The organism is Micromonospora saelicesensis (assembly GCF_900091575.1).
Lineage (GTDB): Bacteria > Actinomycetota > Actinomycetes > Mycobacteriales > Micromonosporaceae > Micromonospora > Micromonospora saelicesensis.
The window spans coordinates 336,956-392,228 of sequence record NZ_FMCR01000004.1 but is presented as its reverse complement, the minus strand read 5'-3'; the positions used below and the strand labels follow the sequence as shown (position 1 = coordinate 392,228).

Genomic DNA, 55,273 nt, shown 5'->3' with positions numbered 1-55,273 from the left:
GCGCATCGGGGTGACGCTGATGGCGCTGGAGGAGCAGATGACGGGGCTGCGGGAGCACTTCGGCCTGGCCCCGGAGGACCTGAACCTGGACCTCGGCCCACTTGGCCCGCTGCTCCCCACCGACTGACCGTGCCCGCACCGGACAGCCGGCGGCAACCCCTGCGAGGGGTCGCCGCCGACCGCCTGGGTCAGGCCGGCAGCCGAACGATGTCGTAGTCGGTGCTCGGCGTCGACTCCACGTCGAACCTGCCGTTGACCACGTACAACGCCGAGCCGAGCAGGTCGCCGGTGGCCGGCGAACGTAGCTGCGGGCCGGTGATCTCCCGCTGCACCACCCCGGCGGTGTACGCGGCGTTCATCCGGACCACCGCGATGACGTTGGTCAGGTTCCGGATCACATAGAGGGTGCGACCGCGCAGCACCAGTCCGTCGGCCCGTTCCACCGAGTAGCCCCCGAGGTCGACGAGGCGGCTGCCGCCGGTACGCGGGTCGACGCGTACGAGCTGACCGGTCAGCATCTGCGCGACCAGCAGATCGCCGTCCGGCAGTGCCACGATCCCGTTGTGGTAGACGTCCGGAGTGGCGGCCGGACCGCTGAGCTGCAGCACCCGGAAGGCGGTGGGGGCCGGAAGGCGACCACCCGGGCCCAGGGGCACCACGTACAGCACCTGCCGCGCGGAGTCGGTGAAGTAGACCGCTCGCTGGGTGATCACGAGGTCGTTGACGTAGCTGCCCGGCACATCGGTGAACTGGTAGTGGGCCAGCTTGCTGCCGGTCTCCGCGTCGTACACGCTCGCGCCCCCGCCGGAGAAGTCGGCGGTCCAGAGCCGGCCCTGCGCGTCGAGCTTGAGGCCCGCCTTGTCGGTGCCGGGTGTGCCGGGGATCAGCACCGAGCCGCGCCCGGTGCGTAAGTCACCCCGCCACACGGCGCCGTCAAGAATGGACCCCACGAAGACGGTGGTGCCGTGACCGATCGTCAGTCCTTCCGGAGTGAACCCGTTCGGCAGGGCGATCCGGGCGGGGAACGGCCTCGCCGGATGAGCCGCCGCCGGTGCACCGACCGAGACCACTGTCGCCGCCGCCACGAGGGGGACGATGAGAAGAGAGAGCAGCTTGCGCAAGGAACACCACCTGACGTCGCAGTGGATGACTCCACTGGGGAATGTGACGCCTTAGGAACGTCCTGGGCGCGACGAAAGGTTGTGCTGGTCTGATCATTTCCGGTCGGCGGCGTACGCGGCCAGGCCGGCGACCTGGGCCGGGTCCAGCGACGGTCGTACCCGGGCCCGTGCGGTCGCCACGTGCTCAGCGGTGACCGTTGCGGCGGCGAGCGACTCACGCATCGCGGCCAGCGCCGCCTCGCGGATCAGCGCCGCACAGTCAGCGGCGGAGAAGCCGGTCAGCTCGTCGCCGAGGGCTGGCAGGTCGACGTCCGGTGCCAGCGGCACCTGCCGGGACGCGGCCCGCAGGATCTCCGCTCGGGCGGGCCCGTCGGGCGGCGGCACGTAGACCAGCCGCTCCAACCTGCCCGGCCGCAGCAGCGCCGGGTCGACCAGGTCCGGCCGGTTCGTCGCACCGACCACCACCACGTTGCGCAGCGTCTCCACCCCGTCCAGTTCGGTGAGCAGGGCGGCGACCACCCGATCCGTGGTGCCCCCGTCGGTGGCCTGGCCGCGTACCGGCGCCAGCGCGTCCACCTCGTCCAGGAAGATCAGCGTGGGGGCCGCCTCCCGGGCCCGACGGAACAGCTCGCGGACCGCGCGTTCGCTCTCACCGACCCACTTGGAGAGCAGTTCGGCCCCCTTGACCGACAGCACGTTGGCCCGCCCCGACCCGGCCAGTGCGGTGACCAGGTAGGTCTTGCCGCAGCCCGGTGGCCCGTAGAGCAGCACGCCCCGCGGCGGCTGCACGCCGAGCCGGGCGAAGGTGTCCGGGTAGGTCAGCGGCCACAGCACCGACTCGGTCAGCGTCTGCTTGACCTCGTCCAGGCCGCCCACGTCGTCCAGGGTCACCGAGGCCAGATCCAGGGTGGACGCCGCCATCGTGGTCGGCCGGACCACCTCCCGGGCGGCGGTGAAGTCGGTCATCGACACCGTCGGCGTCTCGGCGGACTTCTGCCGCAGCGCCGCGCGTACCCCGGCCTCCCGGACCAGCGCGGCCAGGTCCGCCGCGACGAACCCGGGGGTACGCGCGGCCACCTCGTCCAGCCGGACGTCGTCGGCCAGCGGCACCTGCCGGGTCAGCACGGTGAGCTGTTCGCGGCGCAGCGCCTGATCCGGGAGCGGGACGCTGATCCGCAGCGACAGCAGGTCGGGGGCGCGCAGTGCCGGTTCGACCGCCTCCGGCCGGCCGGTGGTGCAGACCACGGCGACGCCGGCGTGGATGCTCTCCGCGAGCACCTGACGGAACACCGTCGCCACCGGAGGGGGATCGTCCGCGGGGGCGAGCGCCTCGACGTCGGTGACCAGCAGTACCGCCGGCCCTTCGGCCCGGGCCGCCGATGCCGCGGCGCGCAACCGCTCGGCGGCGGCCTGGCTGGCCAGCGCGGCCACCTCCGGTGCCCAGAGCTGGTGAACGCGGGCACCGACCCGGGCGGCCACGGCCCGGACCAGCGCCGACTTCCCCGAGCCCGCCGGGCCGACGAGCAACACCCCCAACGAGATGGTGGTGCCGAGCCGGCCCAGCACCTCCCGGTGGTGGAAGCCGAGGTCCAGCAGCTCGGTCAGCTCCTCGGCCTGGGCCCGCAGCCCGGGCAGCTCGTCCACGTCGGGTGCGTCCTCAGCCGGAACGGCGTCGGCGCTCGGACCTGGCCGGGTCGACGCGGCACCGACCGGGGCGGGCCCTCCGTGGGTCGTCGCACCGTCCTCCCAGGCGACCGATGTGCCCATGGTGACCAGCGCGCCGGAGGCCGGCTCGACACTGACCACGCTGAGCAGGGTGCTGGTCCAGGCGAAACCGACGGTGTTGGCGAGGCTGCGTCGCGCAGCCTCGACCAGGCTGCGGACCGAGGCGTCCGGCAGCACGTCCTGCGGCAGCAGCGACACGTCGTCCCCGGCGGTGAGCACCTTGCCCAGCAGGGCGAGCCGGAGCATCTCCGGGCTGACCGCCGCGACGACCCCCACCGGCCCGGCCAGGACGACCCGGCTCGCAGAGACCAACGGCACCGGGCTCACCCGCACCTGACCGCCGTCGCGCAGACCCAGGTTGCCCAACGTCAGGTCGTCGGCATACAGCAGGGCGCTGCTCGCGCCCGGCCCGGCCGCCGCCGCGATCCCGGCCGTCTCCCGGCGGCCGACAAGGCGGACCGGGTCGCCGGGGCGCAGCCCCAGCGCTGTCAGCGCCTCCGGGTGCAGGCGCACGATGCCCCGTCGGGCATCCAGCGCCGCCGGCCGCAGGCTCGCCGTCAAGGTCAGGTCGGGTTGCGCCACTGCCCGACCGTAGCCGCCGGCAGCCAGCCCCGCCGGTCAGCGCCGCGGATCCAGCTCGTCCAACAGCGTCGGGTCGCGCCGGATCAGCTCGGCCAACCGGGCCGCCGGGTCCGGGGCCAACCCGTCCGGACCGGGTGCCCAGGCGGGCACCGTCCGGCCGGAGAGCGGCCAGGCCGGCGGGGGTTCCACCGGCGTCGGCGGGGGAACCGGTCCGACCGTGACGGCAGGCCCGTTCCAGGAGACCCGCATCGGGTACGTCCGCCCGGCGTGCTCCACCTGCACGGTCACCGCCAGCCCGGGGTAGGCCCCGACGACCTGGCGGACCGCCTCGGCCACCTCTTCGACCGGCCCCCATCCGGCCACCTCGCTCGGGGCCTCCACCCCCGCGTGCCGGCCCGACCGGGCGTTGCGGGTGTCGCCGCCGAGGCCGGGCGGGCTCGACGGTGCGGTGGTGTCGTCACGGTCGGCGGCCCGACGGCGCGACGCCTCCTCACGTCGGGCCAGCCGGGCCAGCGTCTCGTCCAGGTCGCCCCTCACCAGATCACCTCTTCCCGCCACGGCCGGAGCTGGTCGGCTCAGGCCCTCCTGTCCCGGGTAGCGCGGTCCAGCGCGCGGTCCAGGACGACCAGTAGTGCGTCCCGCACCGAGAGCCGGTCGCGGGCATCGAACTGCACCAGGGGTACATGATCACCGATGGCCAGCGCCCACCGGATCTCGCCGAGTTCCAGGGCCAGCCGCCCGTCGAAGGCGTTGACCCCGACGACGAACGGCAGCCCGGCCCGCTCGAAGAAGTCGATGGCCGGGAAACAGTCGTCCAGCCGGGCGCTGTCCACCACCACCAGCGCGCCGAGCGCTCCCCGGGCCAGGTCGTCCCACATGAAGCCGAACCGGGTCTGCCCCGGCGTGCCGAACAGGTAGAGCTTCAGGCTGCGGTCGATCGTCACGCAGCCGAAATCCATCGCCACCGTGGTGGTGGTCTTGGTGGACCGGGCACCCGGGTCGTCCACGCCAATCCCGGCGGTGGTCATCTCGGCCTCGGTGGTCAGGGGCGCGATCTCGGAGATCGCACCCACGGTGGTGGTCTTGCCCACCCCGAACCCACCGGCCACCAGGATCTTGACCGGGATCGGCGGTGCGGCCGGCTTACCGGGCGAAGGGACCGACGCCGCACCGGACGAGGGCCGGTACGGAGGCGGTGCGGTCGGCGGTGGGCCCGCCCGCCCGACTATCGGCCCGGTGCCCGAGGACATGCCGTAACGGGCGGCGGCGCTGTTCGCGGCGACCCCGCCGAGCGGGGCGACCGGCCATTCAGGAGATCGCACGGAGTCCATCAATCACTCGCAGGATGAGATCGGGGTCGACAGCGTCGTCGGTGTCGGTCACGTGCACGTCCAGGTGCCCGGCGGCGCGTAGGTCGCCGACCAGGACCCGCGTCACGCCGAAGTGCAGTCGGGCGCGGGCCGAGATCTCGGCCACCGAGATCGGCTCGGCGCAGAGCGCGATGATGGTCTGAAGTTCCGGTGCCAGCAGGGCGCCGGGTGAGCCGGCCCACCAGCCGCTGTCCACGCGGACGGTCACCTGGGTCTCCAGCCCGATCGCCGGGTCGGCACCCGCGACCCGCCCGGAGGTGAGCACGAACGGACGGGGACCGGCCGGTTGGTCCCCGTCCGGCTCCGGCTCGGGCAGCGCCGGTGTCGCCGCCGCGCCCACCCCGGTCGGGGGTGACGTGCGCAGGTACGGGCGGATCCGAACCCTCGGGTCCGGATCCGGATCCTCGCCGGCGACGTCGGGGGTCACTGCTGAACGGCGTTCTTCAATTCGACGATCAGCCGCGGGGTCAGGGCGCCACCGGCCCGCCCGGCGAAGAGCGTCATCTCGTACGCGACGGTGCCCAGGTTCGCCGAACGGTCGGCGACCACCCCGAGCACGGAACCGCTGCTGATCGCGCTGATCAGCAGGTAGCCGTCGGCCATGTCGACGATCACCCGGTTCAGGCCGCCGAGGGCGTACCAACTGGCGGCCCCACCGGCGAGGCTGGTCATTCCGGACACGACGGCGGCCAACCGCTCCGCGTTGGACCGATCCTTGATCGCGGACATGGCCATCAGCAGACCGTCCGAGGAGACCGCGATCGCCTCCAGGACCCCGGCGGTGCTGGAGGTGAAGGAGTCCAGCAGCCAGTTGAACGTACGGGCCTCCGGGCTCAGGTCCCCGTTGGCGCTGGGCTGACTCTGGTCGACATTGTCGTGCAGGAAGGGGCTGGTCACCGTGATGATCCTTCTTCGTTCCGGTGGTCGGGGCTGACTTCGCGGAGAGCGCGGGCGACGCCCGCCTCGAACTCGCTGATGAGGTCGCGGACCTCGGCCGGGTCACCGAGGTGGGTGCTGGGCGGTTGGCAGACCGGGGTGGCGGTGAGGTTCGCTCCCGGCACCCGTCGACTCAACCGGGGCCGCTCCGGTGCGGCATCGGTCGAGCCACCACCACGCGGCACCGTGGGGCCGGCGCCTCCCGGGGTGCTGGGCAGGTCGACGGTCGTGCCCAAGTCCACCACGGCCGCCCCGGCGCTGGCCGTCGGGTCGCTGGCCGTCCGCGCCGTCGTGCCGTCCAGGCCCGGCGCCACGTGCAGCTCTGCGCGGCGTACACCGGCTTGGAAGGCCTCGACCAGCGCGCGGGCGGCGGCGGGGTCCGCGCCGGTGGCGTCCACCGGCCGGGTCGTCGGGGCGGTGGCGTGCAGCGTCGCCCCGGGAACCCGCTGCCGCACCCGTGACCCGCCCGGCTTGCCCACCGGTTCGGGGCTCTGGGGTTCGGGAACGGCCTGCTCCGGCTGGCCCCGACCGAACGCGTTCCAGGAAGGGCCGGCGTCCAGGCTGAGGGTGGCCCGGCTCAGCAGATCCGAGTCGAAGCGGGCCGGCGCGGCGACGGCCAGCGCGCTGGGCCGCGCTTCGTGCTCGGGGTTGGGCGTCGCCGTCGTACGCCGGTCCCGATCCGGCACCGCGGCGCGGGCCACTGTGGCCCCGGCGCGGTCGGCGCGGCGCAGCACCAGCGACGTCGACGGGATCTCCAGCTGTGCGGTCACCCCTCCGCCGCCGGTGGCCGCCAGGGCGACCTGCCAGCCGTGCCGACGGGCCAACCGGCCCACCACGAAGAGACCGAGCACCTCGGTCGGGGCGAGGTCGAGCCGTTCCCGGCGGGTCAACCGGGCGTTCTCCTCAGCCAGGCGTTGCTCGCTCATGCCGATGCCGTGGTCCACCACTGTGAGCCGTGCGCCGATACCGGACGTCTCGGCGGCCACCAGCACCCGGGTGTGCGGCGGGGAGAAGACTGTGGCGTTCTCCATCAGCTCGGCCAGCGCCAGGACGAGGTCACCGACCACCGCCGGCGCGGCCGAGACACCCGCTGGCACCTGCACCTCCACCCGGGTGTAGTCCTCGATCTCACCGAGCGCCAACCGGACCACGTCGGCCAGCGGCACCGGCGCGGTGTGCGCGTCGGCCCCGGCCGAGCCGGAGAGCACCACGAGGCTGCCGGCGTTGCGCCGCAACCGGCTGGAGATGTGGTCGAGTCGGTACAGGTGCTCCAGGCGGCCCGGGTCGGCCTCCTGCTGCTCCAGCCGGTCGATCAGCGCGATCTGCCGACCCACCAGGTTCTGGGTACGCCGTCCGACGTGGCCGAACATCTGCGCCACGTTGCGCCGGCCGGCGACCTGCCGCTCGACCAGTTGCGCCGCGGTGTTCTGCACCCGGTCGAAGGCCCGCGCCAGGTCGCCGATCTCGTCGTTGGCGCGGATGTCCACCGGCTCCAGCCGGACCGCTTGGGGTCTCTCCGCCTCGTCGTCGGTGACCCGGACCAGCTCCGCCTCGGCGACCCGGGCGACCCGGTCGGCCGAGCGGGTGAGTCGGGTCAGCGGTCGGGCCACCGTCCGCGCCACCGCCACGCTGAGCAGCACCACCAGCGTCAGGATCAACGCGGCCGCGGCACCGACCAGGTACGCGGCGGTCAGCGCGCGCTGCTGCTCGGCCGTCACCTCGGCGAGCACGTCGGCGATCAGCTTCTTCTCGACGAACTGGCCGAGCCGGATCATCGTGCGGACGGCCGGGAACAGCGCCTCGATCGTCACATCGCTGACCGCGGCCGCCGGATCGCGGGCGCTTCTGACCAGGAAGTCGGGTTGGGTACGCGCGGCCACGGCGGCGTCGTTGAGCTGGGCCACCTTGAGCTGCTCGGGCGTGATCAGGCTGCGGAAGCGCGAGTTGTCGACCATGAGCGCGGCGATGCACGCCACGTACCCGGCGGTGGTGTCCGGGGTGCCGATCGCCTTGACCAACAGGCTCAGGGTGGCGCAGGTGCCCAGGCCCTCGTCGGCGCGGAGCAGCCCGTCGAGGGCGAGCACCTGACGGCCCGGCAACGTGTCGGTGTCCACCCCGACCACCAGCCGCAGCGACTCGATGATCCCCTTGTTGACCGGGCCGAAGGCGTCCATCACCTGACCCGGTTTGGCGGCCCCGGCCAGGACGGCCGTGCGCAGCTCGACGAGGCTGGACACGCCGTCGAGGGCGCGGTCGACCTCGTCGGTCAGCGCGTCGCTCCGCGCCGCCCGCAGGTCGGCCACCCGGTCGTCCACGTCGGCGGACTTACGGACCAGCTCACTGCGTTCGACCCGGCCGAGCAGGAAGCCGACGGAGAGGATGCGTTCCTGCTGGAGGTCCTGGACCAGGCTGCCGACCCGGCTGGCGAGCCGGACCCGTTCGGCGGTGTCGCCGGCCCGCTGTGCCGCGGTGACCCGGTCGAGCATCACCGGCACGGCCAGGCCGACCATGCTGAGCAGCGGAATCACCACGAGCAGCGCGAGCTTGCCGCGGATCCGGAGCCTACCGAGCAGCATCGAATGCCCCCCACTGTGCGGTCTCCGGGTCACGGGCCGCGCCGACCGGTTGCAGCGCGCGCGGCTCGTCGGCCGGCGGTTGCCACGGGTCACGCTGCGGCGGGGTGTCGGGACTTTCCGCGTGGGTCGCGGCCAGGGCGGCCCGCCGTTGTGCCCGGCGACCGGCGGCGACCAGCAACGCGGCGAGCCAGCCCAACAGCAGGACGGCGACGACACCCGCCCCGGCGGTCAGCCAGCGGTCCCGGTCGAGCCGGTCGATGCGCTCGGCCAGCACCGCGTCCAGTTCGGTGAGGATGACCGGCTGAAGTTGGCGGGCAGAGCGGTGCGAGTTGAGCGCCGCGGCACTCAACTGGCCCGGGTTGACCACGCCGGTGTCCTTGCCCGGCACGGAGTACGCGGCAAGCGCCTCCACCGAACGCTGGTAGGTGTCCAGCGGGGTCAGCACGTTGGCACCGAGGTCGGTGCTCTCCGAACCGTCCACGGCCGAGCGAAGGTTGTCGACGAGATCGGCGGCGGGGGCCAGGGCGGACACCCGCAGGCCGGTCAGCTCCAGCAGGCCGCGTGGCTGCTCGGCGGCCGGCCGGCGGGAGACCAGCGTGGCCAGGTCGGCCAGCCGGCCGGCGGCCACCACCGCCTCGGGCAGTTCCTCGCCGGCGCTGTCCTGGAGGAAGAAGGAGTCGGCCTCGGGGTCGCGGACCAGCCCGGAGCTCTCCCGCACTTTCCGGTGCAGGGCCAGCAGCAGGTCGGAGACCTCGCCGTAAGCGGTGTAGGCGGCCTCGGGGTCGGTGGCGCTGCGGCCGCGCAGCGCCTCCAGCTTGGCCCGTACGCCGGCCCAGCGTTCCTGGCTGAGCAGCTCCCCGCCGATGCGGGCGTCCACCTCGGCGGCCTTTTCGACCGCCCCGTTCAACGCCTCCCGGGCGACGGGGCGACCGTTGACCGCGTTGGACTGGGCCTCCACGAGGGCGTCGGTGACCGCCGCCAGCGCGGTGAGGTACTGCACGCCGAGCCGTTCCCGGGCGGCGAGGTCCCGGTCGTCGGTGACCTGCCGCCAGTTCGACGTGACGAGCAGGCCCAGCGGTGCCAGCAGCGCTCCGATGAGCAGCAGGGGCAGCAGCCGGCCCAGCGTGGACGGCCGTCGACGGGCCCGCGGCGCGGGGACTGTCATGTGTGTCTCCTCCGGCGTGGGGCGCTGATCGGCGCGGCGTCGGGCTGGCCGACAAGTCCCGTGCACCGGACCGGAAAACTAATCGAACCCCCGCCTGGGCAGACCCACCTCGGTTAGTCAGGTTCGCGTCACTTCGAGCCATGTCACCATTTGTCCGCGTTACCGGCACGCTCTGTGTCAGCTGTGGGTGTGACATGGAGGGATCGAGGTGGATATCCGCGGAAGATCGGAATTCACGGGATCCGAACTCAACTCACTGTGCCGCGTCGATCGGTGCGCGCTCGCACCCCACTGCGCACCGATCGGGGCAACCGGACGGACGTACGGCGGATCTCAGCCAACGCTCAGGCTGTGGGCCGTACCGTGTGCCGCATGACATCGCCGTCGCCGGCCGCGTGGTTCCGGCGTGCCCTTCCCACCCGCCGCCGGGCGATCGCCGCCGCAGTGGTCGTCGTGCTGTTGGCCGCCGCCGTGACCTGGGCGGTGTGGCCACAGGGGCCGGGCGTACGCACCGAGAGCGCGATGCTCACCGTCCGCTCCGGACCGTCCGGTGACCAACCGGTGAACCTGGACACCACCCTCTACCTGCCGGACGACGCCTCGTCCGGTCGGAAGGTGCCGGCGGTGCTGCTGGCGCACGGGTTCGGCGGCACGAAGGAGTCGGTGCGCTCCGACGCGGAGGAGTTCGCCGGGCGCGGCTACGCGGTGCTCACCTGGACTGCGCGGGGCTTCGGCCGCAGCGGCGGTGAGATCCACCTGGACAACCCGGACTACGAGGTACGCGACGCCGAGCGGCTGCTGGACTGGCTGGCCGCGCGGCCGGAGGTGCGCACCGACGCCGCCGGCGACCCGAAGGTCGGTGTGGTCGGCGGCTCGTACGGCGGTGGGTTGGCGTTGCTGTTGGCCGCCCAGGACCGTCGGGTCGACGCGATCGTGCCCATGATCACGTGGAACGACCTGTCCCGCGCGTTCCTGCCGGAGAGCACCGGCGGAGCGCCGACCGAGGGTGTGTTCAAGAAGGGCTGGGCCGGCCTCTTCTTCGGCGGCGGCGGCAACGTGGGCTCCGGCCCGGCCGGGCTCTCCGGCGCGACCGCCGCCCAGCCGCAGGGCGCACCGGCGTCGGCCGGCCCGCCCAGCCCCGGGCCGGGTGCCGGCCCCGGCACCGGCCCCGGTGGCGCCCCGGCCGGTGCCGCCGACCCGTCCTGCGGCCGGTTCGCCGCCGACGTCTGCGCCGCGTACCTCCGGATCGCCACCACCGGTCGCGCCGACCAGGCCGCCGTGGACCTGCTGCGCCGCTCCAGCCCGGCCGGTGTGCTGGACCGGATCAAGGCCCCCACCCTGCTGGTGCAGGGCGAGGCGGACACCCTCTTCCCGCTCGGTGAGGCGGACGCGAACGCGCGCGGCATCGCCGCCACCGGCACCCCGGTACGGGTCGCCTGGTTCACCGGCGGGCACGACGGTGGCAGTGGTCCCCGCTCGGACTCCGACCGGGTGAAGTTCCTGACCGTCCAGTGGCTCGACCACTACGTCAAGGGCGAGGGCGACGCGCCCGGCGACGACTTCACCTGGTCGCGGATCGCCGGCTTCGACGCGCTCGACCGGGGTCTCGTCGCCACCGGTTTCCGCCGCGCCGACTACCCCGGCCTCACCGGCAACGCCCGCCGGGAGGTGACGGTCGCCGGCCCGGCACAGCCGATCGCGAACCCGCCGAACGGCAACCCGGCCGCCATCTCCTCGATCCCGTTCGCCGGCGGGCTCGCCTCGCTGCTGGACGGCGTGGCCGGTGACGTGCCCGGCCAGCACGCCCAGTTCGAGTCCACCCCGCTGACCGAGGCCGTGGACGTGGCCGGTGCGCCCACCGTCAGCCTGCGGGCCGCGTCGCCGACCGGCGAGGCGGTGCTCTTCGTCAAGCTCTACGACGTCGACCCGGACGGCGCGGCCACCCTGCCGAACGGCCTGGTCGCCCCGATCCGGCTCACCGGCCTGCCGCAGCAGGTGCAGGACGCCCGCCCGGTCACGGTGACGCTGCCCGGGATCGTCCGCCGGGTGGAGGCCGGGCACCGGCTGCGGCTCGTGGTGGCCACCTCCGACCAGGCGTACACCACGCCCGCCGCGCCGACCGTCTACACGGTGGCCGCGGACGGTGCGGTCAGCCTGCCCACTGTCAGCGGTGAGCCGATCCCCACCGCGGCGACGATCTGGCGCTGGGTGCTCGCCGGCCTGCTCGCCGCCATCGTGATCGGGCTCGTCGTGGTCGTCGCCCTGGTCCGCCGCCGGCACCGCCGCCAGGACCGGTCGGTGCACCCGGAGTACGCGGACACCCCGTTGGCCGTGCGCGCGCTGCGCAAGGAGTACGCGGACGGTTTCGTCGCCGTGTCGAACGTGGACTTCGAGGTGCACCCCGGTCAGGTCGTGGGTCTGCTCGGCCCGAACGGTGCCGGCAAGACCACCACCCTGCGGGTGCTGATGGGGCTGACCCAGCCGACCGCCGGGGAGATCTACGTCTTCGGTCGTCGGCTGGTGCCCGGCTCGCCGGTGCTGTCCCGGATCGGGGCGCTGGTGGAGGGGCCGGGCTTCCTGCCGCACCTGTCGGGTCTGGACAACCTGAAGGCGTACTGGCGGGCCACCGGGCGGCCGTGGGAGGACGCACAGTTCGACGCGGCGCTGGAGATCGCCGGGTTGGGTGACTCGGTGCACCGGAGGATCAAGAACTACAGCCACGGGATGCGCCAGCGGCTCGCCATCGCCCAGGCCATGCTCGGTCTCCCCGAACTGCTGGTGTTGGACGAGCCGACCGACGGGCTCGACCCGCCGCAGATCGCCGAGATGCGCCGGGTGCTCCAGCGGTACGCCACGGACGGCCGGGCGGTGCTGGTCTCCAGCCACCTGCTGGCAGAGGTGGAGCAGACGTGCACGCACGCGGTGGTGGTGAACAAGGGCCGGATCGTGGCGTCCGGGCCGGTGGAGGAGATCGTGGGCGAGTCGCCGAGCGTGCTCTTCGACGTCACCGACCCGGTGGCGGCGCGGGCGGTGCTGGACCGGCTGCACGGGGTCCGCGTGTTGCCGGAGAGCGACGGCCAACTGGTGGTCGACACCAACGGCACGGCCCGCAGCGAGGTGGTGGCGGAGCTGGTGCGCGCCGGCATCGGGGTGGACCGGGTGGTGCCTCGGCGGCGCCTGGAGGACGCGTTCCTCGCCCTGGTGGGCGAGAACTCTCGGGGAAGCGGTGACCGGTGATGGTTGTTACTGACGCGGGTGAGGCCCGTGGCTACCGGCCGTCGGCCACCATGCCGTTCGTGGCGGAGTTCCGTCGGCAGGCGTCCCGGCGGCGGACCCAGTTGGCGCTCGGGTTCATGGTGTTGCTGCCGCTGATCATCCTGATCGCGTTCCAGTTCGACTCGGGCGGCGACGACGACAACGGTCGCAACGAGTTCGCCAGCCTGGTCGAACTGGCCACCTCGGGCGGGCTCAACTTCACCCTGTTCTCGATCTTCGTGTCGGCGTCGTTCCTGCTGGTGGTGGTCGTCGCGCTGTTCTGCGGCGACACGGTGGCCAGCGAGGCGAGCTGGGGCAGCCTGCGGTATCTGCTGGCGATCCCGGTACCCCGGGCGCGGTTGTTGACGGTGAAGCTGGTGGTCGCGCTCGCGTACTCGGCATTGGCACTGCTGCTGTTGGCCGGCACCGCGTTGCTGGCCGGCACCCTGCGCTATGGCTGGTCGCCGCTGCGCAGCACTGTCGCCGCCGAGTTGGAGCCCACCGAGGGGTTGCTCCGGTTGCTGGCCGTGCTGGGCTACCTGGCGGTCGTACTGCTGGTGGTGGCCGGCCTGGCGTTCCTGCTGTCGGTGATCACGGACGCCGCGCTGGGCGCGGTGGGTGGTGCGGTTCTGCTCTGGATCCTGTCCAGCATCCTGGACCAGATCACCGCCCTGGGCGCGCTGCGCGACTTCCTGCCCACCCACTTCAGCACCGCCTGGCTGGGGCTGCTGTCGACTCCGGTGCAGACCGACGATGTGGTGCGCGGCTGCATCTCGGCGATCAGCTACGCGACGCTGTTCTGGGGGTTGGCGTTCTGGCGCTTCACCCGCAAGGACATCACGTCCTAGCGGGTCGGCTCACAGCCGGCTGTCGGGCGGGCTCACCGACGACGGCGCCGCGCTCGGCGCCGGCGGCGGGGCCGGCCGGGTCGGCACCGGCGTGGACGGGTCGGCCTTCTTCCAGGCGCTGACGCCGATCCGGCCGGTGTTGCCGAGGTCGATCGGCCCGTCCGGGTCGACCTCTTCGGCCGGCTGCCCGGCGGCGGGCGCCACCGTCAGGAACTCGCCGTTGGTGGCCACCACTGTCGAGTCGGTGACCAGGTTGCGCCAGAGCACCACTGCGGTGGCCCGCTCCCCGGCGGCGAGGATGACCTGCCGGGGTGGCTGGTCGAAGCCCGAGGTGATCTCCTTGGCGCCGTTGACCACCCGCAGCATGATCGGCTCGCGCGCTTCGTCGAACACGTGCAGCACGGGGTAGCCGTTGAGCTGGTAGGGCTGCTCGCCGCAGTTGACCAGCTCCAGGCCGAGGGCGCGCAGGCCCATCGCGGCGTCCCCGCCGGTCGACCGGATCCGAACGCCGCTCGTCGGGCACTCGGCTGGCGGCTCGGCGCTGGCGGTCGGGCCTGCTTGCGCCCTCGACCCGGGTGGTGGCTGGCTGGGATCTCCGGACTGGCCGCGATGGTCGAGAGTGCAGCCGCCGAGCACGAGAGTCATCGCGACCGTCGCGGTGATGCGTCGCAGTGCTGCCGTGTCGCGGGTGATCATCTGTTGATCCTCGCCCACTTGGGCAGCACACCGTCGTCCGGCCCCGGCCCCGCCGGCTCTTCCCGCGCCGCCACCCGAACTGGTGGAGAACCCCTCCTGCTGCGCCTTTGGAGCTGAATCGTTTGCGACATCACCGGGGAAGGGTGCCGGCGTACTCGTTCACACCGTTTTCATGAGGGATTATCCCACCAGCAAGGAACTTATGATTTTCGATGCCTTCATGCCTCAGGATCGACGAGACCCATTCATTTCCTTCGATGGAGGTGCCATGAACGTCTCTCGGCTCGGCGGGCCGACCCTGTCCCTGTTCCGCATCGTGATCGGCCTGCTGTTCACGTTGCACGGCCTGTCCTCGGTGTTCGGGTTGTTCGGCGGCAACCCGATGACTGGCAAGGCGGTGCCGTTCGGCACCTGGCCGGGCTGGTGGGCCGCCCTGATCCAGCTGGTCTGCGGCGTACTGGTGCTGGTCGGGCTCTTCGCCCGACCCGCCGCGCTGCTCGCCTCCGGCTCGATGGCGTACGCCTACTTCGTGGTGCACCAGCCGGATGCTCTGCTGCCGCTGCACAACGGAGGCGAGCGGGCGGCGCTCTTCTGCTGGGCGTTCCTGCTGGTCGCGGCTCTCGGCCCGGGTGCCTGGGCACTCGACACGCTGCTCGCCCGGCGTCGCAGCGACGCCCCCTCGGCATCGGCTTCGGCGGCCGAGCCCGACGCGGTGTCCGTCTGACCACACCCGAACCACGCGTCGCCGAAGCCTCGACGAGGCGGCTTCGGCGGCGCGCCCGGTCGGCCGACGAGCGGGGGTGAGGCGGGGTCAGGCCGGCGAGACGGGGGTGGAGGCGGGGTCAGGCCGGCGGGCGCTGGGTGAGGACCGCGTCCAGCAGGCCGGGGTAGAGCTTGTCCAGCTCGTCCCGGCGGAGCCGGACCAGTCGGCTGGTGCCGGCGGCCCGGGTCCGGGTCAGACCCGCCTCGCGCAGCACCTTGAGGTGGTGGCTACGGGTCGCCTTGGAAACACCGAAGTCGAAACTGCCGCAGGGGGACTCGCCGCCCTCGGCGAGCGCCCGGACGATCTGTAGCCGCACGTCGTCAGCGAGTGCGGCCAACACGCTGGTGACCGGTACGGCGGTCAGGTCGGGCTCGTGCGGCTCCATGTGACCAGTGTAACCGTTGTTCGACAACTATCGAACGACGCCCTATGGTCGGTGTCGTTGGTTCGACGATACTCGAACATTGGAGTTGCCGATGCGATCCCGCGCCACTGCGTACCCACTGGTCGCCGTGCTCGGCTGGGGCGTGATGTTCCCGATCCTGGCCAGCGCGCTCGACCGGGTCGACCCGCTCAACCTGACCACCGCGCGCTACCTGCTGGCCGCCGCCGTGCTGGTCGCCATCCTGCTGCTCCGCGAGGGTGTCGGCGCGCTGCGGCACGGTGGCCGGGCGCTGGAGGTGGTGGTGCTCGGAGTGGTCGGCTTCGCCGGCTTCAACCTGCTCACCAACCTGGCGCTCGAACACGCCGCCCCGCAGCAGATCTCCCTCTTCGTGGCCACCACCCCGGTGATCACCCAACTGGTCCGCTGGGCCCGCGACGGCGTACGCCCGAAGCCGCTGCTGCTGGCCCTCTCCCTGGTGGCGCTCCTCGGCGTCGGTCTGGTGATCACGCGCGGCAGTCTGGCCGGGCTCGGCGAGTTCGGCCTCGGCGGACTCATGATGATCGGCGCGGTACTGGGCTGGGGCATCTACACGCACGGCGCCAGCCGGTTCGGCGAGTGGTCGCCGCTGCGCTTCACCACCCTGACCGCGCTCGCCGGCACGGCCGCGATGCTCGTCCTGAGCATCGGCGCCGACGCCGTCGGCTGGCAGCACGCGCCGGCCGCCGCCGACCTCGTGGCGGTCGCCCCGCAACTGGCGTACGCCGTGCTGGTGGGTGCCGTGATCGCGGTCCTGGCCTGGAACACCGGCGTGCAGCGACTCGGTGCCGCCAACGCCGCGCTGTTCATGAACCTGGTCCCGGTGACCACCTTCGCGGTGCAGATCGCCCGCGGCTACCGCCCGGAGCCTGTCGAACTGGTCGGGGCCGCCATCACGATCGCCGCCCTGATCGCCGCGAACCTCGCCGCCCGGCCCCGGACCACGTCCCTGCCCCGGCCGAGCGCGGTGACGGACCCGGTCGCGGTGACCGACCCGGTGGCGGTGAGCGCCCGCTGAACCGCCGACCCGGGCGGCGGCAGCAGGGGACAGCTCCGGTGGTCCATCCGTGGCAGGATCAACCGCCAGGACCAGCCGTTTCCGTCGATCCGTCGATGCCTGGTGAGGGGGCCGTTGTGACGTCGCTCGAAACCGAGGCCATGCGCAAGGCGGGCCAGACGATCAGCGCGGACGCGAAGTCATTCGCCGACACGGTGCTGCCCAGGATCGCCGCGCTGACACTGCCGCGGGATGCCTTTCCGATGTTCGCCTGGAACCTGCCTGACGACTACGAGCGTGTCCGGCAGGGCGTGGACGACGTCGCCGCGGCGCTCCAGAAGACGATGGACTCGATCGGCACCGCACTGACCACCATCGCCACCCACTACGAGGAACAGGAGCGGGTGCGGGGCGAGAACTTCACATACCAGGATTGAACGGAGCCGCGATGTCCGACTCCTCGCTCTACTCCGACCGCCTCGACGGCGAGACCAGCGAAAACCTGTGGGTGCTGGTCGGTGTCCTCGGCACCGCCCTCGCAGCGGCCGTCTGGCCCACCGGTGGCGGCCCGGCGGTGGTGGCCGGCCTCACCGCACTTGTCGAGATCAACATCCGCACGCCGGATCCGTGGGACAAGGGTTCCGAGGCGTGGAACGACATGAGCGATGTGTTCGAGCAGTGCAAGGCCGGGTTGACCCGGGCGCGCGGTGACGTCGACACCTACTGGGCCGATCAGGGTGCCGAGGCGTTCAAGGCGTTCCTGGAAACGCGCATCGAGCCCGCGCTCGACGCGATCGCGCAGGCGGCGAGCAACGTACGGAACATGTGCGACGACATGTGGTGGGGGCTGACCACGAACCTGGTCAGCTACATCAGCGTCACGGGCGCGGCGCTGGTGGCCGCCGGTGTGGCCTACCTTTCCGGCCCCTACACGCCGGCCGTGCAGTGGGCGATCGTCGGAGCGTGGGCGGCGTTTGCCATCACGACGCTGACCGCCGTGCTGACCTTCGTGCAGCAGGTGTGGACGGCTGGGCGTGACGTCGGCGACGCCTTCAGCGTTCTGGAGAACATGTTCACGAGCGACAGCGACCGGATCGACACCACGAGTCTGCAGTTGCCCGAGCAGGTCCGGGTTCGCATCGCCGAGCCGAAGGGGTGGGTGAAGGAATGAGCGACGTACCAGCCTTCGAACGCGCGGCGGGCGAGGCGGAACGCGCGGCCCTGAGCAGCGGGTCGCTGCGAGCGATGACCGAACAGCTCAACGGGGTCCTCGCCCGGATCACCGAGGCGCAGGAGACGGTCTACGAGGGCACCGACGACACGGGCACCGTGGTGGTCAGGGCCACCGGCGCCGGCCGGGTCGAAGACGTCTACCTGAGCCCGCAGGCGGTCCGTGACCTCGACGCGCAGGCCCTCGGGGCAGCGTGCGTGACCGCCGTTGGCGACGCGCGGATGCGCGCCGCCCAGGCCCTGACCGCGACGATCGCCGAGGTCTCCGGGCAGTCCGCTCCGGTCGACGTTCCCGCGCCGGTTCCACAGACGTACGATCCGGCGCCGGCCGCCGAGGCACTGCGTACCGCCGCCCGGAGGGCCCGATGAACCCCGATTCCCTGTCGGCGATCCGCCGTGACATCGCTGCCGCCATGGAGTCGGCGGCGGATTTCGTCGAGCGGCCGGCGGGCGAGCAGTACCAGGGCGCGGCCGGCGACGGTGCGGTGATCGCAACCGTCGGAGTGGGCGGTCAACTGCTCGACGTACGGATCACGCCGCAGGCCCGGCGTGCCGTGGACAACCTCACCCTCGGCGAGCACGTCCGCGATGCGATTCGAGCCGCCGAAGCCGAAGCCGAGCAGGCCCGCACGGCCCTGCTCGGGTCGCTGACCATCGGCGGCCGCTCGGTCGCCGAGATCCTGGCCAACCCGGGGGCCGCGATGCCCGGCACCGACCGACCGCGGCGGCAGCGATGACTCCTGGGCAGCGCGCCGTGGTCACCATGGTGTCCGTCCTGGTCGCGCTTCTCGTCGTGGCGGGTGCGGTCTGGCTGCTCGCCGGCAGCGAACGGCCCACGGGCGGCGCCATCGCGACCGCCGGCTGGATTCTCGTGGCCGTACTGGCCGTCTTCGGGGCCGTGGCGTTCTACGTCGGGCGTCGACGCCGACGCTGACCAGCGGCGCGCCGCCAACCAGGATGCCGGCGGTCGGCTCACACCGTGGGATCTGCGGTAGCAACGACCGACAGCGTTGTCCTAGACTCGATGGCACAACTGAATACCTCATCCAGAGGGGCTGAGGGATACGGCCCGACGACGCCCCGGCAACCACCCTGCGCGCTCACCGCTGAGCGACCCGCGGGGCAGGTGCCAATTCCGTCCCCGCCGCACCGTGCGATGCGGGGAAAGATGAGAGGACTCTCGACATGACGTCGACGCTCGTCGCCTCCGGCATCGACACCTCCGCCAGCCCCGCCCGCGCCCTGGTCTGCCGTGCCTGTTCGGCCCGCTACCCGCTCGCCGCCCAGCACGCCTGTTACGAGTGTTTCGGCCCGCTGGAAGTCGACTACGACACCGCAGCACTGGCCACCGTCACCCGCGAGCAGATCGAGGCCGGCCCGAACAACATCTGGCGGTACGCCGCCCTGCTCCCCGCCGGTCAGGACCCGGCCAGCCGGGTCACCCTCGACCCGGGGCTGACCCCACTGGTGGCGGCCCCGCACCTCGCCGCCGAGCTGGGCATCACCGCACCGCTCTGGGTCAAGGACGACAGTGCCAACCCCACCCACTCGTTCAAGGACCGGGTCGTCTCGGTGGCGCTCACCGCCGCCAAGGCGCTCGGGTTCAGCCGGTTCGCCTGCGCGTCGACCGGCAACCTGGCCAACTCGGTGGCCGCCCACGCCGCCCGCGCCGGGGTGCCCTCGGTGGTCTTCATCCCCAGCGACCTGGAGCAGGGCAAGGTCATCACCACCGCCGTCTACGGCGGCGAACTGGTCGCCATCGACGGCTCGTACGACGATGTCAACCGGCTCTGCGGCGAGCTGGTGGAGACCGACGAATTCGAGGACACCGCGTTCGTCAACGTGAACGTCCGGCCGTACTACGCGGAGGGCTCCAAGACCCTCGGCTACGAGGTGGCCGAGCAGCTCGGCTGGCGGATTCCGGCGCAGGTGGTCATCCCGATGGCCAGCGGCGAGCTGCTCACCAAGATTGACAAGGCGTTCTCCGAGCTGGTGGAGATCGGCCTGGTCGAGGCGCCCGCCGACGGCTGGAAGGTCTTCGGCGCGCAGTCCGCCGGCTGCAACCCGATCGCCGTCGCCCTGCACGGCGAGACCGACACGATCGTCCCGGTCAAGCCCACCGGCATCGCCAAGTCGCTCAACATCGGCGACCCGGCGGCCGGCCTCTACGCCCTGGAGGCGGTCCGCCGCACCGGCGGCTGGATGGAGTACGCCGACGACGACGAGATCCGCGCGGGCATTCGCGATCTGGCCCGTACCACCGGGGTCTTCGCCGAAACCGCGGGTGGGGTCACAGTGGCCGTGCTGCGCAAGCTGGTCGAGTCCGGTCGGCTCGACCCGACGGCCGAGACCGTCGTGTTCAACACCGGCGAGGGCCTGAAGACCATCGACGCGGTGGCCGGCCAGGTCGGGCCGACCCACCACATCAAGCCCTCGCTGCGCGCCGCCCGTGACGCCGGCCTCCTCGGCTGACAGGCTCGTTCGGACCGGGGCCGAGTCGATCAGTCGGTAACTGGGTTTTCGCTGTGAGTGTGGAAAACCCGCCGCTACGGACTTGACGACAGGAACCGGACGGCGCAAGATGCTCCGTGCGGGAGGGCATTTCGCCGAAGACTTTTGAAGTTCTTGCGACCCAACGCCGGAGGCGTTGTGCGAGTGTCCCTCCCGACCACGTTCGATCGGGCCAGCGAATAATTCGCTGGCCCGATCGCTTTTGTACGGTGCACGCTCACCGGCATGAGCATCACCATCGCGTCGTTCGACGGCGCCGACCGGACTTCCGTCGACGAGGCGTACCGGATCGGGGTGGCGGTCAACGACGCGGATCTGCCGGACCTACCGCCCTTCTGCCGGCGCCGCTTCGACGCGCTGTTCCACACGCCGTTGCCCGGCACCCGGACGCTCTGGGCGCTGGCCCGACTGGACGGTGTCCCGGCCGGCTTCCTGCAACTGGACCTGCCGCAGCTCGACAACACCGACAACGCCACCGTCGAGCTGAAGGTGCGTCCGGAGCTGCGGCGCCGGGGCGTCGGTCGGGCACTGCACGAGTACGGCGTACGGCTGCTGCGCGAGCACGGCCGCAAGCGGGTCGTCGGGCTGACCGTCTCCGCGTTGCCCGGCGGGCCGGCCCGGAACGTGGCGGGCGCTGCGTTCGCCGCGTCGACCGGAGCGCAGGCCGCGTTGGTCGAGGTGCGTCGCCGGCTGGAGATCGCCGAGATCGACCGGGTCGCGCTCCGCGCGGCACTCGTCGAGGCCCAGCCCCGGGCCGAGGGGTACCGATCGGTGTGCTGGCAGGGCGCCACCCCGGAGGAGTATCTGACGGACATCGCCTACCTGGACGGCCGGCTGATGATGGACGCGCCCCTTGGTGACATGCAGTGGGAGCCGGAGCAGGTGGACGCCGAGCGCATCCGGGGCACCGATCGGGCCCTGGAGGCCAAGGGCCGCCGGCGGTACCACCTCGGGATGCGACACGAGGCGTCCGGCCGGCTGGTCGCCTGGACGCTCCTGGAGGTTGGCGCCTCCGCCGACTGGCACGCGTTCCAGCAGATCACCATCGTCGACCCCGCACACCGTGGGCACCGGCTCGGCCTCATCGCCAAGGCGGAGAACCTGCACCACCTGCTCACCCACGAGCCGGCGGTGCGGAGCATCGACACCATCAACGCCGCCAGCAACAGCTACATGGTGGCGATCAACGAGCAGCTCGGCTTCCGTCCGGTGGACTCCTGGACCGACTGGCAGCTCACCCTCTGACCCGGCTGGTCACCCGTCCGCCCGTTCCAGGCGCTCGACCAACTCGCCGATCGCGGCGTGGAAGTCGTCGTCCGGTGTGAACCGGTGGCCCTGCACCGGCGGGGGCACGGTGTCGGTCGGCGGGATGAGCAGTCCCTTCGGATCCCGTACCCGACGATCGACGCGGGCGGCCCGGTCGTCGGGTCCGTCGACGAACGGGACGAACACCGCTCCGCCCACCGCGTCGGTGTACCGCCACAGGTTGATCCACCGCCAGGCCAACCGGCCGCCGACCTCGCGCAACATCTCGTCACTGACGTATGCCGGGAAGATCCGCCGGTAGCGGTTGCCGAGCGGGGAGCCGTAGGTGAGCAGGGCCACCCGCCGGCGGCAGTGGTCGGGGAGTTGAAGGATCGTCACCGCCGCGAGCACACTGCCGTGACTCTGCCCGGACAGCACCACCGCGTTCCCGTCGGCGGTGAGCCGCCCGATGCGGCGGGTCAGCTCGGGGACCGCCCGCTCGACGTAGCAGGGCGGGGCGAGCGGATGCGCGGCACGCGGCCAGAAGGTGGCCAGCTCCCAGAGCACCCCGACCAGCCGGATCGGGCCGGATCGGTAGGCGACAAGTCCCATCACCGCGAGGACCGTGGCGAACAGCCCGATCAGCAGGGCGCCCAGGTCGGTCACGAAGATCACCGGACGGGCCAGCGGCTCGCCACCGAGTCGCAGCGCGAGCGCACCCGGGCCGGGACCGATCACCGAGAGCCCGGCCGCCGCGAGGGTGAGCAGCGCCAACACCACGTACGCGGTGGCCAGCAGCGGCCCGAGCCGATCCGTGAGTCGGGCGCGCACGATCGCGTCGCGGACGGCCCGGACCCGTTCGGGGGCCGCCCGGGAGGCTTCCGGGTAGTCCCGCCAGACCAGTTCCTCGGCCTCCCGACGTCGACGAGCACGCCGAATCCGGGGTACGAGTAGAGCCGTCACGACCACCAGGAGCACTGCGAGGGTGAAGCCGAGGGTGACCCAGCGGTAGGCGATCGGCGGCGACAACGGTGGCGCGCCAGGCGGCAGCGGCCGTGCGGGCGTCGGGCTGGAACCCCGGTCCAGATACTCGGCGAGCCCGTAGGTCACGCCCGAGGAGTAGGCGACGCCCAGCCCGATCGCGACGGTGATCAGCACCGGCGCGCCCAGCCCGGCCAGCAGGAAGAATGGGCGGCGGAGGGACCGGCGCTGCACCACGACCACCAGGCCGAGCATCGCGAGCAGTACCACCTGCCCGGCGAACAGCCCGGCGACCAGCATCCCGTAGCCCGGCAACATCCCCTCGGCCTTCCACGGCGGCCGTGGCAGCACCGCGTACCCCAGGGTCAGCGCGGTGAGCGCGACGGCCGCCCAGCGGATCGTCCGCGAACTCCGCTGGTCCTGCTCTCCGCGCCGCTCGATCGCCGGCCGGCAGAGCAGCACCACCGCGCCCGCGAGCAGCGTCACGTCCGCGGCGAGCAGCAGCCAGCCGGGCAGTGTGGCGTCGTGCGGCGCCAGAACCAGCAGGAGAGTCACATCGAGCGTGCCCAGCGCCACCGCGACGTGGACCGAGCGCAGGCGGCGCAGCAGCGAGCGGGTGTCCCAGAAGCCGGGCGCGTCGAGCCGGTCCGCACCCACCCCGGGCGCGTGGTCGCTGTCCTCGGGGAGCTGCCAGGTCCGGGCACCGAGCCGCCAGATCAGGACGATCGCGATGATCGGTGGTACGGCCAGCAGCGCGAGCCGCTGCCCGGGCGGCACGTCGCCCAGCCAGGAAAACTCGCGCCGCCCCTCCAGGCACCTCGGGTAGGCCGCGCACTGCCAGGCGATCAGGTCGAGGGACACCCCGACGGTGGAGAGCACGTACATCGCGGTCATCGTCGCGGCCAACAGGCGGCACAGCGCCCGCGCGGCGTGGCCGCCGCGTCCGGTGACCGGCAGCATCCAGACCGCGATGTTGCTGAGCATGAACGGCAGAAGCAGGACCAGGGAGAACGTCCGGGTGGCGGTGCCGCCGGTCAGCCTGCTCCAGCGGTACGCCTCAAGCGTCACCCCGTTGCGGTCCGCGGTGGCACCGTAACCGGGCCGTGGCCGGTAGAAGCCGGCGTTGTCGTCTCCCGCGACCCGCGCGACGATCGGTCGGTCGAGGATCGTCTCGGGCCCCTTGTCGGCGACCCCGTGCACCCGGATCTCGGTGATCCTCACCCGCCGCCCTCCCGTGGCCGGCTGCCCTGGCCGGAGGCCCGCGGTTACCCGCTGCCGCCGCGGGCAACCGCGTGCCGTCGACCATTGGCGCTTCTGCTCGGGAACTCGCCTGCGGCATGAGCCGCTGTCGGGCATTCGCGCTACTGCTCGCGGGCCGGACTCAGGCATGAGCCGCTGTCGGGCATTCGCGCTACTGCTCGCGGACCGGACTCAGGCATGATGGCGGGCATGACGGAGACCCCGCATCCCCTGTACGACAGGCACGCCGACACCCTCAACCGTGCGCTGACCGCGATCACGGAGCGGGGCTACTGGTCCGCCTATCCCGAATCCCCCAGCCCTCGGGTGTACGGCGAGACCGCCGCCGCCGACGGTAAGGCCGCCTTCGAGGCGTACCTCGGCGGTGACTTCCCGCTCGACCAGCCCGGCTCCGGCGTTCGGGTCGCCACCGAGACGAGCCCGTTCGGCGTGGAGTTGGCGGTGCGTTACCCACACGCCGGCCCCGGTGAGCTGGTGAGTGCCGCCTCCGCCGCGCTGCCGGCGTGGCGCGACGCCGGCCCGCAGGCCCGGGTGGGCGTCTGCCTGGAGATCCTCGACCGGCTCCACAAGCACATCTTCGAGCTGGCCAACGCGGTGCAGTTCACCAGCGGGCAGGCGTTCGTGATGGCCTTCCAGGCCGGTGGCGCGCACGCGCTGGACCGGGCGCTGGAAGCGCTGGCGTACGCGTACGCCGAGATGACCCGGCACCCGGGCACGGCGGGCTGGGAGAAGGCCGCCGGCAAGGGTGACCCGCTGCGGATGACCAAGACGTTCCACGTGGTGCCGCGTGGGGTGGCGCTGGTGATCGGCTGCAACACCTTCCCGACCTGGAACTCGTACCCCGGGCTGTTCGCCTCGTTGGTCACCGGCAACCCGGTGATCGTCAAGCCGCACCCGCGCGCGGTGCTGCCGCTGGCCATCACCGTGAAGTACGCCCGGGAGGTGCTCGCCGAGGCCGGGTTCGACCCGAACCTGATCATGCTGGCGGCCGAGGCGCCCGGTGAGAAGCTCGCCAGCGACCTGGCCCTGCACCAGGACGTCCGGATCGTCGACTTCACCGGCTCCACCGAGTACGGCGACTGGCTGGAGATGCACGCCCGGCAGGCATCGGTCTACACCGAGAAGGCCGGCCTCAACACCGTCGTCATCGACTCCACCGACGACTTCGCCGGCATGTGCCGCAACCTCGGGTTCACGCTGACCCTCTACAGCGGGCAGATGTGCACCACCTCGCAGAACATCCTCATCCCGGCCGGGGGCATCGAGACCGACCAGGGGCACAAGAGCTTCGACGAGGTGGCCGGCGGGATCGCCGCCGCAGTCGGCAAGCTCACCGCCGACCCGGCCCGAGGTGTGGAGCTGACCGGCGCCATCGTCAACGACGGGGTGCTGGAGCGGCTGGCCGAGGTGACCAAGGTCGGCGAGCCGGTGCTGGAGTCGCGGGCCGTGGCCCACCCGTCGTACGCCGACGCTGTGGTGCGTACCCCCACGATCGTGAAGCTGACCGCGGACGACGCGGAGACGTACGGCCGGGAATGGTTCGGGCCGATCTCGTTCGCCATCGCGACCGACTCCACCACGCACAGCCTGGAGCTGCTGCGCCGGACGGTCGGGGAGAAGGGCGCGCTCACCGCCGGGGTCTACTCGACCGACGAGGCCGTGCTGGATGCCACCGAGGCGGTGGCGGTCGAGGTCGGGGTGCACCTGTCCTGCAACCTCACCGGCGGTGTCTTCGTCAACCAGTCGGCGGCGTTCTCCGACTTCCACGGCAGTGGGGCCAACGCGGCGGCCAACTCGGCGCTGACCGACGGGGCGTACGTCGCCAACCGGTTCCGGATCGTGCAGTCTCGGCGGCACGTCTGATCTTTGGTTGCGGTTGAGGGTTTCCGGGGCAGCCCACCCCGCTCCGGGCGGTCAGGCTTGATCCCTGCGCGGGTCGGGCTGCCCCGGAAACCCGCAGTGGGCGCGGTGGTCGTCGACGGGTCCGGCCCAGAGCCTCTGCTTTCCCCATGATCGTGCTCGATCCAGGAAGTAGTGGCCTCTCGTCGGAGGGTTACCACTACATCCTGGATCGAGCGTGATCATTACGGCTGGCGCCGCGCACCGCGACCGGCGGCGGGCGGTCTTGGGGTGCTTTGTGGGTCAGGCTGTTCGGCGCATCTGCAGCTCGGTGAGGGCGGGGATGTTCGGGTGGGGGACTCGTACCCCGGTGTCCTTGAAGCCCAGGCGCTGGTAGGCGCGGTAGGCGCGGTCGTTGCCGACCACCACTTCCAGCAGCAGCTCCGGTCGGCCACAGGCTCGCGACCAGGCGGCCACCCCGTCGATCAGCTCGCCGAGCAGGCCACTGCCGCGCCAGGCCGGCGTGACGTACACGGCGTAGATCACGGTCAGCCCCGGTTCATTCGGGTGGGTCGTACCGCCGGCGTGCCCGACCAGCCGGCCGCCCGGATCGGCGACGAACTGCGCGTTACCGGCACCGGCCGAGGTGTACGCGACCCGGGCGGCGAACTCGTTGTGCGGTCGGGCCGCGGCGTCCGCCAGGGTCTCCAGGAAGGCCAACGGCGCGTCGGCCAGCATCTCCAGGCGCAGCGCCCGCATCCGGGCCGCGTCCTCCGGGCGGACCCGGCGGATCTCCGCGAGCCGCGCGGCCGGCGAGCCCATGTCGGTGGTCATGTCCGCATGCCTACCACAGGGCGGGGATGGCGTTTCGCGAGCTGGGCCCGATCGCCGTCGTCTCGGGGGCTGCCCTGCAACCCTTTCTCCATTCACAATGACGCGGGCGAATCCGGTGGCTCGGGAACCCGGCCGATCAGTGGGGTCGGGACGCCCCGGAGTGTGTCTGATTTGTGGCCGTGCGCGGCCGTCACTCCTCGTGTAGCGTGCGATTTCGGTCACCTGCTTCAATGGCGGTCATCGATCGCTGAGTCGGTGGTCCGGGGCGCCCGGCCGTGCCGTGCGCCGAGTCAGGCAACGCCGCGCAGAGTGAGGGAAGTGCACCGTGGCACAGGGCTCCGTGAAGTGGTTCAACGCCGAGAAGGGCTACGGCTTCATCGCCGTCGACGGCGGTCAGGACGTGTTCGTTCATTTCTCCGCGATCGAGATGGACGGTTACAAGGCGCTGGACGACGGTCAGCGGGTCGAGTTCGAGATCACCCAGGGCCAGAAGGGCCCACAGGCAGAGCACGTCCGCGTCATCGGCTGAGCTTCCTGGCCGATCGGCCCCGTGAGTCGGGGCTGCGGCAGGGGCGCGCAGCCGGGAAGATCGTGAACCGTTCCAGCCGATGTGAGGAGCGTTCATGACCGACCAGCCGCCCCCGCCCACTTCGTCCCCCGGGCCGGGGGAGCCGGACCCGTCCGATCCGTCCTCGCCCGCCGGCAGCCCCGGCCACGCCGGTCCGCCCCCCGGCTGGGGGCCGGGCATGCCCCCGACCGGCCCGTCCTCCAGTCCCGCCGGTCCGCCGCCCGGCTGGGATCCCGGGCAGGGTGCCTGGGGTGCGGCCCCGCCGCCGCAGGGCTGGGCATTCCCGCCCACCGGGGGTTACCCGCCCGGGTCGGGTCCCTACGGCGGGCAGCCGTGGTACCCGGGGCCGCCGGTCGGCTGGTACCCGCCGGGTTACGGGTTCGACCCGAACGACGCCCTGGTCACGCCGCCCGGTGCCGGCATCGGCGGCTGGTTCAACCGGTGCGGGGGAGCACTGCGTCGGGGCTGGCGGCAGTTGGTGCCGATCATGCTGCTCACCCAGGTGCTGCCGGCGGCGGTGCTCTCGGTGGTCTCCCTCGGGCTGGACCCGTCGGCGAAGTGGGCCGCCCAGGCCGAATCGACGTCGACCCCCGCGCTGCCGGACAATTTCGCCGCCGAGTTGCTGAGCCTCCTGGTCCTGCTGGTCGGCGGCAGCCTGGTGGTCGGGTTGGTGCAGGCCGTCGGGTGGGCCGCCGGCACCTGGGTGATCACCCAACAGGCGGCCGGTCAGCCGGCCAGCCTGGAGTCTGCGCTGCGCTACGGCCTGCGTCGGGCACTCGGGCTGTGGGGCTGGACCCTGTTGGTCAGTCTGCTCATCGGCGTCGGTGTCTGTTTCTGCGTGCTGCCGGGCATCTACCTGGCCTTCGCGCTGAGCATGGTCGGCCCGGTCTATCTCTTCGAACGGCGCAACCCGATCGGTCGATCGTTCCGGATGTTCCACGACCGGCTCGGCCTGCTGCTCGGACGGGTGGCCCTGGTGGCCGTGGCGGTGCTCGTCGGCACCCTGATCCCCGGTGGCCTGGAAGGGATCGGCACCTCCGCGCTCGGAACGGATCCGTTCTCCTCGGCGGGTACCGCCGCCGGGACGGTGGTGGTGATCGGGATCACCGCCGTGCTGGCCCTGCCGGCCCACCTCGCTCAGATGATCGGTCTGCTGGTGACGTACGCCGAGCAGCGTGCCCATGAGGGGCCGGTGAACACCGCTGGACTGGCCGCGGAACTCGGCTGAGCGGCGGCATCGTGCTTGCACTCGGCAGGGGAGAGTGCTAAACAAGTCATTGGCACTCGCATACCGTGAGTGCCAATGGTCGGGACGGTGGGGCCAGGTTGCACCGGCGTGGAGACGCCGGGGCGGCACATGGCCGGTCGTCGCGGGCTATCCGGCCCGGCCGAAGGACGTCGTCGTCGCCAGGTGGCGACGTCCCAAGGTGCGTACACCAGGCGGCCCATCCGGGGCACACATCTCGGGTGGCCCGTGAGTGTCCAGGAGGACAACGCCGTATGGCCAAGATGATCGCGTTCGACGAAGAGGCGCGCCGCGGCCTCGAGCGGGGCATGAACCAGCTCGCCGACGCCGTAAAGGTGACCCTCGGCCCCAAGGGCCGCAACGTCGTGCTCGAGAAGAAGTGGGGTGCCCCCACCATCACCAACGATGGTGTGAGCATCGCCAAGGAGATCGAGCTCGAGGACCCGTACGAGAAGATCGGCGCTGAGCTGGTCAAGGAGGTCGCCAAGAAGACCGACGACGTTGCCGGTGACGGCACGACGACGGCGACCGTCCTGGCCCAGGCCCTGGTTCGCGAGGGCCTGCGCAACGTGGCCGCTGGCGCCAACCCGATGGCCCTGAAGCGGGGCATCGAGGCCGCGGTCGCGAGCGTCTCGGAGGAGCTGTCCAAGCTCGCCAAGGACGTCGAGACCAAGGAGCAGATCGCCTCCACCGCCTCCATCTCCGCTGGCGACAGCACCGTCGGCGAGATCATCGCCGAGGCGATGGACAAGGTCGGCAAGGAAGGCGTCATCACCGTCGAGGAGAGCAACACCTTCGGGCTCGAGCTGGAGCTCACCGAGGGTATGCGCTTCGACAAGGGCTACATCTCGGCCTACTTCATGACCGACCCGGAGCGTATGGAGGCCGTCTTCGACGACCCGTACATCCTGATCGCCAACAGCAAGATCTCGTCGGTGAAGGACCTGCTCCCGATCCTGGAGAAGGTCATGCAGTCGGGCAAGCCGCTGCTGATCATCGCCGAGGACCTGGAGGGCGAGGCTCTCGCCACCCTGGTGGTCAACAAGGTCCGTGGCACCTTCAAGTCGGTCGCCGTCAAGGCGCCGGGCTTCGGTGACCGCCGCAAGGCCATGCTGACCGACATCGCCATCCTCGCCGGTGGCCAGGTCATCAGCGAGGAGGTCGGCCTCAAGCTCGACGCCGCCAGCCTCGACATGCTGGGCCGCGCCCGCAAGGTCGTGGTGACCAAGGACGAGACCACCATCGTCGATGGTGCCGGTGACGCCGAGCAGATCCAGGGCCGGGTCAACCAGATCCGGGCCGAGATCGACAAGAGCGACTCCGACTACGACCGGGAGAAGCTGCAGGAGCGGCTGGCCAAGCTGGCCGGCGGCGTTGCGGTGATCAAGGTCGGCGCGGCCACCGAGGTCGAGCTCAAGGAGCGCAAGCACCGCATCGAGGACGCCGTTCGCAACGCGAAGGCCGCCGTCGAGGAGGGCATCGTCCCGGGTGGTGGCGTCGCGCTGGTCCAGGCCGGCAAGACCGCCTTCGACAAGCTCGACCTGGTCGGCGACGAGGCGACCGGTGCGAACATCGTCAAGGTCGCGCTGGACGCCCCGCTGCGGCAGATCGCCGTCAACGCCGGCCTTGAGGGCGGCGTCGTGGTGGAGAAGGTCCGTAACCTCGAAGCGGGTCACGGTCTGAACGCCGCCAACGGCGAGTACGTCGACCTGCTGGCCGCGGGCATCATCGACCCGGCCAAGGTCACGCGCTCGGCGCTGCAGAACGCCGCTTCCATCGCGGCGCTCTTCCTCACCACCGAGGCTGTTGTCGCGGACAAGCCGGAGAAGACCCCGGCTGCCCCGGCTGGCCCGGGTGGCGGGGACATGGACTTCTGAGTCCAGTTCCGACACCGAACGGGGCGGGCCGCTGACGCGGTCCGCCCCGTTCGGCGTCAGGTCGGTAGTGGGCGCTGGTTGCGCCGCTTCTGTGCCCGGTTGTACGGCGGAAGCAGTTGGATGGGCGCGTCCACCATCTCCTGCGGCTCCTCGACCACCGACGGCTCACCGTCGGTGGTCATCTCGGCCAGTTGCTCGGCGTCGCCGTAGTCGAGCCGGTCGAACGGCAGTTGGCCGGGGAGTTCGCCCACCGGTTTCCAGGTGATCGGCGTGCCGTCCTCGGTCTGGTTGTCATCCGTGGTCATGGCTGCCTCCTCTACCGAAACGGTAGGGGGCGTCGATGGCCGATGCGGGCGAATGGATCTATGTCCTGTTTGCCCCGATTACGCCCCGGACAGGGTTCGCCGGTACAGGAAGAAGACCCGCTCGATCCACGCACCCGCGCTGCCCGAATAGAACGGCACCGGCCCTACCCAGCCGATCTGTGCCCGGTCCAGCCCCGCCGCCCGCTGGTCGCGCAGACAGCGCCGCAACAGCACCCCACCGATGCCCGACCCCTCCGCGGCCGGCGCGGTGCCCATCGGCCCGAACCAGCTCGGCCGGGACGACCCGTACGCGGCGAAGCCGAGCACCTCGCCGTCCCGCTCCGCCAGGTGGCAACCGGCGTCGGCGCGCCCCACCGACCCGGCCAGCTCGCCGTCCCACGTTCCGCCGAAGGTGGACCGGGCGAACGCGGTCAGCGCCGGAAGGTCCGCCGGCTCCGCCCGGCGTACGGTGACGCCCTGGTCGGCCAGCCGCCGCTCCGTGGCCTCGGTGGACCGCAGTGCCGGCGACCCGTCGTACGACAGGTCCGCGGTCATGTTCCAGGCGGTCCGGTCCTGCTGGTAGCCGAGTGCGAGGGCGGCGCAGACCGCCGGCGTGTAGCGGACGTCGATTCCCGGCCACGCGTAGTACGGCGGGTTTCCGGCCAGCAACACCTCGGTCGCCCCGCGCTCGGCGAGCACCCGCTCGGCCCGCTGGAGCAGCGCGCGGCCGACGCCCCGACGCCGCTGATCCGCAAGGACCGCGACCAGGTCCACGTGCCCGGTCCCCGGCTCGGTCGACGGCACCGAACAGATCAGCACCCCCACCAGGTCCGCACCCCGGTACGCGCCCAGCCCGACCACCGGCCGGTCGGCGGTGGCCCGGGTCCAGAGCACGTCCACGATGGCAGCCGCCTCGGCGGCGTCCTCGGGCAGGTCGAGAGCCTGCTGGCAGAGCTGTACGACGCTGGGGACCAGGTCGGTGGTCAGCTCGGTGACGGTGATCTCGGCGTCCATGGCCGCCGACCCTAGATCACCGAGTGTCGGGCCGCACCCCCGGCTCAGCACTTCAGGAAGGAAACCTGCCTATTGCTGGGCGGCGCGAACGGCGGCGTACGCGTCGACCTGACCGGCGCCGGTGACGTTCGACGGAGCACCGCAGGCGTCGGAGGGGCTGTCGGAGCGGTAGGTGGGCGTCGCCGCCGTGGCGGTGTCCCGCAGGATCTGCCGGGTCCGGGTCACGTCGCCGACCAGCGCCGGGTTCGCCGACCACATCAGCGCGACCACCCCGGCCACCTGCGGGGTCGCCATCGACGTGCCGTCCAGCGCGGCGTACGTGCCGCCCGGCATGGCCGACACCACCCCCACCCCCGGTGCCAGCACGTCCGGTTTACCCGAGCCGCCCGGCACCGGCCCGCGCGAGGAGAACTGGGCGACGCGCCGCTGGGCGTCCACCGCGCCCACGGTCAGCACGTCCGGGTACGGGGCGGGCGGATCGTCGATCGACGCGCACCACGGGCCGGTGTTGCCGGCCGCGGCGACCACGAAGATCCCGGCGGCGTCGAGGGCGGCGGTGGCCGGCCGCAGAACCCGCTGGTCGCAACCCTCGATGGGCGGGCAGCCCCACGAGTTGGTCAGCACCTGCGGGGCGCGCTCCGGACGGCCGTCGGTGAACGGGTCGCCGCCGGCTGGGAAGGGCGCCAACATGAACTGGAGACAGTCCAGGTAGTGCGCGGGGCTGCCCAGGTTGCGGTCCAGGTTGACGCAGCCCACCCACTGCGCGTCCGGTGCCACCCCGATGCCGTCCCTCCCGACCGCGCTGCCCACCGTGTGGGTGCCGTGCCCGCCCTGGTCGGTCGGGCTCCGGGTGTCGTCCCACGGGTCGTACCAGGAGTCGTCCCCACCACGGAACCCGGCTCGTAGCGCCGGATGGGTGCCGTCCACCCCCGAATCGGAGCTGCCGACCACGATGCCCGTGCCGGTGACCCGGAGTTGGGACCACACCCGGTCGGCGCCGATCTGGCTGATGTTCCACTCCGGGCCGGTGGGCTTGGGTGCGGTGCCCCGGTTCTGCCCGGCCGGGGCCGGCAGCGGTCGCAGGCGCTGGCTGACCAGCACCCTCGCCACCTCCGGTCGGCGGGCGAGCCAGGCCCGCACCGCCGGGCCGCCGTCCACCTCGACCGCGTTGACCAGGTAGTACGACACCGGGTCGAGACGCAGCCGGTTCAACCCCCGGAGCAGGTCGCCCTGGCTCTGCTCGGCGGTCGTCACCAGTCGCTGGTAGACCTCCGCCGCGCGGGCGTCCCGCCCCGCTCGACCCGGCGCGGCGGCCGGAAGATCGCTCAGGTTGGCCTGCGTACGCAGCACCACGAACAGCCGCTCGCCGTACAGACCCGGCTGACCGGGGCCGAGGTCGACCACCCCGAACGCCACCAGCAGCACCACGGCTGCCACCGCGGCGACCCGCCTGTTCGGGGTACGTGCCGTCGGCCGGGCGAGCAGCACCGCGTACCCGATGGCGACCAGGACCGCGACGGCCAGCCCGATGCCGGCGGCGGCCGCCACCCAGAACGGGATGTCCCGGGTGCCGACCAGCAGCAGGCTGATCTCCTCCGGGTCGGTGAAGGCCAGCGGGCCGAGCGCGGTCAGGCCCACGAGCCAGCCGGTCGCCGCTCGGCCGGCGCGGGTGGCCTCGGCCGGATCGGCGGCGGGCCGCCAGGTCGCGGCCCAGAGTGCGGCCAGCGCGAAACCGACCGGCGGCACTGTCAGCAGCGCGGGCAACTGCGCGCCGGACTGCCCGGTCCCGGCGGCGAGCAGCAGCAGCGCCACCCCGGCGACCAGGCCGCCCACCAGCACCAGCCGAGCCGGCCGAGGCGGTCGCCCAACCGCGAACGGGGACCAGAAGGGGGCATCCAGCAGAGTCGTGGCCAGCACCCCGAGCGCGGCGGCCGCCAGCAGCGCGAGTGCGGTCTCCAGGAGGCCGCCGAGCGCGCCCAGCCAGGCCCACGGCAGCAGCAGCGCCAATCCGGCGGCGACCGCGAGCAACGGCACCGGGCCGGATCGGCGCACGCGCCGTCCGACCGGCTCCGCGTTGACCTCAGGCCGCGTGGCGTCGCCGTTCCCGGTGGCCTCGGGCCGCGTGGCGTCGCTGTTCCCGGTGGCCTCAGGCCGTGTCGAGTCGCCGTCTCTGGTGGGTGCCGGGCCGCCGACCGGGCCAACCAGCCCGGGGTACGCCCACCGGCGCGCCGACCAGCGCACGGCGAGCGCGCTGAGCAACGCGGCACCGGCCAGCGCGGCGAGGTACGCCTCGTGGTGCACCGGCGGCACGACCCGCAGCAGTGTGAGCACGCCGAGCGCGAGTGCCCCGATCAACCAGGCCCGCCCGGTGGCTCGGACCGCGCCCGACCGGGGCAGGACGGCCAGCAGCAGGGCGGGCGTGCCGGCCAGCACGACGGTGGCCAGGCCCAGTATCAGCCAGAGCCAGCCGAGCCGGTCCCGTCCGAAGCCCAGCAGCACCTGGTCGGCGAGCCAGCCACCGGTCTGGGTGCCCACGGTGACCGCAACCGTCCAGCAGCCGACCAGCACGGCCGCGACCACCGGCCACGGGGAACTGCGGTCGCTGAAGCCGGGCTGCGCAGGTTGACCTTGCATCCGAGAACCTTACGACTACGACGAAGGGTTTCGACCCGACCGTCGGGTTCCGGGGCTTCGAAGAACCGTGCAGATCTTGGACAGTTTCCGTCAGGCGATGACGGAAACTGTCCAAGATCTCCGATCGGCCGGCCTCGATCGGGTGGCGGGACCTGTCGTGCGCTTCGGAGCAGCTGGGCGCGGTGCGGAGCGTGCGGCGAATGTCGACACGGTGGCTCGACGGTTACGGTGGACGGGTGCGCGACCCCAATATCTCCCGATCCGTCGCCGGTCAGCTCTCACCGGTCCGCCGTGCGTCCGACCTGCGTCGACTGCGTGCCGAGCGCTTCGACGTGCTGGTCATCGGGGGCGGGGTGACCGGAGCCGGTGCCGCCCTGGACGCGGCGTCCCGTGGCCTGAAGGTGGCGCTGGTCGAGGCGCGTGACCTTGCCGCCGGGACCTCCAGCCGGTCCAGCAAACTCATCCACGGTGGCCTGCGCTACCTGGAGCAGTTGGAGTTCCACCTGGTCCACGAGGCGCTCACCGAGCGCGGCCTGCTGGCCACCCGGCTCGCGCCGCACCTGGTACGCCCGGTGCCGATCATGGTGCCGCTGCCGGCCGGGCGGGGCCTGCGGGACCTGCCGGCCCGGGTCTTCCGCCGCTCGTACTACGGAGCCGGCGTGGCCGCGTACGACGCCTTCGCCGGGATCTTCGGCGGCGGCCGGGGCATGCCCCTGCACCGTCACCTGACCCGGGAGGGCGCCCGGCGGATCTTCCCGAGTCTGCGGGCCGACGCGCTGGCCGGGGCGATCCGCTACTACGACGGGCAGGTCGACGACGCCCGGCTGGTGGTCACCCTGGCCCGCACCGCGGCCAGCCTCGGCGCCACGGTGGTGAGCAGTGCCCGCGCCGTCGGGTTGATCCGGCAGGCGCGCGAGGTGACCGGTGTCCGCGTCCGGGACCTGGAGGCGCCGCCGGGCTCGCCGGACGCGGAGTTCGAGGTACAGGCCCGCACCGTCATCGCCGCCACCGGCGTGTGGAGCGACGACATGTCCCGGATGCTCAACGACGTTGGCCTGCGGCCCGGCGTCCGGGTGCGCGCCTCCAAGGGGGTGCACCTGGTGGTGCCCCGCTCGGCGATCACCGGCGAGACAGGCCTCATCCTGCGTACGGCGAGTTCGGTGCTCTTCGTCATCCCGTGGGGCGGGCACTGGATCATCGGCACCACGGACACCGACTGGCGGCTGGACCGTTCCCACCCGGCCGCCTCGGCCCGCGACATCGACTACCTCCTCCAGCAGGTCAACACAGTGCTGGACCGGCCGCTGACCACCGCCGACATCGAGGGGGTGTACGCCGGGCTGCGGCCGCTGCTGGCCGGCGAGGCCGACTCGACCTCGAAGCTCTCCCGGGAGCACGCGGTCTTCGAGCCGATGCTCGGGCTGCTGCTGGTCGCCGGCGGCAAGTACACGACGTACCGGGTGATGGCGTCCGACGTGGTCGACCGGGCCGCTCGCCGGCTCGGCGGGGCCCGCTCGTCGCGCACCGCCGACCTGCCGCTGCTCGGTGCCGACGGGTACCCGGCCATGTGGCGGGACCGGGCCGACCTGGCGCGCCGGCACGGCGTGCCGGTGGGCGTGGTGGAGCACCTGCTGGAGCGGTACGGCACCCTCACCCTGGACCTGCTGGCGTTGGTCGACGCCGATCCACTGCTGGCGTCCCCGCTGGCTGGTGCTCCGGAGTATCTGGCGGCGGAGGTCGCTTACGCGGCGCGGGCCGAGGGTGCGCTGCATTTGGAGGACGTGCTGACCCGGCGGACCCGGATCTCGTTCGAGACCAGCCACCGGGGGCTGGAGTCGGCGGAGCACACCGCCGAGTTGATGGGCGCGGTGCTCGGTTGGGACGCGGCCACCCGGGCACGCGAGGTCGAGCACTACCGGGCCCGGGTGGAGGCGGAGCGGCAGTCCCAGTTGATGCCGGACGACGCGGCGGCGGACGCGGCCCGCCTCGGTGCTCCGGACGTCCGGGGTTACGCGGCCGACCGGGGTGACGACGATCAGGCGGAGCTGCGCTCGTCCGCTCGATGACGAATTGCGACGTTACCGATGGGTAACCATCGATACCGACCCGGATGGTGGTTTCGAACGCTACCTACGGTGGGGTAGGTTTCCGCGCGTGCTACCCCGCGCGCGCCCTCGTCTGCTCTTACCCCTGCTCGCTGTCGTGCTCGTCGGCGCCCTGACCGGGTGCTCCCTCTTCGACGGAGACAAGCCGCGCACCCCGGTGGCGCAACCGACCGCCGGCACGGCGGGTGGCAGTTCGCAGCTGGAGATCCCCACCACTGTCGCCGCCGGTCAGGTCAGCCTGCTCCAGCGGCTCGGCGAAGACGGGCCGATGCGCACCCTGAGCGTCGAGCGGAACGGCGCGTGGCAGTGCGTCGACTGCGCCGGCGACGGCGTGACCTCCCGGGGCGCCCTCGCACCGGAGCTGACCGAACGGCTCCAGGTGCTGCTCGCCAACCCGGGGCTGGCCGACGAGACCGATCAGGCCCGGCGGTACCGGACAACCTGCATCGACGCGCTGACGTCCAGCCTCATCACCTCGGCCGGGCTGATCACCTCGCAGGACTGCCCGGGTGAGGAGCTCACGCCGGTCGCCGGGGAGATCCTGCTGCTGCTCACCCAGGCGACCCCGGCCGAGGTCAAGGGCTGACCGCAGCCGGTCAGAGCACCTTGCCCGGGTTGAGCAGGCCGGCCGGGTCGAGCGCCGACTTGATCGCCTGGTGCACCCGCACACCGACCGGCCCGATCTCCCGGGCCAGCCAGTCCCGCTTGAGCAGCCCCACCCCGTGCTCGCCGGTGCACGTGCCGCCCAGGTCCAGGCCGAGCCGCATGATCTCGTCGAAGGCCCGCCGGCCCCGCTCCACGCTCGCCGGGTCGGCCCGGTCGACAACGATGTTCGGGTGCATGTTGCCGTCCCCGGCGTGCCCCACCACGCCGATCGGCACCTCGCACTCGGCCGCGATCCGGGCGACCCCGTCGAGAAGCGCGGCGAGCGCGCCACGGGGCACCGCCACATCGTCGATCACTAGACCGCCGTTGCCGCCCGGGTAGGCGTCCGCCGCGAACTTCTCCATGGCCGGGTGGGCCAGCCGGCGAGCCTGGAGCAGCGCCGCCGCTTCCACCGCGTCGGTGGCCGCGTAGACCTCGTCGGCGCCGACGGCCTCGCACACCTCGGCCAGCACGGCCAGGTCGTCCGCCGCTCGGGAGCCGGTGTCGGCGGCGGCCAGCAACAGGGCCTGCGCGTCGGTCCGCAACCCCATCGGCTGGTACGCCTCGATCGCCCGCAGGTGGGTCTGGTCCAGCAACTCCAGCAGGCTGGGGGTGAGCCCGCGAGCCGCGATCTCGGCCACCGCTGCGCCGGCCGTGGCGGTGGATCCGAAGACCGCCACCAGGGTCAGCGACTCGGCCGGAGCGGGCCGCAGCGCCACGGTCACCTCGGTGATCACGCCGAGGGTGCCCTCCGAACCGACGAACAGCCGGGTCAGGTCGTAGCCGGCCACCCCCTTGGCCGTACGCCGGCCGGTGCGCAGCACCTCACCCGAGGCGAGCACCACCTCCAGGCCGAGCACGTACTCGGTGGTCACTCCGTACTTCACACAGCACATGCCGCCGGCGTTGGTGGCCACGTTGCCGCCGATGGTGGACGACTCCCAGGAGCCGGGGTCCGGCGGGTACCAGAGGCCCTGCCTGGCCACCGCCCTGGCCAGGGCCGCGTTGACCACCCCCGGCTGGACCACCGCGATCCGGCTCACCGGGTCGATCTCCCGGATCTCGGTCATCGCGACGGTGCTGAGCACCACCGCGCCGTCCACCGCGTTCGCCGCGCCGGCCAGCCCGGTCCGCGCGCCCTGCGGCACCACCGGTACGCCGTGCCGCGCCGCCGCCTGAATCACGGCGACCACCTGCCCGGTGTCGCGCGGGCGGGTCACCACCAGCGGGACGCCGGCGGCGCACAGGTCGGCCTCGTCGCGCTGGTGCATGCGCAGCAGGTCCGGGTCGGTGAGCACGGCGTCGTCACCGAGCGCGGCGCGCAGGTCGTCGAGGAGCGCGGTGGGGGCCATGCAGCCGAGGCTAGGTCGCCGACCGGCGATCATCAACATGATCGACTGGGCGGGATAACTTGGGCACCATGCTCTACCTGGACCGGCCGGCCTGGCCGTGGCGCGGTCGGCTCTGGTCGCACCTGATCAGCGACGTTTCGTACGCCGAACTGCACGCCTTCGCCGAGGCGCTCGGCGCGCCCCGGCGCGGCTTCGACCGGGACCACTACGACATTCCGGCCGAACGGTTCGCGGCGGCGGTGTGGCTCGGTGCCCAGGTGGTGCCGAGCCGGGAACTGGTCCGGTTGCTCCGCGCCGCCGACCTGCGTCGGCCGAAGCACCTGGTCAACCCGCGTTCTCCGGCTTCCCGGTGAGGGCGGCCAGCTCGCGGCGCACATTGTCCCGCGCGGGCTCTTCCCACCGGCTCGCCAGCGGTGGCAGTCGGAACAGCGCCGGCAGCGCCAGCAGACCGGTCAACACGGCGGCCCGCCCGGCCCGGAAGGCCGGCTCCGGCACGTGGGCGTACTCCCGGCGGATCGCCGCCGCGTAACGCTCGTAGTTGGCCGGCGGCGCGGCCAGCACGGCCAGGTCCGCGTCGCACAGCAGCGCGCCGTCCCGGTCTCCCGGTGCCACAGTGTGCCCGGCGGTGAGCAGCACCAGCCGGCGCACCTCGGCCACCGTGGGCGCCGGCACCCCGAGCCCGGTGAGCACGCTCTCGGCCAGCGCGGCGCTGTCCCGTTCGTTGGCGTCGCCGGCGGCCCGGGGGTCGTAGACCACGTCGTGGAACCAGGCCGCCAGCCGGACCGCGTCGGCCCGGGCGGCCAGATCGGCGTGCTGGTCCACCACATCGAGCACCGCCGTCAGGTGGGCCACCGTGTGGTAGTGCCGGTGCGGCTCCCGCCACCGGGCGATCACCTGCTCCCCGGCCCTGGTCGTATCCGGGTCGGGCCTCGCGCCGGCACCCCGGGCCGCCGCCCGCCACCGGTCCAACAGATCAACCACCGCCCGAGTCTGCCGCATCGGCCGGTGACGCGCGGGAAGGGAGGGTTGCGCGGGCCCACCACGGGTAGTCGCGCCCATGGCCGTGGCCCGGGACAAGCGACCTCCGATGGTGCGACGTACCGCGCTGCGCAACGGTTTGGTGGACATCGACGGCGCGCGGATCGCCGAGGCCACCGAACAGCTGCGCCACCGTGGCCGGGCCACCCTGCACGATCGGCTGCACCGGGTACGGATGGCCGGCGGACTCGCCGTGCAGGCCGGGTTGGCCGCCGGGCTCGCGTACCTGATCTCGCACAAGGTGCTCGGCAACCCGCAACCGGTCTTCGCGCCGATCTCCGCGGTCGGCACCCTGGCCGCGTCGGTCGGTCAGCGGTTCCGCCGGACCGTCGAGTTGATCGTCGGGGTGGGGGTCGGGGTGGCCGTCGGCGACCTCCTGATCTACCTGCTCGGCACCGGGGCGTGGCAGCTCGGCCTGGTGGTCACGGTGGCGATCCTGCTCACCATCTTCGCCGGGGCGAGCGTGGCCATCGTCATCCAGGCGGCGGCCACGGCGGTGCTGATCGTGACGCTGAGCCCGTCGACCCAGAACCTGGAGATCCCCCGCTTCGTCGACGCGTTCCTCGGCGGTGGGATCGCGCTGCTGGTCACGGCGGTGCTGCTACCACTGAACCCGCTCCGAGTGATCAACCGGGCGGCCCGCCCCGCCCTGGACCTGCTCGCCGCCCAACTCGACGCCACCGCCGACGGGCTGCGCAACCGGGACCGCGCCGCCATCCAGGGCGCACTGGAGAGGCTGCGCAACAACAAGGAGGAGTTGGCCACGTTGGGCGAGGCCATCGAGGGGGCGAAGGAGACCGCCACCCTCTCCCCGGCCCGGTGGCACCGCCGCGACGAACTGACCCACTACGCCGAGGCGGCCGACCCGATCGACCGGGCGATGCGCAACAGCGGCACGCTGATCCGCCGGTCCGTCACGCTGGTCGAGGACGAGGAACCGGTGCCCGATCCGATGCCGGACGCGATCGGCCACCTCGCCGAGTCGGTCCGGCTGCTCAAACACGAGTTCGCCGCCGGTGAGGAGCCGGAGAAGGCCCGGGAGCGGTCGCTGCGGGCGGTCAGCGAGGCCGGCCGGGCGTACGGCGCCGGGGTGGGCTTCTCCGGCAGCGTGGTGATCGCCCAGATCCGCACCACCGCGAGCGACCTGCTGGTCGCCTCCGGGATCGAGCAGGAGGAGGCGAACCGGTGGATCCGCACCGCCTTCGGGGAGCAGGAGCGCCCGGTCGGTGAGCCCGTCGAGCCCGGCGAGACACCGAAGCCACCCACCGCCCCGCCGGTCGGCTGAGCGGGGCCACCGTCGGGCGGGCCTCAGCCCAGCTCGGCCAGCGCCGCGAGCAGCCGGTCCACCTGAGCGGCCGTGCTGCCCAGCCCGATGCTGGCACGCAGCGCGGTGGGCGGCAGGTCCCGCCGGCCGGTACGCGCCGCCGCCTCGCCGAGCAGACGCCGGGCCAGCGGGTGGGCGCAGAACAACCCGTCCCGTACGCCGATGTGGTGCTCGGCGGCCAGCCGCGTGGCCACCTCGGTGGAGTCCCAGCCGGCGACCACGAACGAGACGATGCCGACCCGGGGCGCGTCCGGGCCGAAGGTGCGCAGCTCGACGACGTGCGGCAGGGCGGCGAGGCCGGTCCGTAGCCGGGTCAGCAGGGCCTGCTCGTGGGCGGCCAGCGTGCCCTGGTCCGCCTCGTCGAGCGCCTTGCACACCGCCGCCAGCGCGACCGCTCCGAGCAGGTTCGGGGTGCCGCCCTCGTGTCGGGCCGGGCCGGTCGCCCAGGTCACGTCGTGGGTGGCCGGCCCGACGTGGCTGGTGGCCCCACCGCCGGCCAGGTAGGGCGGGGCGGCGTCCAGCCAGTCGGCCCGACCGATCAGCACGCCCGCGCCGAACGGCGCGTACAGCTTGTGGCCGGACACGGCCAGGTAGTCGACGTCGAGCGCGAGCAGGTCGACCGGGGCGTGCGGGGCGAGCTGCGCGGCGTCGAGCACGATCCGGGCACCGTGCCGGTGCGCCACCCGTGCCAGTTCGGCGACCGGCCACCGCTCACCGGTCACGTTGCTCGCACCGGTCACCGCGACCAGCACCGGCAACGCCGGGCTGCTGCCCCGGCGCAGCTCGGTGAGGGCGGCGGCGAGATCGCGTACCGCCCCGTCGGGGTCGCTGGGCACCGGCAGCCGCACCGACCCGCGCGGCCAGGGCAACAGGTTGGCGTGGTGTTCGGAGGCGTTCGTGACCACCGTGGTGCCGGCCGGCACGGCCCGCGCCAGCAGGTTGAGCGCGTCGGTGGTGTTGCGGGTGAAGATCACATGATCGTCGGCGCGAGCGCCGAAGAAGTCGCCGATCGTCTGCCGGGCCTGCTCGTACGCGAGGGTGCAGCGCCGCGACAGCGCTCCCGCTCCGCGATGCACGCTGGCGTACCAGGGCAGCAGCTCGGCCACCGCGTCGGCGGCGGCCCGGGCGCACGGCGCACTGGCCGCGTAGTCCAGGTTGATCTCGCCGGGCACCCCGAGGACGTCGAGCGGCGCGGACGGCGCCGACGGCACGGTGGGCAGGCTGGGCAGCGAGGGGACGAGAGTGACGGACACGCCGGAACCTCCGGGGTCAGGGACCCCGGGTGCGACATCGGGACGGGGTCCGCGCTTGCCCAGCACACCGATCGGGCTGGGCCCGGTCATCACCCGGGGCACCCCACCGCGAACTCGACGAGGGTTGCCGGCCAGCAAGCCGGGGCTGAACGCTGGCACTCGTGACCTGCCGGCAGCATAGCGGCTACCGATGCGACCGAACCAGCCGGCGGCGGATGGCTACGCTGACCGCATGGCCGACACCCCGCCCGGTTCACCGCTGCCGCCGTCGCCCGCCGCCCCGCCTGCGCCCGCCGTCCCGCCCATGGGTGAGACGCCCCGGATGCCGCTGCGCCGACTGGGGTGGCGGCGGTTCCTGGTGTTGGCCGGGGTGGTGCTGTTGATCGCGGCGTGCGCGGTCTTCATGGTCTTCACGCTCGGCCAGTCGCTCGGTGCGCAGGCCCTGCTGATCGGGGTGGTCGCCGCCATCCTGCCGGTGCCGGTGCTGGTCGCCTGCTTCCTCTGGCTGGACCGGTACGAACCGGAGCCGTTGAAGTATCTGATCTTCTGCTTCGCCTGGGGGGCGTTCGTTTCCACCGCCGCCTCGCTCACGGTCAACGACTTCGCGGCCAACCGCTTCGCCGACTGGGGCCTGCCGTCCGCGCTCACCGGGGTGCTGGTCGCGCCGTTCATCGAGGAGCTGACCAAGGCGCTGGGCCCGATCCTGCTGCTGGTGTTCCGCCGCCGCGAGTGGTCCGGGATCACCGACGGCCTGGTCTACTGCGGGCTCTCCGCGGTCGGCTTCGCGATGGTGGAGAACATCCTCTACCTGGGCGGGTTGGGGTACGCGTCCGGCGCCGACCGGTACGGCCCGGCCACCGGCATCCAGCAGGTCATCGCGATCTTCATCCTGCGGATCCTGCTGTTCGGGTTCGCCCATCCCCTTTTCACCTCGATGACCGGTGTGGGGTTGGGCATCGCCTCTCGGACGGCCGACCGGCGCATCCGGGTGCTCGCCCCGATCGCCGGCCTGCTGCTGGCGATGATGCTGCACGGCACGTGGAACCTGCTGCCCACGCTGACCCAGGCCACCGGCGAGGCCATGATCATGCTGTACGGCTTCCTGGGCCTCATGGTGCCGGTCTTCTTCGGCACCGTGGGGCTGGCCCTGTGGCTGCGCGCCTGGGAGGGGCGGCTCACCGAGCGGGTCCTGCCCGACTACGTCCGCGCCGGCTGGCTCAGCCCGCCCGAGGTGGCCGCCCTGAGCAGTCTCGGCCGGCGGCACGCCGCCCGCAGTTGGGCGCGCCGGGTGGCCGGCGACGCCGGGGTGCGGGCGATGCGGGGTTACCAGTCCGCAGCGACCCGGCTGGCCCTGCTGCGCGACGGGGCGCTGCGCGGCCTGGACCGCAAAGCTGCCGACCAGGAGCGGACCGCCCGCGAGGAGCGGGAGCTGCTGGACGCGATCACCGAGTACCGGTCGTTCTTCGTGGGTCGGGACCCGCAGGCACCGGCGGGGGTCTGGGACGGCAGCCGCTACCACCTTCGCTTCCCGGACGGCACGCAGCGCGCCGTGGACGCGCCGGACGAGCCGGTGGTGCCGATCCCGGTGGTGCTGGCTCCCGCCCCGGCTCCGGTGGGGTACGCCCCGCCCGGTTGGCCCGGCCTGCGCCCGGCATCGCCCTGGCCGCCGACGCACCCCTGACGGCTGCGGCCGACGAACTGACGGCTGGCGGCTCAGGCCAGTAGCGAGGTGAGGAAGTCACCGAGGCCCTGGAACATCGCGATCAGCGCGGCCCCGATCCCTCGGAACATCTGTGCGGCGCCGTCCGGCCGAAAGGCCATGAAGTAGATCAGGAACGCGACACTGCCCCAGGTCAACAGCTTCTTCACGAATACCGGCATCGTCCCTCCCCAGGGCCACGGTCGCCGGATGGCTTCCCGTCGTGCGGCTGGGCAAACGGTGCGCGACGGGCCCTGGTGGCCGGGGGAGGTGCGTCAGAGGTAGAGGCCGGTCGAGTCGTTCTCGATCCGCTCGGCGGCCACGGCGTGCACGTCCCGCTCCCGCAGCAGCACGTAACCGCGGCCGTGCAGCTCGACCTCGGAGCGCTCGTCCGGGTCGAAGAGCACCCGGTCGCCGGAGACGATGGCGCGGACGTTCGGCCCCACCCCGACCGCGGTGGCCCAGGCGAGGCGCTTGCCGACCGCAGCGGTCGCCGGAATGACGATGCCAGCGGTGGAGCGGCGTTCGCCCTCACTGCCCTCCATCCGCACCAGCACACGGTCGTGCAGCAGGCGGATCGGCAGGCCGGCGTCGAGATCGTTGTCGGCGGTCACGTCGCAGACGCTACCGTGTGGCCGACGGTGGCCGGCCGGTGGTTACGCCGGAGGTGGTCGGGGCATTGTGTGGCGGAACCGCCCTACGGTGTCGGGAACGGACGTATGCTGTCCGACCTGTCGCCGTTGGCGGGCCGGGTTTTCTGCCAGGAGGTGCGCTTGAGCCGCTTCGAGCGGGTACGCGGGCGGCTTCGCCGCGCCTACCAGTCACGACAGGAGTCGGCGCGCGCCGACGAGGGTGCCTCCAGTGAGGCGCTGAACGACGCGTCGGAGGCGGCCCGGGTGGCGTCGCCGGCCGTGCCGGGGCCGACCGCGCCGCCGAGCGCCACGGTCTACGGCGCGGAACCTCCGGTGGACCTGCACAGCTCCACCACCAGCCGGGACGACGCCGACGTTCCGCACGGGCTCCGGATCGCCGCCGCGTGGTGTTGGCGACTGATCGTGATCGGCGTGGTGGCCTGGGCGCTGCTGCGGATCGTCGGCACGATCAAGATCGTGATCATTCCGCTGGCCATCGCGCTGCTGCTCTCCGCGCTGCTCGCCCCGGCGGTGGGCTGGCTGCTGCGGGCCCGGTTCCCCCGGTCGCTGGCGACGGCGGTGGTGCTGGTCGGCGGTCTGGCCGCGGTGATCGGCACGCTGACGCTGGTGGTCAACGAGTTCATTCGCGGCGTACCGGAGCTGAGCGAGAAGTCCTCGGAGGGCGTGCGGCAGATCCAGGACTGGCTGAAGACGGGCCCGCTGCACCTCTCCGACGGCCAACTCGACCGCTATATCGACGAGGCGCAGGCGTGGATCAACGACAACACCTCCAAGTTCACCAGCGGCGCGCTGAGCACGGCCGCGACGCTGGCGGAGGTGCTGACCGGCACGCTGCTGGTGCTCTTCGCGACGTTCTTCTTCCTGCGTGACGGCAACCGGATCTGGCGCTTCCTGGTCCGGCTGCTGCCGGTGGCCGCCCGGTGGAAGGTCGACGACGCCGGCCGCGCCTCCTGGCACACGCTCGGCGCCTACGTCCGCGCGACAGTGCTGGTCGCCTTCATCGACGCGGTCGGCATCGGCATCTTCCTGGTCGTCTTCGATGTCCCGTTCGCCTTCCCACTGGCCGCGCTGGTCTTCCTCGGCGCGTTCATCCCGATCGTCGGTGCGGCGCTCTCCGGCGGCGTGGCGGTGCTGGTGGCCCTCGTCGACAGCGGCCCGGTCACCGCGTTGATCATCCTTGGCGCGGTGATCGGCGTCCAGCAGATCGAGGGGCACGTGCTCCAGCCGCTGATCATGGGCCGGGCGGTGGCCCTGCACCCGCTCGCGGTGATCATCGGTATCGCCGCCGGTGTCGTACTCGCCGGGATCACCGGCGCGCTGGTCTCCGTGCCGCTCATCGCGGTGCTGAACACCGCGGTCCGCCGGCTTGCCGCCCGCAGGGTCCCGGACACCCCGCCCGACGCCGTGGTCGTCGCCTCCCAGGCCCCCTAGACCCGCGCGTCCCGCCAGATCACGCAGGATCATGGAAAAAGTGGCCTCCCGGCAGCGGGAGGCCACTTTTTTCACGTTGTAGCGCGATCCTGGTCCTGCCCAGGCGGGTCAGGACTTGGCCAGGCGCTCCAGGGCGCCCCGGGCCACCTCGGGGCGGGTCGTGTACCAGAACGGGGGCAGCGAGCGGCGCAGGAACGGCCCGTAGCCTCGGGCCGTCTCCAGCCGGGAGTCGAGCACCGCGACCACGCCCCGGTCGCCGGTCGCCCGGATCAGCCGGCCCACGCCCTGAGCCAGCCTCACCGCCGCGATCGGCACGCTGACCGCCGAGAAGCCGGAGCCGCCGCCCGCGTCCACGGCCGCCGCGCGGGCCGCCGCCAGTGGTTCGTCCGGACGGGGGAAGGGCAGCCGGTCGATGACGACGAGCTGGCAGGCGTCGCCCGGCACATCCACCCCCTGCCAGAGCGACATCACCCCGAACAGGCAGCTGGCGCGCTCCTCGCGGAAGCGACGCACCAGCAGCGGCAGCGCCTCCTCGCCCTGGAGCAACACCGGCAGGTCGGTCCGCGCGCGCAACAGCTCCGCCGCCTGCTGCGCGGCCCGCCGGGAGGAGAAGAGCCCGAGAGTACGACCACCGAGCGCCTCGACCAGCCCGAGCAGCTCCTCTCCGGCAGCTTCGGGCAGCCCTGAGACGCTGGGGCGGGGAAGGTGCGCGGCGACGTACAGGATGCCCTGCCGGGCGTAGTCGAACGGCGAACCGACGTCGAGTGACCGCCACCCGGGGCCCTCGGTGGCCGGGACGACGGTGTTCGGGGTGACGTCGCCGGCGAGGCGACGGCCCGGCGCCTCGGCAGCCGGCCGGCCGGGGCCGGTGCGGGCGGCCAGCGCGGCCGCGGCGGGGCTCGGCGGGGCGGGCGGTGGCGCGTCCAGCCCGAGGGCGCGGGCGACAGTGTCGAACCGGCCGCCCAGCGCCAGGGTCGCCGAGGTGGCCACGACGGTGCGTTCGTCGTACAGGTGGGTGGCGAGGGTGCCGGCCACCGACAGCGGCGCGACCACCAGTGCCCGGCGGTTGCCGCTGTCGTTCTTCTCCACCCAGGCCACGTCGTGGTCGCCCTCCTCCAGCAGCCGCTGCGCGGTGGTGGAGAGCTCGTCCAGCGCGGCCTTGGCCTGCTGCTTGCGGACCGGGTCGGGGTCGTCGGCCTTGACGTCGCCGATCGCGTCCAGGGCGGAGCGGGTCGCCGCGTCGAGCAGCGTGCACGCCTCCCGCAGTGGCGTCGGCAGCCCCGCGGTGATCCGCCCGGCCGGCGCCTCGGCCAGCCCGACCGCCAGGGCGTCGCCGGCGGCGGTGAGCGCCTCGGCGGTCTCCGGGCGCAGCAGCGTACGGGCCCGACGGGTGGTCCGGTCGATCAGCTCCGGCACCAGCTCCGCCTGGGCGGCGGAGGAGACCCGGTCGGCCAGCTCGTGCGCCTCGTCGACGATGAGCAGCTTGTGCGGCGGCACGATGTGCCGGTCGGCGAGCATGTCGACAGCGAGCAGGCTGTGGTTGGTCACCACGATATCGGCCTCCCGGGCGCGGGCCCGCGACGCCTCGGCGAAGCACTCCTGCCCGAACGGGCAACGGGCCGCGCCGACGCACTCGCGTGCCGGCATCGACACCAGCCGCCAGGCCTGGTCGTCGACGCCCGGGTCCAGTTCGTCCCGGTCGCCGGTGGCGGTCTTCTCGGCCCAGTCGCGCAGGCGCTCGACCTGCTTGCCCAGCCGGCCCGCCTCACCGAGCCACTTCGTCCCGCCGCCAGGGCGCGCTGCGGGGGCGTCGAAGAGGGTGTCCTCCGGCTCCTCCTCGGTGGAGTTGTCCAGTCGAGCGAGGCAGAGGTAGTGGTGGCGGCCCTTCAGCACGGCGAAGGTGGGCCGGCGGCCGAGCACCGGCTCGACCGCGTCGGCGAGCCGGGGCAGGTCGTGGTCGACCAACTGGGACTGCAACGCCAGGGTGGCCGTGGAGACCACCACCGGGCCGTCCACAGTGAGCGCCGGCGCGAGGTAGGCCAGCGACTTGCCGGTGCCGGTGCCCGCCTGCACGAGCAGATGCTCGCCGCCGGCCACGCACTCCTCGATCGCCGTGGTCATCTGCAGTTGGCCGGGACGCTCCGCGCCGCCGGGCACCGCGCCGACCGCCGCCGCCAGCAGCTCGGTGCCACTGGGTCGGGCACCCCGCCGCCGGCCCTTGGCACGGGCCGACGGGGTGGCGGAACCGGTGGCGGTGCGGGGCGGAGTCACCGTGCGACGGTACCCGGCGCCGCCGACACCGGCCGCGCCCATCCGCCGCGTGGCGCGATGCCGACCGGGGCGGGCGTTGCGGCCGACCCCGTCCGGTTACGGCCGCGCTACGACGCGTGGGCAGTATCGGTTAGGGTGCGAATCATGCCGAGCGACATGGTCCGCGTGATCTACCGCAAGTACGACGGCAGCGCCCACCGCGACTACCCGGCCCGCCGGCTCACCGAGGACGATCTCGGCATCTGGCTCGGCGTGCCCGAGGGCACCCAGTCGGTCTACCACGGCCGGCCCTCGGTGGAGAAGATCCCGTTCGTGCTGTTGGTGCCACACCGCGCCTGGTGGACGGCCATGTTCAACCCGCCGCCCCGCACCAGCGAGGTCTACTGCGACATCACGACCCCGGCCCGCTGGGAGTCCGACGACACCGTCCACCTGATCGACCTTGACCTGGACGTCGTCCGGCGTCGGGCCACCGGTCTGGTGGAGCTGCTCGACGAGGACGAGTTCGCCGAGCACCGGGCCCGGTTCGGCTACCCGGACGACGTGGTGGCCGAGGCCGAGGCCGCGGCACAGCGGCTGTTCGGGGCCCTGGGCGACGGCACCGAGCCGTTCGCCACCGCGTACCGCAAGTGGTTGGCTCTGGTGGTCTGAGGCCGCACGCCCGGTCGGGCCGGCTCACCAGCGTGGCGGCCAACCGTCGTCGGCGTCCAGCGGCGGCAGGTCGGTCAGCTTCTCCGGGTTGAGCTGGTTGTAGATGGCGGTGATCCGGCCCTGGTCCACGGCGAACGCGGTGACCAGGCGGATCGGTCGCCCGTCGCTGTGCGTCGTCTCCAGCTGTAGGCCGAGAATCCCGTCGACGAGCACGGGCCGAGCCAGCACCCGGTCGACGTACCGACCGGTCCGGCCGAACAGGCCGAGCGTGAGGCGAGCCACGGAGTCCGCGCCGAGCACCGGCCAGCGGGCGGCCGGGAAGTGCCCGCCCGAGTCACCGACGAAGACCACGTCCGGCGCGAGCACCTGAAGCAGCTGGTCCAGCTCGCCGGACTCGGTGGCGGCGACGAACGCCTTGAGCACCCGGCGTTGCTCGGCCGCGTCGGCGGTGTGCCGGGGTACGTCCGGCGAGGTGACCGCCCGCCGGGCCCGGGAGGCGAGCTGCCGGGCCGCCACCTCGGTGGTGCCGAGGACCCCCGCGACCCGGGCGAACGGCAGCGCGAACACGTCGTGCAGCACGAGGGCGACCCGTTGCTCCGGCGCGAGCCGCTCCAGCACCACCAGCAGCGCCGTGCCGACCTGGTCGGTGCGCACCGCCCGCTCCGCCGGGTCGGGTGCGTAGCCGTCGGCCGTCGGCCGGCCGCCCAACGGGCTCACCACCGGCTCCGGCAGCCACTGCCCCGGGTACGCCTCCCGGCGGACCCGGGCCGAGCGGAGCACGTCCAGGCAGATCCGAGCGCAGGTGGTGGTCAGCCACGCGGACAGCTCCCGGATCTCGGCGCGGGCCGCCGGCTCGGCCAGCGCCCCGGCGTAGCGCAGCCAGGTCTCCTGCACCGCGTCCTCCGCCTCGCTGCGGCTGCCCAGCATCCGGTGGGCCACCGCGAGCAGTCGGCCCCGCTCGGCCTCGAACTCCGTCGCCAGCTCCCGCACGACCCACCACCCCTTCCGGTCGGCGTCCCGGCCTACATCCTCCCGCCGAGTCGGCCCGCCGGCAGCCCCGAAACGGCCCGGTGGCCCGGTGCTGCCGTGGGCGGAGGTCGGTCGGTGCCGATCAGCGGGCCCGGCTTCGGAGGTGACTCTCGGCGGGCGGAACGGCGGTGGGTGGGCGATGATCCGTGCATGAGCGCACCCGAGCAAGGGCAGATCGTGGCACCGGACGGCGGTTCCGTGCGGGACCTGCTGCGGGTCACCGCGCCGGTGGATCTCGGCGCGATCGACCCGCGGTCCATGCCCGGCCTGCCGGAACCCGCGGGCCGCGGCGAGCACCGTAAGACCTGGGCGCGGGAGCAGGTGGAACTGGTCGGCGAGGAGCTGGGCCGGCAGCAGGAGATGCTCTTCGCGATGGCCAAGACCGGGTCGGAGCAGCCGGCGCACCGCGTGCTGCTGGTGCTCCAGGCCATGGACTGCGGCGGCAAGGACGGGACGATCAAGCGGGTGGCCGGCGCGATGAACCCGCTGGGCCTGCACATCCGCTCTTTCGGGCCGCCGACCCGCCAGGAGCTGCGGCACGACTTCCTCTGGCGGATTCGCCGGGAACTGCCACCGCCGGGGTACGTGGGGATGTTCAACCGTTCGCACTACGAGGACGTGTTGATCGCCCGGGTCGGCTCGCTGGTGCCGGAGACGACCTGGCGAGCCCGCTATGACGAAATCAACTCGTTCGAGCGGGAGCTGACCGAGGGCGGCGTCACCCTGATCAAGGTGATGCTGCACATCTCGTACGACGAGCAGGGCAAGCGTCTGATGGACCGGCTCACCGACCCGCGCAAGCACTGGAAGTACAACCCCTCCGACATCGACTCGCGGGGGCACTGGGACGACTATCAGGCCGCGTACGCCGAGGCCCTGAGCCGGTGCGGCACGGACGCCGCGCCCTGGTTCGTGGTGCCGGCGGACCGCAAGTGGTACCGGGACTGGGCGGTGGCCCACCTGCTGCGTGAGACGTTCGACACGCTCGATCTGGGGTATCCGGCTGCCGATTTCGACGTGGCGCGGGAGCGGAAGCGCCTGTTGGCTGGGGGAGCGGGTGCGGGTGGGGCGGCCGAGATGAACGGCAGGTGAACGACCGGTGAATGGTGCCTGGCCAGGGGTGGGCCGGCGAATTCCCGGTTCTGCCGTTTTCTAGCATTCACCGAGCGGGCGCTCTCGGGCGCCGCCACCCTTCCACCGACGCGACGAGGTCTGTGCTGTGAAGTTTTCCTTCCGCCCCACCGAGGGCGCCTTCTACGAGCTCTTCACCAGGGCCGCGCAGAACCTGGTCCGGGGCACCGCGCTGCTCAACGAGCTGGCCCTGCCCGGCGTGGACGTGCAGTCCGTCAGCGAGCGGCTGACCGAGGTCGAGCACGACAGCGACCAGATCACCCACGAGCTGTACAAGAAGATCAACTCGACCTTCATCACCCCGTTCGACCGGGAGGACATCTACCGGCTCGGCTCGCTGCTGGACGACGTGATGGACCACCTGGAAGCGGTCGGCGACCTGCTCTACCTGTACGGGCTGACCGAGCTTCCGGCGCTGCCCCGCGAGCTGCACGAGATGGTCAACGTGCTCGACCAGCAGGCCAAGCTGACCGCCGACGCGATGCCCCGGCTGAAGTCGATGAAGGATCTCGAGGACTACTGGATCGAGTGCAACCGGCTGGAGAACGAGGGCGACCGGATCAACCGGCAGCTGCTCGTCCGGCTCTTCTCCGGTGAGTACGACGCGTTGACGGTGCTGAAGATGAAGGAGGTCGCCGACGAGTTGGAGGCCGCCTGCGACGCCTTCGAGCACGTGGCCAACACCGTCGAGACCATCGCCGTCAAGGAGTCCTGAGCCGGTGTCCCCTGAACTCATCGCCGTGCTGGCGGTGATCGCGGTGGCCTTGGCGTTCGACTACACCAACGGCTTCCACGACGCCGCCAACGCGATCGCCACCAGCGTCTCCACCCGGGCGCTGACACCTCGGATCGCCCTCGGGCTCGCCGCGGTCGGCAACTTCGTCGGCGCCCACTTCGGCGCCGGCGTGGCCAAGACCGTCGGCGACGGTCTGGTCACCCTTCCGACCGGGGTGAACAGCCTCGGGGTGGTCTTCGCCGGGGTGCTCGGGGCGATCGCCTGGAACCTGATCACCTGGTACTTCGGTCTGCCCTCGTCGTCCTCGCACGCGCTCTTCGGCGGTCTGGTCGGCGCGACCCTGCTGTCCACCGGCGGCATCGTGCAGTGGGGCAACATCGGCGAGAAGGTGCTGCTGCCGATGGTGCTGTCGCCGATCGTCGGCCTCACCCTCGGCTACCTGCTGATGCTGGCCATCCTCTGGCTGTTCCGCAAGGGGCAGCCGGGCAAGCTCAACCGGGGCTTCCGCTGGGCGCAGACCGCCTCGGCGGCCGCCATGTCGGTCGGCCACGGCATGCAGGACGCCGCCAAGACCATGGGCATCGTGGTGCTGGCGCTCTACACCGGTGGTTTCCAGGAGAGCAAGACGCACATCCCGGGGTGGGTGTTCTGGACCTCGGCGACGATGCTGGCCCTCGGCACGTACGCCGGCGGCTGGCGGATCATACGTACCCTCGGTCGCAAGATCATCGACCTGGGGCCGCCGGAGGGCTTCGCCGCCGAGACCGTCGCCAGCGCGGTGCTCTACTTCAACGCGCTGGTGCTGAAGGCACCGATCTCCACCACCCACACCATCACCTCGGCGATCATGGGTGTGGGCGCGACCAAGCGACTCTCCGCGGTCCGCTGGAACGTGGCCGGCAACATCGTGCTCGCCTGGATCATCACGTTCCCGGCCGCCGCGCTGATCGCGTGCGTCACGTACCTGCTGGTCCGGCCGCTCTTCGGCTGAGTCTCCGGAAGGGCCCCCGGTCACGGTCTAGCCGTGGCCGGGGGCCCTTCCGCTGGTCAGACGTACCGGACGCCGATCTGCTCGCGGACCGTGTCCAGCAGGGTCATCACCTCAAGGGTCGTGGTGTGCGGCACCACCGGGCTCTCGGTCAGGCCGGCGGCCAGGCAGCGCTGCACCTCGATCGCCTCGTACTGGTAGCCGTTGCCGGCCCCGTCGGCGACGATCGTCTCCGGCTCCGCGCCGGCCCGGTGCACTGTCACCGAACCCGGCCGGAAGAACGGCTCCGGCAGGTCGATCCGCCCCGTGGTGCCCGTTACCGAGGCGGTCTGCCCGCTCAACCCGACCATGCCGCAGCTCAGGGTCGCCAGGGCTCCGGTGTCGTAGCCGAACAGCATTCCGGTGTTCTCGTCCGTCCCCTCCGGGCCGAGCTGCGCCCAGGACCGGATGTGCTGCGGCACCCCGAGCAGCAGGTGGGCCAGGCTGATCGGGTAGATCCCCAGGTCCAGCAGGGCGCCCCCGCCCAGCGCCGCGTTGCGCATCCGGTGCTCCGGCGGGAACGGCCCGGCCACCCCGAAGTCGGCCCGCACGCCGGTCACCGTGCCGATCGCCCCGTCCGCGATCAACTCGACCACCCGCAGGATCATCGGATTCAGCCGCATCCACATGGCCTCCATCAGGAAGACCCCGGCGGCGCGGGCGGTGTCCACCAACTCGGTGCTGGTGGCCAGGTCGAGGGTGAACGGCTTCTCCAACAGCACCGCCCGCCCGGCGGTGAGGCAGGTCATCGCCGCCTCGTAGTGCGCGGAATGCGGGGTCGCCACGTAGATCGCGTCCACCTCCGGGTCGGCGGCCAACTCCACCCAGGAGCCGTAGGCGCGCTTCGCGCCGTACGTGTCGGCGAAGCGCCGGGCGCTCTCCGCGGCGCGGGAACCGACCGCTACCAACTCGGCGTCCGGCACCAGCCGGAGGTCTTCGGCGAAACGGCTGGCGATGTGGCCGGTGGCCAGGATGCCCCAACGAGTCATGCCGGAACGCTAGCCGAGCCAGGTGAACCGCCCGCTGCCCGGCCTGCTGCTGGCGGGCTTGCTGCTGCCCGGTTCGCGTTGCCCGGCCCGCTGGGGCCGCCTCGCGCTGCCCCGACATGCGGCCTGCCCCGACGCCATCTAGTTCGGCGGCGACCGCGACCACGCCCCGACCGGCGCGCGGCTCGGGCCTGCCACCCTGACGAGCGGTATACCTCTGAGTCATAAATATGCCTCAGAGGTATACCGCTCAAGTCGTGGACCGGGCCCCGACCGAGCCGACCGCTTCGTGGCTTGGCGCGCGGAAGGCAATCGCGCTGTCGGGAACTAGGCTCGCGGGCATGACGATCGACAGTGACGGCTTCGCCGCCCCGGCCGCCCTGGTCGAGCACGCCCGCCGGTTCCAGGCCGAGGGCGGCACCCCGGCGACGCCGCGGGTCGCGGCCACCGTGCTGCTGCTGCGTCCGACCGACGCCGACTTCGAGGTGTACGTCATCCGCCGGGTCGCCGCGATGACCTTCGGCGGGATGTACGCCTTCCCCGGAGGCGGGGTGGACCGCTCCGACTCGGAGGCGCACCTGGACTGGGCGGGCCCGACGCCGGGAGAGTGGGCGGACCGGCTCGGGGTGGCCCCGCAGGCCGCGCAGGCGGTGGTCTGCGCCGCCGCGCGGGAGGTCTTCGAGGAGGCCGGAGTACTGCTCGCCGGTCCGAACCGGGAGACAGTGGTGGGCGACGTCAGCGGTGACGACTGGGAGGCGGCCCGGCAGGACCTGGAGGGACGGCGGCTGGGCTTCGCGGCGCTGCTCGCCGACCGTCAGCTCACCCTTCGGTCGGACCTGCTGCTGCCGTGGAGCCGGTGGATCACTCCCGAGTTCGAGCCGCGCCGCTTCGACACGTACTTCTTCATCGCCCTGTTGCCGGCGGGACAGCGGACCCGCGACGTCTCTGGCGAGGCCGACCACACCCTGTGGATCCGCCCGGCGGACGCGCTGGCCCGCGCGCAGGCCGGCGAGCTGACCATGCTGCCACCGACAGTGGTCACGCTGGCCCAGGTGGCGGCGGCCGGCGACCTGGCCGGGGTGGCGCGGGCGGCGGCCGATCGAGACGCCGCCAGCCCGGTCACCCCGCGCCTGGACCTGCCCCCGGACGGTGAACCCCGCTTCGTCCTGGGCTGACCACGGGCCCTGCCGCAGAGCTGGACATGGCACCGGCGCCCACGCCGTGAGGCGGGGCGCCGGTGACCGGACGTGGTCGGTTCAGCCGAAGCGGCCGGTGATGTAGTCCTCGGTCTTCTTCACGCTCGGGTTGCTGAAGATCTTCTGGGTGTTGTCGTACTCGATCAGCCGGCCCGGGTCGCCGGTCTTCTCGATCGAGAAGAAGGCGGTCCGGTCCGAGACACGCGCTGCCTGCTGCATGTTGTGCGTCACGATGATGATCGTGAACTTGTCCTTGAGCTGGAACATCAGGTCCTCGATCGCCAGCGTGGAGATCGGGTCCAGGGCGGAGCACGGCTCGTCCATCAGAACGACCTGCGGCTCGACCGCGATGGTCCGGGCGATGCAGAGCCGCTGCTGCTGACCGCCGGAGAGGCCCGCGCCGGGCTTGGCCAGCCGGTCCTTGACCTCGCCCCACAGGTTCGCGGCGCGCAGGGCCTTCTCGGCCGCGTCCTCCAGGATCGACTTCTTGCGGACCCCGTTGAGCTTCAGCCCGGCCACCACGTTCTCGAAGATGCTCATGGTGGGGAACGGGTTCGGCCGCTGGAAGACCATGCCGATGGTGCGCCGGACCGCAGTGACGTCCACGTCCCGGTCGTAGATGTCCTGGTCGTCGATGGTCAGGCTGCCCTCGACCCGGGCCCCCGGCAGCACCTCGTGCATCCGGTTGATCGACCGCAGGAACGTCGACTTGCCGCAACCGGACGGCCCGATGAGGGCGGTGACCGT

51 protein-coding genes and 2 riboswitches (2 of these 53 cut by a window edge) are annotated in these 55,273 nt (G+C 72.5%); of the genes, 27 read left to right on the top strand and 24 right to left on the bottom strand.

The genetic code is table 11. The features are described from left to right. Positions 1 to 127, top strand: partial view of a gas vesicle protein K gene (locus GA0070561_RS19980; RefSeq protein ID WP_091402970.1) — the final stretch only. 227 nt of this gene lie to the left of the window's left edge; the window shows 127 of its 354 coding nt (coding positions 228–354); its start codon lies off the left edge, out of view; the stop codon is at positions 125 to 127. A gap of 61 nt (positions 128 to 188) precedes the next feature. Here the strand turns inward: GA0070561_RS19980 and GA0070561_RS19975 are convergent, their stop codons facing one another. From GA0070561_RS19975 to GA0070561_RS19940, 8 genes are all read right to left on the bottom strand, one after another. Next, the gene (locus GA0070561_RS19975; protein WP_141710407.1) at positions 189 to 1,121 is read right to left on the bottom strand and encodes an SMP-30/gluconolactonase/LRE family protein; all 933 of its coding nucleotides are present in this window, start codon (positions 1,119 to 1,121) and stop codon (positions 189 to 191) included. 93 nt (positions 1,122 to 1,214) lie between these two features. Continuing rightward, a complete protein-coding gene (locus tag GA0070561_RS19970; RefSeq protein WP_091402965.1) occupies positions 1,215 to 3,428 on the bottom strand; it encodes an AAA family ATPase in 2,214 nt (737 codons plus the stop codon). A 36-nt stretch (positions 3,429 to 3,464) separates the two neighbouring features. After that, positions 3,465 to 3,965, bottom strand: a complete 501-nt coding sequence (locus GA0070561_RS19965) for a hypothetical protein (protein WP_091402963.1) — start codon at positions 3,963 to 3,965, stop codon at positions 3,465 to 3,467. 38 nt (positions 3,966 to 4,003) lie between these two features. Next, entirely contained in the window at positions 4,004 to 4,759 is a 756-nt protein-coding gene (locus tag GA0070561_RS19960) for a GTP-binding protein (RefSeq protein WP_181539323.1), read from the bottom strand. Beyond that, positions 4,737 to 5,225, bottom strand: a complete 489-nt coding sequence (locus GA0070561_RS19955) for a DUF742 domain-containing protein (RefSeq protein ID WP_091402962.1) — start codon at positions 5,223 to 5,225, stop codon at positions 4,737 to 4,739. The genes GA0070561_RS19960 and GA0070561_RS19955 overlap by 23 nt, the downstream gene beginning before the upstream one ends. After that, complete coding sequence (locus tag GA0070561_RS19950; RefSeq protein ID WP_091402960.1) at positions 5,222 to 5,695, bottom strand: roadblock/LC7 domain-containing protein; 474 nt, start codon at positions 5,693 to 5,695, stop codon at positions 5,222 to 5,224. The genes GA0070561_RS19955 and GA0070561_RS19950 overlap by 4 nt, the downstream gene beginning before the upstream one ends. Beyond that, on the bottom strand, positions 5,692 to 8,310 hold the full coding sequence (locus GA0070561_RS19945) for a sensor histidine kinase (RefSeq protein WP_091402958.1): 2,619 nt from the start codon (positions 8,308 to 8,310) through the stop codon (positions 5,692 to 5,694). Before GA0070561_RS19945 ends, GA0070561_RS19950 begins: the two co-directional genes overlap by 4 nt. Further along, positions 8,297 to 9,475: a hypothetical protein gene (locus tag GA0070561_RS19940; RefSeq protein ID WP_091402956.1), complete on the bottom strand. Its 1,179-nt coding sequence runs from the start codon at positions 9,473 to 9,475 to the stop codon at positions 8,297 to 8,299. The genes GA0070561_RS19945 and GA0070561_RS19940 overlap by 14 nt, the downstream gene beginning before the upstream one ends. 372 nt (positions 9,476 to 9,847) lie before the next feature. Here GA0070561_RS19940 and GA0070561_RS19935 point away from each other — a divergent pair, with 372 nt between their 5' ends. Then, positions 9,848 to 12,712, top strand: coding sequence for an alpha/beta fold hydrolase (locus GA0070561_RS19935; RefSeq protein WP_091402955.1), 2,865 nt, complete (start codon positions 9,848 to 9,850; stop codon positions 12,710 to 12,712). Then, positions 12,712 to 13,578, top strand: a complete 867-nt coding sequence (locus tag GA0070561_RS19930) for an ABC transporter permease (protein WP_091402953.1) — start codon at positions 12,712 to 12,714, stop codon at positions 13,576 to 13,578. The genes GA0070561_RS19935 and GA0070561_RS19930 overlap by 1 nt, the downstream gene beginning before the upstream one ends. Positions 13,579 to 13,587: 9 nt before the next feature. On the opposite strand, the gene GA0070561_RS19925 is transcribed toward GA0070561_RS19930, so the two are convergent. After that, positions 13,588 to 14,274 carry a DUF4232 domain-containing protein gene (locus GA0070561_RS19925; RefSeq protein WP_244166326.1) on the bottom strand — a complete coding sequence of 229 codons (687 nt, stop codon included), beginning with the start codon at positions 14,272 to 14,274 and terminating at the stop codon, positions 13,588 to 13,590. 268 nt (positions 14,275 to 14,542) lie between these two features. On the opposite strand from GA0070561_RS19925, the gene GA0070561_RS19920 reads away from it, so the two are divergent. After that, positions 14,543 to 14,998, top strand: coding sequence for a DoxX family protein (locus tag GA0070561_RS19920; protein WP_091402949.1), 456 nt, complete (start codon positions 14,543 to 14,545; stop codon positions 14,996 to 14,998). A 118-nt stretch (positions 14,999 to 15,116) separates the two neighbouring features. On the opposite strand, the gene GA0070561_RS19915 is transcribed toward GA0070561_RS19920, so the two are convergent. Then, positions 15,117 to 15,422, bottom strand: a complete 306-nt coding sequence (locus tag GA0070561_RS19915; protein ID WP_091402947.1) for an ArsR/SmtB family transcription factor — start codon at positions 15,420 to 15,422, stop codon at positions 15,117 to 15,119. A gap of 91 nt (positions 15,423 to 15,513) precedes the next feature. Between GA0070561_RS19915 and GA0070561_RS19910 the strand changes: the two genes are divergently transcribed. The 8 genes from GA0070561_RS19910 to GA0070561_RS19875 all read left to right on the top strand — a co-directional run bounded on the left by GA0070561_RS19910 (position 15,514) and on the right by GA0070561_RS19875 (position 21,441). Continuing rightward, on the top strand, positions 15,514 to 16,476 hold the full coding sequence (locus GA0070561_RS19910; RefSeq protein WP_091402944.1) for a DMT family transporter: 963 nt from the start codon (positions 15,514 to 15,516) through the stop codon (positions 16,474 to 16,476). A gap of 116 nt (positions 16,477 to 16,592) precedes the next feature. Beyond that, positions 16,593 to 16,892, top strand: coding sequence for a hypothetical protein (locus GA0070561_RS19905; RefSeq protein ID WP_091402941.1), 300 nt, complete (start codon positions 16,593 to 16,595; stop codon positions 16,890 to 16,892). Positions 16,893 to 16,903: 11 nt separating this feature from the next. Further along, positions 16,904 to 17,626: a hypothetical protein gene (locus GA0070561_RS19900; protein WP_091402938.1), complete on the top strand. Its 723-nt coding sequence runs from the start codon at positions 16,904 to 16,906 to the stop codon at positions 17,624 to 17,626. After that, on the top strand, positions 17,623 to 18,054 hold the full coding sequence (locus GA0070561_RS19895) for a YbaB/EbfC family nucleoid-associated protein (protein ID WP_091402935.1): 432 nt from the start codon (positions 17,623 to 17,625) through the stop codon (positions 18,052 to 18,054). The genes GA0070561_RS19900 and GA0070561_RS19895 overlap by 4 nt, the downstream gene beginning before the upstream one ends. Continuing rightward, a complete protein-coding gene (locus GA0070561_RS19890) occupies positions 18,051 to 18,422 on the top strand; it encodes a YbaB/EbfC family nucleoid-associated protein (RefSeq protein ID WP_091402931.1) in 372 nt (123 codons plus the stop codon). The genes GA0070561_RS19895 and GA0070561_RS19890 overlap by 4 nt, the downstream gene beginning before the upstream one ends. Beyond that, positions 18,419 to 18,619 carry a hypothetical protein gene (locus GA0070561_RS19885; RefSeq protein ID WP_141710406.1) on the top strand — a complete coding sequence of 67 codons (201 nt, stop codon included), beginning with the start codon at positions 18,419 to 18,421 and terminating at the stop codon, positions 18,617 to 18,619. The genes GA0070561_RS19890 and GA0070561_RS19885 overlap by 4 nt, the downstream gene beginning before the upstream one ends. 105 nt (positions 18,620 to 18,724) lie before the next feature. Then, a riboswitch (SAM riboswitch) is annotated at positions 18,725 to 18,860 on the top strand. Positions 18,861 to 18,870: 10 nt separating this feature from the next. Then, positions 18,871 to 20,157: a threonine synthase gene (thrC, locus tag GA0070561_RS19880; RefSeq protein WP_091402926.1), complete on the top strand. Its 1,287-nt coding sequence runs from the start codon at positions 18,871 to 18,873 to the stop codon at positions 20,155 to 20,157. A 264-nt stretch (positions 20,158 to 20,421) separates the two neighbouring features. Next, complete coding sequence (locus GA0070561_RS19875) at positions 20,422 to 21,441, top strand: GNAT family N-acetyltransferase (RefSeq protein WP_091402924.1); 1,020 nt, start codon at positions 20,422 to 20,424, stop codon at positions 21,439 to 21,441. A 9-nt stretch (positions 21,442 to 21,450) separates the two neighbouring features. On the opposite strand, the gene GA0070561_RS19870 is transcribed toward GA0070561_RS19875, so the two are convergent. Next, positions 21,451 to 23,643: a hypothetical protein gene (locus GA0070561_RS19870; protein ID WP_091402921.1), complete on the bottom strand. Its 2,193-nt coding sequence runs from the start codon at positions 23,641 to 23,643 to the stop codon at positions 21,451 to 21,453. Between the two features lie 228 nt (positions 23,644 to 23,871). On the opposite strand from GA0070561_RS19870, the gene paaN reads away from it, so the two are divergent. After that, positions 23,872 to 25,545, top strand: coding sequence for a phenylacetic acid degradation protein PaaN (gene paaN, locus GA0070561_RS19865; RefSeq protein WP_181539536.1), 1,674 nt, complete (start codon positions 23,872 to 23,874; stop codon positions 25,543 to 25,545). 279 nt (positions 25,546 to 25,824) lie between these two features. Here paaN and GA0070561_RS19860 read toward each other — a convergent pair whose 3' ends face one another. Continuing rightward, positions 25,825 to 26,355 (bottom strand): GNAT family N-acetyltransferase, encoded by a 531-nt coding sequence (locus tag GA0070561_RS19860; RefSeq protein WP_091402916.1) that lies wholly within the window; start codon positions 26,353 to 26,355, stop codon positions 25,825 to 25,827. A gap of 325 nt (positions 26,356 to 26,680) precedes the next feature. On the opposite strand from GA0070561_RS19860, the gene GA0070561_RS19855 reads away from it, so the two are divergent. The 3 genes from GA0070561_RS19855 (at position 26,681) to groL (ending at position 30,046) form a co-directional block, all read left to right on the top strand. Continuing rightward, a complete protein-coding gene (locus GA0070561_RS19855) occupies positions 26,681 to 26,884 on the top strand; it encodes a cold-shock protein (protein ID WP_091402914.1) in 204 nt (67 codons plus the stop codon). Positions 26,885 to 26,978: 94 nt separating this feature from the next. Further along, positions 26,979 to 28,151: a hypothetical protein gene (locus GA0070561_RS19850; protein ID WP_208603808.1), complete on the top strand. Its 1,173-nt coding sequence runs from the start codon at positions 26,979 to 26,981 to the stop codon at positions 28,149 to 28,151. A gap of 272 nt (positions 28,152 to 28,423) precedes the next feature. After that, a complete protein-coding gene (groL, locus tag GA0070561_RS19845) occupies positions 28,424 to 30,046 on the top strand; it encodes a chaperonin GroEL (protein ID WP_030490078.1) in 1,623 nt (540 codons plus the stop codon). Positions 30,047 to 30,102: 56 nt separating this feature from the next. On the opposite strand, the gene GA0070561_RS19840 is transcribed toward groL, so the two are convergent. The 3 genes from GA0070561_RS19840 to GA0070561_RS19830 form a co-directional block, all read right to left on the bottom strand. Continuing rightward, on the bottom strand, positions 30,103 to 30,351 hold the full coding sequence (locus GA0070561_RS19840; protein WP_091402912.1) for a hypothetical protein: 249 nt from the start codon (positions 30,349 to 30,351) through the stop codon (positions 30,103 to 30,105). Positions 30,352 to 30,429: 78 nt separating this feature from the next. Next, positions 30,430 to 31,365, bottom strand: coding sequence for a GNAT family N-acetyltransferase (locus GA0070561_RS19835; RefSeq protein WP_091402909.1), 936 nt, complete (start codon positions 31,363 to 31,365; stop codon positions 30,430 to 30,432). A gap of 69 nt (positions 31,366 to 31,434) precedes the next feature. Then, complete coding sequence (locus GA0070561_RS19830) at positions 31,435 to 33,999, bottom strand: S8 family serine peptidase (RefSeq protein WP_091402906.1); 2,565 nt, start codon at positions 33,997 to 33,999, stop codon at positions 31,435 to 31,437. Between the two features lie 251 nt (positions 34,000 to 34,250). Here GA0070561_RS19830 and GA0070561_RS19825 point away from each other — a divergent pair, with 251 nt between their 5' ends. Next, positions 34,251 to 36,065, top strand: coding sequence for a glycerol-3-phosphate dehydrogenase/oxidase (locus GA0070561_RS19825; protein ID WP_091403572.1), 1,815 nt, complete (start codon positions 34,251 to 34,253; stop codon positions 36,063 to 36,065). 88 nt (positions 36,066 to 36,153) lie between these two features. Then, on the top strand, positions 36,154 to 36,690 hold the full coding sequence (locus tag GA0070561_RS19820) for a hypothetical protein (protein ID WP_091402902.1): 537 nt from the start codon (positions 36,154 to 36,156) through the stop codon (positions 36,688 to 36,690). A 10-nt stretch (positions 36,691 to 36,700) separates the two neighbouring features. Here GA0070561_RS19820 and GA0070561_RS19815 read toward each other — a convergent pair whose 3' ends face one another. Beyond that, positions 36,701 to 38,101, bottom strand: a complete 1,401-nt coding sequence (locus GA0070561_RS19815; RefSeq protein ID WP_091402899.1) for an FAD-binding oxidoreductase — start codon at positions 38,099 to 38,101, stop codon at positions 36,701 to 36,703. Between the two features lie 68 nt (positions 38,102 to 38,169). Between GA0070561_RS19815 and GA0070561_RS19810 the strand changes: the two genes are divergently transcribed. Beyond that, a complete protein-coding gene (locus GA0070561_RS19810; protein WP_091402896.1) occupies positions 38,170 to 38,454 on the top strand; it encodes a DUF4031 domain-containing protein in 285 nt (94 codons plus the stop codon). Here GA0070561_RS19810 and GA0070561_RS19805 read toward each other — a convergent pair. Next, on the bottom strand, positions 38,426 to 39,082 hold the full coding sequence (locus tag GA0070561_RS19805) for an HD domain-containing protein (protein WP_244166324.1): 657 nt from the start codon (positions 39,080 to 39,082) through the stop codon (positions 38,426 to 38,428). The genes GA0070561_RS19810 and GA0070561_RS19805 overlap by 29 nt on opposite strands. A 106-nt stretch (positions 39,083 to 39,188) precedes the next feature. Between GA0070561_RS19805 and GA0070561_RS19800 the strand changes: the two genes are divergently transcribed. Next, positions 39,189 to 40,424, top strand: coding sequence for an FUSC family protein (locus GA0070561_RS19800; RefSeq protein WP_091403570.1), 1,236 nt, complete (start codon positions 39,189 to 39,191; stop codon positions 40,422 to 40,424). Positions 40,425 to 40,447: 23 nt separating this feature from the next. Here GA0070561_RS19800 and GA0070561_RS19795 read toward each other — a convergent pair whose 3' ends face one another. Then, a complete protein-coding gene (locus GA0070561_RS19795; RefSeq protein WP_373861936.1) occupies positions 40,448 to 41,716 on the bottom strand; it encodes an aminotransferase class V-fold PLP-dependent enzyme in 1,269 nt (422 codons plus the stop codon). 46 nt (positions 41,717 to 41,762) lie between these two features. Next, a riboswitch (SAM riboswitch) is annotated at positions 41,763 to 41,883 on the bottom strand. Between the two features lie 23 nt (positions 41,884 to 41,906). Between GA0070561_RS19795 and GA0070561_RS19790 the strand changes: the two genes are divergently transcribed. Continuing rightward, entirely contained in the window at positions 41,907 to 43,397 is a 1,491-nt protein-coding gene (locus tag GA0070561_RS19790) for a PrsW family intramembrane metalloprotease (RefSeq protein ID WP_091402891.1), read from the top strand. A gap of 32 nt (positions 43,398 to 43,429) precedes the next feature. Here the strand turns inward: GA0070561_RS19790 and GA0070561_RS33645 are convergent, their stop codons facing one another. Both GA0070561_RS33645 and GA0070561_RS19785 read right to left on the bottom strand, forming a co-directional pair. Then, positions 43,430 to 43,597, bottom strand: coding sequence for a hypothetical protein (locus GA0070561_RS33645; RefSeq protein ID WP_167362445.1), 168 nt, complete (start codon positions 43,595 to 43,597; stop codon positions 43,430 to 43,432). A 93-nt stretch (positions 43,598 to 43,690) separates the two neighbouring features. Continuing rightward, positions 43,691 to 44,029: a GroES family chaperonin gene (locus tag GA0070561_RS19785; RefSeq protein WP_091402887.1), complete on the bottom strand. Its 339-nt coding sequence runs from the start codon at positions 44,027 to 44,029 to the stop codon at positions 43,691 to 43,693. Between the two features lie 105 nt (positions 44,030 to 44,134). Here GA0070561_RS19785 and GA0070561_RS19780 point away from each other — a divergent pair, with 105 nt between their 5' ends. Then, positions 44,135 to 45,499: an AI-2E family transporter gene (locus GA0070561_RS19780; RefSeq protein ID WP_244166322.1), complete on the top strand. Its 1,365-nt coding sequence runs from the start codon at positions 44,135 to 44,137 to the stop codon at positions 45,497 to 45,499. Positions 45,500 to 45,607: 108 nt separating this feature from the next. On the opposite strand, the gene GA0070561_RS19775 is transcribed toward GA0070561_RS19780, so the two are convergent. Beyond that, positions 45,608 to 47,812, bottom strand: a complete 2,205-nt coding sequence (locus GA0070561_RS19775; RefSeq protein ID WP_091402880.1) for an ATP-dependent DNA helicase — start codon at positions 47,810 to 47,812, stop codon at positions 45,608 to 45,610. 102 nt (positions 47,813 to 47,914) lie between these two features. Here GA0070561_RS19775 and GA0070561_RS19770 point away from each other — a divergent pair, with 102 nt between their 5' ends. Further along, complete coding sequence (locus tag GA0070561_RS19770) at positions 47,915 to 48,421, top strand: DUF402 domain-containing protein (protein ID WP_091402877.1); 507 nt, start codon at positions 47,915 to 47,917, stop codon at positions 48,419 to 48,421. Between the two features lie 24 nt (positions 48,422 to 48,445). Here GA0070561_RS19770 and sigJ read toward each other — a convergent pair whose 3' ends face one another. Further along, positions 48,446 to 49,411 carry an RNA polymerase sigma factor SigJ gene (gene sigJ, locus GA0070561_RS19765; RefSeq protein ID WP_091402874.1) on the bottom strand — a complete coding sequence of 322 codons (966 nt, stop codon included), beginning with the start codon at positions 49,409 to 49,411 and terminating at the stop codon, positions 48,446 to 48,448. 189 nt (positions 49,412 to 49,600) lie between these two features. On the opposite strand from sigJ, the gene GA0070561_RS19760 reads away from it, so the two are divergent. From GA0070561_RS19760 to GA0070561_RS19750, 3 genes are all read left to right on the top strand, one after another. Continuing rightward, positions 49,601 to 50,542: a PPK2 family polyphosphate kinase gene (locus GA0070561_RS19760; RefSeq protein ID WP_091402871.1), complete on the top strand. Its 942-nt coding sequence runs from the start codon at positions 49,601 to 49,603 to the stop codon at positions 50,540 to 50,542. A 127-nt stretch (positions 50,543 to 50,669) separates the two neighbouring features. Beyond that, positions 50,670 to 51,296 (top strand): DUF47 domain-containing protein, encoded by a 627-nt coding sequence (locus GA0070561_RS19755; protein WP_030327784.1) that lies wholly within the window; start codon positions 50,670 to 50,672, stop codon positions 51,294 to 51,296. Positions 51,297 to 51,300: 4 nt separating this feature from the next. Next, complete coding sequence (locus GA0070561_RS19750) at positions 51,301 to 52,308, top strand: inorganic phosphate transporter (RefSeq protein ID WP_091402868.1); 1,008 nt, start codon at positions 51,301 to 51,303, stop codon at positions 52,306 to 52,308. A gap of 56 nt (positions 52,309 to 52,364) precedes the next feature. On the opposite strand, the gene GA0070561_RS19745 is transcribed toward GA0070561_RS19750, so the two are convergent. Then, the gene (locus GA0070561_RS19745) at positions 52,365 to 53,333 is read right to left on the bottom strand and encodes a Gfo/Idh/MocA family protein (protein ID WP_091402865.1); all 969 of its coding nucleotides are present in this window, start codon (positions 53,331 to 53,333) and stop codon (positions 52,365 to 52,367) included. Positions 53,334 to 53,671: 338 nt separating this feature from the next. Between GA0070561_RS19745 and GA0070561_RS19740 the strand changes: the two genes are divergently transcribed. Further along, positions 53,672 to 54,505: an NUDIX hydrolase gene (locus tag GA0070561_RS19740; RefSeq protein WP_091402863.1), complete on the top strand. Its 834-nt coding sequence runs from the start codon at positions 53,672 to 53,674 to the stop codon at positions 54,503 to 54,505. Positions 54,506 to 54,586: 81 nt separating this feature from the next. On the opposite strand, the gene pstB is transcribed toward GA0070561_RS19740, so the two are convergent. Beyond that, positions 54,587 to 55,273 carry the 3' portion of a phosphate ABC transporter ATP-binding protein PstB gene (gene pstB, locus GA0070561_RS19735; RefSeq protein WP_091402861.1) on the bottom strand. It continues 90 nt past the right edge of the window, so 687 of the gene's 777 nt are visible here — the last part of the coding sequence; the start codon falls outside the window, past its right edge — the gene reads right to left on this strand; its stop codon occupies positions 54,587 to 54,589.

Excerpts from the sequence above, each read along its gene's own strand:
- GA0070561_RS19900 (WP_091402938.1), top strand. The coding sequence starts at position 16,904 with ATGTCCGACTCCTCGCTCTACTCCGACCGCCTCGACGGCGAGACCAGC.
- groL (WP_030490078.1), top strand. The coding sequence starts at position 28,424 with ATGGCCAAGATGATCGCGTTCGACGAAGAGGCGCGCCGCGGCCTCGAG.
- GA0070561_RS19945 (WP_091402958.1), bottom strand. The coding sequence starts at position 8,310 with ATGCTGCTCGGTAGGCTCCGGATCCGCGGCAAGCTCGCGCTGCTCGTG.
- thrC (WP_091402926.1), top strand. The coding sequence starts at position 18,871 with ATGACGTCGACGCTCGTCGCCTCCGGCATCGACACCTCCGCCAGCCCC.
- GA0070561_RS19815 (WP_091402899.1), bottom strand. The coding sequence starts at position 38,101 with ATGGCCCCCACCGCGCTCCTCGACGACCTGCGCGCCGCGCTCGGTGAC.
- GA0070561_RS19740 (WP_091402863.1), top strand. The coding sequence starts at position 53,672 with ATGACGATCGACAGTGACGGCTTCGCCGCCCCGGCCGCCCTGGTCGAG.
- GA0070561_RS19910 (WP_091402944.1), top strand. The coding sequence starts at position 15,514 with ATGCGATCCCGCGCCACTGCGTACCCACTGGTCGCCGTGCTCGGCTGG.
- GA0070561_RS19810 (WP_091402896.1), top strand. The coding sequence starts at position 38,170 with ATGCTCTACCTGGACCGGCCGGCCTGGCCGTGGCGCGGTCGGCTCTGG.
- GA0070561_RS19915 (WP_091402947.1), bottom strand. The coding sequence starts at position 15,422 with ATGGAGCCGCACGAGCCCGACCTGACCGCCGTACCGGTCACCAGCGTG.
- GA0070561_RS19860 (WP_091402916.1), bottom strand. The coding sequence starts at position 26,355 with ATGACCACCGACATGGGCTCGCCGGCCGCGCGGCTCGCGGAGATCCGC.
- GA0070561_RS19830 (WP_091402906.1), bottom strand. The coding sequence starts at position 33,999 with ATGCAAGGTCAACCTGCGCAGCCCGGCTTCAGCGACCGCAGTTCCCCG.
- GA0070561_RS19760 (WP_091402871.1), top strand. The coding sequence starts at position 49,601 with ATGAGCGCACCCGAGCAAGGGCAGATCGTGGCACCGGACGGCGGTTCC.
- GA0070561_RS19850 (WP_208603808.1), top strand. The coding sequence starts at position 26,979 with ATGACCGACCAGCCGCCCCCGCCCACTTCGTCCCCCGGGCCGGGGGAG.
- paaN (WP_181539536.1), top strand. The coding sequence starts at position 23,872 with ATGACGGAGACCCCGCATCCCCTGTACGACAGGCACGCCGACACCCTC.
- GA0070561_RS19940 (WP_091402956.1), bottom strand. The coding sequence starts at position 9,475 with ATGACAGTCCCCGCGCCGCGGGCCCGTCGACGGCCGTCCACGCTGGGC.
- GA0070561_RS19790 (WP_091402891.1), top strand. The coding sequence starts at position 41,907 with ATGCGACCGAACCAGCCGGCGGCGGATGGCTACGCTGACCGCATGGCC.
- GA0070561_RS19890 (WP_091402931.1), top strand. The coding sequence starts at position 18,051 with ATGAACCCCGATTCCCTGTCGGCGATCCGCCGTGACATCGCTGCCGCC.
- GA0070561_RS19960 (WP_181539323.1), bottom strand. The coding sequence starts at position 4,759 with ATGGACTCCGTGCGATCTCCTGAATGGCCGGTCGCCCCGCTCGGCGGG.
- GA0070561_RS19840 (WP_091402912.1), bottom strand. The coding sequence starts at position 30,351 with ATGACCACGGATGACAACCAGACCGAGGACGGCACGCCGATCACCTGG.
- GA0070561_RS19885 (WP_141710406.1), top strand. The coding sequence starts at position 18,419 with ATGACTCCTGGGCAGCGCGCCGTGGTCACCATGGTGTCCGTCCTGGTC.
- GA0070561_RS19770 (WP_091402877.1), top strand. The coding sequence starts at position 47,915 with ATGCCGAGCGACATGGTCCGCGTGATCTACCGCAAGTACGACGGCAGC.
- GA0070561_RS19875 (WP_091402924.1), top strand. The coding sequence starts at position 20,422 with ATGAGCATCACCATCGCGTCGTTCGACGGCGCCGACCGGACTTCCGTC.
- GA0070561_RS19935 (WP_091402955.1), top strand. The coding sequence starts at position 9,848 with ATGACATCGCCGTCGCCGGCCGCGTGGTTCCGGCGTGCCCTTCCCACC.
- GA0070561_RS19930 (WP_091402953.1), top strand. The coding sequence starts at position 12,712 with ATGGTTGTTACTGACGCGGGTGAGGCCCGTGGCTACCGGCCGTCGGCC.
- GA0070561_RS33645 (WP_167362445.1), bottom strand. The coding sequence starts at position 43,597 with ATGCCGGTATTCGTGAAGAAGCTGTTGACCTGGGGCAGTGTCGCGTTC.
- GA0070561_RS19920 (WP_091402949.1), top strand. The coding sequence starts at position 14,543 with ATGAACGTCTCTCGGCTCGGCGGGCCGACCCTGTCCCTGTTCCGCATC.
- GA0070561_RS19780 (WP_244166322.1), top strand. The coding sequence starts at position 44,135 with ATGCTGTCCGACCTGTCGCCGTTGGCGGGCCGGGTTTTCTGCCAGGAG.
- GA0070561_RS19835 (WP_091402909.1), bottom strand. The coding sequence starts at position 31,365 with ATGGACGCCGAGATCACCGTCACCGAGCTGACCACCGACCTGGTCCCC.
- GA0070561_RS19895 (WP_091402935.1), top strand. The coding sequence starts at position 17,623 with ATGAGCGACGTACCAGCCTTCGAACGCGCGGCGGGCGAGGCGGAACGC.
- GA0070561_RS19775 (WP_091402880.1), bottom strand. The coding sequence starts at position 47,812 with ATGGGCGCGGCCGGTGTCGGCGGCGCCGGGTACCGTCGCACGGTGACT.
- GA0070561_RS19925 (WP_244166326.1), bottom strand. The coding sequence starts at position 14,274 with ATGATCACCCGCGACACGGCAGCACTGCGACGCATCACCGCGACGGTC.
- GA0070561_RS19745 (WP_091402865.1), bottom strand. The coding sequence starts at position 53,333 with ATGACTCGTTGGGGCATCCTGGCCACCGGCCACATCGCCAGCCGTTTC.
- GA0070561_RS19800 (WP_091403570.1), top strand. The coding sequence starts at position 39,189 with ATGGTGCGACGTACCGCGCTGCGCAACGGTTTGGTGGACATCGACGGC.